The organism is Microcella pacifica (genome assembly GCF_009371975.2).
GTDB lineage: Bacteria > Actinomycetota > Actinomycetes > Actinomycetales > Microbacteriaceae > Microcella > Microcella pacifica.
This window is the reverse complement of the sequence record NZ_VIKT02000020.1, coordinates 1-44,606: the sequence shown is the minus strand read 5'-3', so window position 1 is coordinate 44,606 and position 44,606 is coordinate 1. Positions and strand designations below refer to the sequence as shown.

At 69.6% G+C, this 44,606-nt stretch carries 40 protein-coding genes; 20 read left to right on the top strand and 20 right to left on the bottom strand.

Annotated elements, in window-relative coordinates; genetic code table 11:
* Positions 1-67 precede the first annotated feature (67 nt).
* A complete protein-coding gene (locus FK219_RS11105; RefSeq protein ID WP_152583992.1) occupies positions 68-9,793 on the bottom strand; it encodes a DUF5979 domain-containing protein in 9,726 nt (3,241 codons plus the stop codon).
* Positions 9,794-9,936: 143 nt separating this feature from the next.
* The gene (locus tag FK219_RS11100) at positions 9,937-10,479 is read right to left on the bottom strand and encodes an NUDIX hydrolase family protein (RefSeq protein WP_152583991.1); all 543 of its coding nucleotides are present in this window, start codon (positions 10,477-10,479) and stop codon (positions 9,937-9,939) included.
* A 66-nt stretch (positions 10,480-10,545) separates the two neighbouring features.
* Here FK219_RS11100 and FK219_RS11095 point away from each other — a divergent pair, with 66 nt between their 5' ends.
* Genes FK219_RS11095 through FK219_RS11085 form a run of 3 tightly spaced genes read left to right on the top strand, consistent with a single transcriptional unit; the run spans position 10,546 to position 16,673 of the window.
* On the top strand, positions 10,546-11,181 hold the full coding sequence (locus FK219_RS11095; protein ID WP_152583990.1) for an alpha/beta hydrolase: 636 nt from the start codon (positions 10,546-10,548) through the stop codon (positions 11,179-11,181).
* 58 nt (positions 11,182-11,239) lie between these two features.
* Entirely contained in the window at positions 11,240-15,865 is a 4,626-nt protein-coding gene (locus tag FK219_RS11090; RefSeq protein WP_152583989.1) for an ATP-dependent helicase, read from the top strand.
* Positions 15,866-15,875: 10 nt separating this feature from the next.
* Positions 15,876-16,673: a DNA-formamidopyrimidine glycosylase family protein gene (locus FK219_RS11085; protein ID WP_152583988.1), complete on the top strand. Its 798-nt coding sequence runs from the start codon at positions 15,876-15,878 to the stop codon at positions 16,671-16,673.
* A 22-nt stretch (positions 16,674-16,695) separates the two neighbouring features.
* Here the strand turns inward: FK219_RS11085 and FK219_RS11080 are convergent, their stop codons facing one another.
* A complete protein-coding gene (locus FK219_RS11080) occupies positions 16,696-17,181 on the bottom strand; it encodes a hypothetical protein (protein WP_152583987.1) in 486 nt (161 codons plus the stop codon).
* A gap of 87 nt (positions 17,182-17,268) precedes the next feature.
* On the opposite strand from FK219_RS11080, the gene FK219_RS11075 reads away from it, so the two are divergent.
* Positions 17,269-17,772, top strand: a complete 504-nt coding sequence (locus FK219_RS11075) for a thermonuclease family protein (protein WP_152583986.1) — start codon at positions 17,269-17,271, stop codon at positions 17,770-17,772.
* 24 nt (positions 17,773-17,796) lie between these two features.
* Here the strand turns inward: FK219_RS11075 and FK219_RS11070 are convergent, their stop codons facing one another.
* Positions 17,797-18,519 (bottom strand): SOS response-associated peptidase, encoded by a 723-nt coding sequence (locus FK219_RS11070; RefSeq protein ID WP_152583985.1) that lies wholly within the window; start codon positions 18,517-18,519, stop codon positions 17,797-17,799.
* Positions 18,519-18,773: a glutaredoxin family protein gene (locus FK219_RS11065; protein WP_152583984.1), complete on the bottom strand. Its 255-nt coding sequence runs from the start codon at positions 18,771-18,773 to the stop codon at positions 18,519-18,521. The genes FK219_RS11070 and FK219_RS11065 overlap by 1 nt, the downstream gene beginning before the upstream one ends.
* A 53-nt stretch (positions 18,774-18,826) precedes the next feature.
* On the opposite strand from FK219_RS11065, the gene FK219_RS11060 reads away from it, so the two are divergent.
* Positions 18,827-19,615 (top strand): HAD family hydrolase, encoded by a 789-nt coding sequence (locus tag FK219_RS11060; RefSeq protein ID WP_152583983.1) that lies wholly within the window; start codon positions 18,827-18,829, stop codon positions 19,613-19,615.
* Positions 19,616-19,693: 78 nt separating this feature from the next.
* Here FK219_RS11060 and FK219_RS11055 read toward each other — a convergent pair whose 3' ends face one another.
* The 3 genes from FK219_RS11055 to FK219_RS11045 all read right to left on the bottom strand — a co-directional run bounded on the left by FK219_RS11055 (position 19,694) and on the right by FK219_RS11045 (position 20,685).
* Entirely contained in the window at positions 19,694-19,792 is a 99-nt protein-coding gene (locus FK219_RS11055) for a 30S ribosomal protein bS22 (RefSeq protein ID WP_003792170.1), read from the bottom strand.
* A 71-nt stretch (positions 19,793-19,863) separates the two neighbouring features.
* Positions 19,864-20,058 (bottom strand): helix-turn-helix domain-containing protein, encoded by a 195-nt coding sequence (locus FK219_RS11050; RefSeq protein ID WP_152583982.1) that lies wholly within the window; start codon positions 20,056-20,058, stop codon positions 19,864-19,866.
* A gap of 117 nt (positions 20,059-20,175) precedes the next feature.
* The gene (locus FK219_RS11045; RefSeq protein ID WP_152583981.1) at positions 20,176-20,685 is read right to left on the bottom strand and encodes an ArsR/SmtB family transcription factor; all 510 of its coding nucleotides are present in this window, start codon (positions 20,683-20,685) and stop codon (positions 20,176-20,178) included.
* A gap of 68 nt (positions 20,686-20,753) precedes the next feature.
* Between FK219_RS11045 and FK219_RS11040 the strand changes: the two genes are divergently transcribed.
* Both FK219_RS11040 and FK219_RS11035 read left to right on the top strand, forming a co-directional pair.
* Positions 20,754-22,202, top strand: a complete 1,449-nt coding sequence (locus tag FK219_RS11040; protein WP_235923923.1) for a TrkH family potassium uptake protein — start codon at positions 20,754-20,756, stop codon at positions 22,200-22,202.
* Entirely contained in the window at positions 22,195-22,866 is a 672-nt protein-coding gene (locus FK219_RS11035; RefSeq protein WP_152583980.1) for a potassium channel family protein, read from the top strand. The genes FK219_RS11040 and FK219_RS11035 overlap by 8 nt, the downstream gene beginning before the upstream one ends.
* A gap of 24 nt (positions 22,867-22,890) precedes the next feature.
* On the opposite strand, the gene FK219_RS11030 is transcribed toward FK219_RS11035, so the two are convergent.
* Both FK219_RS11030 and proC read right to left on the bottom strand, forming a co-directional pair.
* Positions 22,891-23,253 carry a hypothetical protein gene (locus tag FK219_RS11030; RefSeq protein ID WP_152583979.1) on the bottom strand — a complete coding sequence of 121 codons (363 nt, stop codon included), beginning with the start codon at positions 23,251-23,253 and terminating at the stop codon, positions 22,891-22,893.
* A 142-nt stretch (positions 23,254-23,395) separates the two neighbouring features.
* A complete protein-coding gene (proC, locus tag FK219_RS11025; protein ID WP_152583978.1) occupies positions 23,396-24,223 on the bottom strand; it encodes a pyrroline-5-carboxylate reductase in 828 nt (275 codons plus the stop codon).
* A gap of 75 nt (positions 24,224-24,298) precedes the next feature.
* On the opposite strand from proC, the gene FK219_RS11020 reads away from it, so the two are divergent.
* Both FK219_RS11020 and FK219_RS11015 read left to right on the top strand, forming a co-directional pair.
* On the top strand, positions 24,299-24,631 hold the full coding sequence (locus FK219_RS11020) for a cation diffusion facilitator family transporter (protein WP_152583977.1): 333 nt from the start codon (positions 24,299-24,301) through the stop codon (positions 24,629-24,631).
* A gap of 2 nt (positions 24,632-24,633) precedes the next feature.
* Positions 24,634-24,987: a hypothetical protein gene (locus tag FK219_RS11015; protein WP_152583976.1), complete on the top strand. Its 354-nt coding sequence runs from the start codon at positions 24,634-24,636 to the stop codon at positions 24,985-24,987.
* A gap of 29 nt (positions 24,988-25,016) precedes the next feature.
* Here FK219_RS11015 and FK219_RS11010 read toward each other — a convergent pair whose 3' ends face one another.
* Positions 25,017-25,487 carry a nucleoside deaminase gene (locus FK219_RS11010; RefSeq protein ID WP_235923922.1) on the bottom strand — a complete coding sequence of 157 codons (471 nt, stop codon included), beginning with the start codon at positions 25,485-25,487 and terminating at the stop codon, positions 25,017-25,019.
* A gap of 27 nt (positions 25,488-25,514) precedes the next feature.
* Between FK219_RS11010 and upp the strand changes: the two genes are divergently transcribed.
* Both upp and FK219_RS11000 read left to right on the top strand, forming a co-directional pair.
* Positions 25,515-26,150 carry a uracil phosphoribosyltransferase gene (gene upp / locus FK219_RS11005; RefSeq protein ID WP_152583975.1) on the top strand — a complete coding sequence of 212 codons (636 nt, stop codon included), beginning with the start codon at positions 25,515-25,517 and terminating at the stop codon, positions 26,148-26,150.
* Positions 26,151-26,623: 473 nt separating this feature from the next.
* A complete protein-coding gene (locus FK219_RS11000; protein WP_152583974.1) occupies positions 26,624-27,373 on the top strand; it encodes a winged helix-turn-helix domain-containing protein in 750 nt (249 codons plus the stop codon).
* 38 nt (positions 27,374-27,411) lie between these two features.
* On the opposite strand, the gene FK219_RS10995 is transcribed toward FK219_RS11000, so the two are convergent.
* The 4 genes from FK219_RS10995 to FK219_RS10980 are packed head-to-tail and all read right to left on the bottom strand — an operon-like array spanning position 27,412 to position 31,584.
* Positions 27,412-28,284: a metal ABC transporter permease gene (locus FK219_RS10995; RefSeq protein ID WP_152583973.1), complete on the bottom strand. Its 873-nt coding sequence runs from the start codon at positions 28,282-28,284 to the stop codon at positions 27,412-27,414.
* Entirely contained in the window at positions 28,281-29,048 is a 768-nt protein-coding gene (locus FK219_RS10990) for a metal ABC transporter ATP-binding protein (RefSeq protein WP_152583972.1), read from the bottom strand. Before FK219_RS10990 ends, FK219_RS10995 begins: the two co-directional genes overlap by 4 nt.
* Positions 29,045-29,971, bottom strand: a complete 927-nt coding sequence (locus FK219_RS10985) for a metal ABC transporter substrate-binding protein (protein ID WP_152583971.1) — start codon at positions 29,969-29,971, stop codon at positions 29,045-29,047. Before FK219_RS10985 ends, FK219_RS10990 begins: the two co-directional genes overlap by 4 nt.
* A gap of 17 nt (positions 29,972-29,988) precedes the next feature.
* On the bottom strand, positions 29,989-31,584 hold the full coding sequence (locus FK219_RS10980) for a peptide chain release factor 3 (RefSeq protein WP_152583970.1): 1,596 nt from the start codon (positions 31,582-31,584) through the stop codon (positions 29,989-29,991).
* A gap of 359 nt (positions 31,585-31,943) precedes the next feature.
* On the opposite strand from FK219_RS10980, the gene FK219_RS10975 reads away from it, so the two are divergent.
* The gene (locus FK219_RS10975; RefSeq protein ID WP_152583969.1) at positions 31,944-32,375 is read left to right on the top strand and encodes a MarR family winged helix-turn-helix transcriptional regulator; all 432 of its coding nucleotides are present in this window, start codon (positions 31,944-31,946) and stop codon (positions 32,373-32,375) included.
* A gap of 3 nt (positions 32,376-32,378) precedes the next feature.
* Here the strand turns inward: FK219_RS10975 and FK219_RS10970 are convergent, their stop codons facing one another.
* Positions 32,379-33,356, bottom strand: coding sequence for a hypothetical protein (locus FK219_RS10970; protein WP_152583968.1), 978 nt, complete (start codon positions 33,354-33,356; stop codon positions 32,379-32,381).
* Positions 33,357-33,407: 51 nt separating this feature from the next.
* Between FK219_RS10970 and FK219_RS10965 the strand changes: the two genes are divergently transcribed.
* The 3 genes from FK219_RS10965 to FK219_RS10955 are packed head-to-tail and all read left to right on the top strand — an operon-like array spanning position 33,408 to position 36,234.
* Entirely contained in the window at positions 33,408-34,769 is a 1,362-nt protein-coding gene (locus tag FK219_RS10965; RefSeq protein WP_152583967.1) for a cryptochrome/photolyase family protein, read from the top strand.
* A gap of 51 nt (positions 34,770-34,820) precedes the next feature.
* Positions 34,821-35,762 carry an EamA family transporter gene (locus tag FK219_RS10960; protein ID WP_152583966.1) on the top strand — a complete coding sequence of 314 codons (942 nt, stop codon included), beginning with the start codon at positions 34,821-34,823 and terminating at the stop codon, positions 35,760-35,762.
* Positions 35,763-35,784: 22 nt separating this feature from the next.
* Positions 35,785-36,234, top strand: a complete 450-nt coding sequence (locus tag FK219_RS10955; protein WP_152583965.1) for a hypothetical protein — start codon at positions 35,785-35,787, stop codon at positions 36,232-36,234.
* 63 nt (positions 36,235-36,297) lie between these two features.
* On the opposite strand, the gene FK219_RS10950 is transcribed toward FK219_RS10955, so the two are convergent.
* Positions 36,298-37,212 carry a carbohydrate kinase family protein gene (locus FK219_RS10950; RefSeq protein WP_165638126.1) on the bottom strand — a complete coding sequence of 305 codons (915 nt, stop codon included), beginning with the start codon at positions 37,210-37,212 and terminating at the stop codon, positions 36,298-36,300.
* A 2-nt stretch (positions 37,213-37,214) separates the two neighbouring features.
* The gene (locus tag FK219_RS10945; RefSeq protein WP_152583964.1) at positions 37,215-38,129 is read right to left on the bottom strand and encodes a pseudouridine-5'-phosphate glycosidase; all 915 of its coding nucleotides are present in this window, start codon (positions 38,127-38,129) and stop codon (positions 37,215-37,217) included.
* Positions 38,130-38,381: 252 nt separating this feature from the next.
* On the opposite strand from FK219_RS10945, the gene FK219_RS10940 reads away from it, so the two are divergent.
* The 3 genes from FK219_RS10940 (at position 38,382) to FK219_RS10930 (ending at position 40,765) form a co-directional block, all read left to right on the top strand.
* Positions 38,382-39,572 carry a site-specific integrase gene (locus tag FK219_RS10940; protein WP_165638125.1) on the top strand — a complete coding sequence of 397 codons (1,191 nt, stop codon included), beginning with the start codon at positions 38,382-38,384 and terminating at the stop codon, positions 39,570-39,572.
* Positions 39,573-39,705: 133 nt separating this feature from the next.
* Positions 39,706-39,900 (top strand): helix-turn-helix domain-containing protein, encoded by a 195-nt coding sequence (locus FK219_RS10935; RefSeq protein WP_152583962.1) that lies wholly within the window; start codon positions 39,706-39,708, stop codon positions 39,898-39,900.
* 334 nt (positions 39,901-40,234) lie between these two features.
* Positions 40,235-40,765 (top strand): hypothetical protein, encoded by a 531-nt coding sequence (locus FK219_RS10930; protein ID WP_152583961.1) that lies wholly within the window; start codon positions 40,235-40,237, stop codon positions 40,763-40,765.
* 159 nt (positions 40,766-40,924) lie between these two features.
* On the opposite strand, the gene FK219_RS10925 is transcribed toward FK219_RS10930, so the two are convergent.
* A complete protein-coding gene (locus tag FK219_RS10925; RefSeq protein ID WP_165638124.1) occupies positions 40,925-41,188 on the bottom strand; it encodes a helix-turn-helix domain-containing protein in 264 nt (87 codons plus the stop codon).
* A 232-nt stretch (positions 41,189-41,420) separates the two neighbouring features.
* Here FK219_RS10925 and FK219_RS10920 point away from each other — a divergent pair, with 232 nt between their 5' ends.
* Together FK219_RS10920 and FK219_RS10915 are read left to right on the top strand one after the other, a co-directional pair.
* A complete protein-coding gene (locus FK219_RS10920) occupies positions 41,421-42,509 on the top strand; it encodes a TY-Chap2 family putative peptide chaperone (RefSeq protein ID WP_152583959.1) in 1,089 nt (362 codons plus the stop codon).
* Positions 42,510-42,758: 249 nt separating this feature from the next.
* Positions 42,759-43,202, top strand: coding sequence for a hypothetical protein (locus FK219_RS10915; protein WP_152583958.1), 444 nt, complete (start codon positions 42,759-42,761; stop codon positions 43,200-43,202).
* A 1,008-nt stretch (positions 43,203-44,210) separates the two neighbouring features.
* On the opposite strand, the gene FK219_RS10910 is transcribed toward FK219_RS10915, so the two are convergent.
* Positions 44,211-44,606 (bottom strand): hypothetical protein (locus tag FK219_RS10910; RefSeq protein ID WP_210416817.1); only part of this gene is annotated, 396 nt, incomplete at its 5' end.

The window sequence follows — 44,606 nt, the reverse complement described above, 5'->3', positions numbered from 1 at the left end:
CACGCGCGATCCGGCACCTTCCTCCACGGCGGCGCCGCTCCCCCTCACGGGGAGCGGCGCCGTTCCGCTAGGAGGCGTGCGCGCGACGCCGGCTGATGACGACGAGGGTCGCTCCCGCGAGCAGCAGCGCGATGACGAGCGCGATCCAGGCGGCGAGCTCGACCCCCGTGAGGGCGAGCGTCGTCAGGAAGACGTTCGAGAGCGTCGAGTCGTTGAGTCCGTCGGCGAGAGTGAGATCACCGAGCTGCATGGCACCGTCGAGCCACACGACCTGCGCGGTCGCTCCGCCGCTGTCGACCTCCGAGATCGAGCAGACGGCGTTGGCCGGGAGGTTCTCGAACATCACGGTCGTGCCGTCGCGGATCTGCGACACCATGCTCGTGGGTCGCTCAGCCTCCGGCTCGCTCTCCTCTGACTCGCCGCCCTCGTCGGTCGTGCCTCCCTCGAGCTCATCGGGCTGCCCGAGATCGTCCATCCAGTCACCCGGCAGCAGGGGCACCAGCTCGCCATCGCGATCCCAGAAGCACGAGGTCTCGATGACGAACGTGGCGCCTGTCGCCTCGCTCGCGAAGGGACCCGTGACATCCTTCGTGACCGAGAAGGCCGCGAGCAGGAAGGTGTTCTCCAGGCCCACCGTGTGATCCTCGTCCGCGACCACGACGAACTCGCTCGCCGTCGCGTCGGTGCGCGTCGCGCCGCCCGTGCGCGTCTCCGTCACCGTGCAGTCGGCTCCGGCCGGGATCTGGTCCCAACTGTTGCGGTAGCCGTTGAGCTCGGTGAGCTCGCGCGCCGCACCTCCCGGAATCTCGAGGGCGGTGACGACACCGTCGATCGGCAGCGTGCAGGCGAGGCTCGCCTCGAAGGATCCCCGCACGAACGTGCCGGTGCCGTCTCCCGCGAAGGTCTTCTCCACGACGACGCCCCCGACGTCGAAGGTGTTCGTCACCGTGAAGCCGACGGGCTCGGCCGAGACGGTGACCTCGTCGACATCGATGCTCGTGCTCGTCGCCCCCGCGGTGCGGGTCTCGACGAGCGAGCATTCGGCGTCGAGCGGAAGGCCCTCGTAGGTCGCTCGGTAGAAGCCGTCGGAGGTGAGCTCGCGCAGCGCTCCGCCGGGGATCTCGAGCTGCTGCTCGACCCCGTTGACGTCGCGAAGGCACGTGAGCTCGACCTCGAACGGGCCGGCACCCCAGGTCGCGGCGCCATCGCCCACGCGCTCCTTCTCGACCGCGACCTCGCCGAGGGCGAAGGTGTTGGTCACCGTGACATCGAGGGGCTCGTCGCCGATCGTCACATCCGCGGTGACGCCGTCGACGATCGAGCCGTCGATCGAGGCGCCCGCGATGGTGACGGTCGTGGAGGATGCTCCGCCTGTGGCGGTCTCCGTCACGGTGCACACGGCACCCGTGGCAAGGTTCTCGATGGTCACGGGCTCGTCGCCGCGGGCGAACGTGAACGTGTCGGTGAAGACGGTGCGCAGGCCCGTGCTGTCGTCGAGCTCGCAGGTCACGTCGATCTCGACGGGAGCATCCGCCCAGTCGTCGGCGCCCGCGCCGACCACCGACTTGGCGAGCACGATCGAGCCGACCGTGTAGTCGTTCTCGATCTCTGCGGTGGTGCTCGTGCCGAGGGTGACGACGGCGGCATCGGCGACGATCGTCGAGGAGCCTCCCCCGTCGACGACGGTCACGACGCGCGTCTGCGCCGCGTCCATCGTGTCGGTCTCGGTGATCGTGCACCGGGCGCCGTCGGGCAGGCCGCTGAGCGACCACGTCTCGCCGTCGGCGAGGGTGCGCTGCATCGGGGTCTCCGCGTCGTAGCCCGTGCCGTAGACGGCGTCGTCCTCGAAGGTGCACTCGACCGCGACCGGGAAGGGGCCGTAGCCGATGGCGCTTCCTGCGTCGTCGACCGCATCGCTCGACACGGTCTTGGTGACGGCGAGGCTCGCGAGCTCGAACGTATTCTCGACCTCGAGGGCGGGCTGCACCTGGTCGTCGACGAGCTCCGTGTCGTCGACGACGACGGTGAACGTGTGGCCGATGGTCACATCGGTGGTCAGCTCACCGCCCTCCGCATCGAGGATGCGACTCGAGGTCGCGCCGGCCGGGTCGCTCTCGGTGAGGGTGCACTCGGCGCCGGACGGCAGGAGTGTGTAGCTCACGGTGCCGTCGGCGGCGAGAGTGCGCGTCGCTCCGTCGGCGATGGTCACGTCGACGCCGTCACGCACGCACGCGAGTGTCACCTCGAAGGGGCCATCACCGTATGCCGCTCCCGCCCCGAGCACGGTCTTGGAGACCTCCACCGACCCGGTCAGGTAGTAGTTCTCGAGGGTCACGGACGCGGGGGCGCCGGACGTCACGACGATGCCCGTGCCGTCGATGACCTCTCCCTCGTCATTGACGATGCGGTGCGCGTCGGCGCCCGTCGCGAGGGGGTCGCGCTCGAACACCGTGCACGTGGAGCCGTCGGCGAGGTTCTCGATCGTGACGAAGCCGTCGGCGGGCACCGTGACGTCGCCGTTGAACGACTCGCCGACGAGCGGGGTCGTGCAGACGACGTTCGCCGTCACGGTCTCGGGGGCGAACTGCCCGGCGCCCCCTCCGATGACGTCCTTGGCGATCGTGAAGCTCGTCACGCCGTAGCGGTTGGTGAACTGCGTCGTGTTGCGGGTCACCGGGCTCGTGCCGTTGGCGGCCAGTGAGGCGATCGTGGTCGACGTGCCGTCGATCGAAGTCGAGGATGCTCCCACCGTGCGGGCGATCGAGGTCGAGTCGGCCTCCTGGTCCTCGGTCTCGGTGACGGTGCACGAGGCGCCCGCGGGAAGTCCCGTGAGGGTGCGCGTCTCGTCGTGCCGCAGCTCGAACGTCATGGGCGTGGCGGCGAAGCCGTCGGCGAGCACCGGGTCGCCCTGGAAGGTGCAGGAGACCGAGAAGGCGAACGGGTCGACCGGGTACACCGGGTCGTCGTTCTCATCGACCGCGTCGGTCAGGACCGTCTTGCCCACGGTGAGGGAGGCGAGGTCGTAGCGGTTGGTGACCGTGCGGCTCACCGTGCTGGTGCCCGAAATCGTCACGTTGCTCGGGTTCGTCACCTGGGTGGCGCCCGCGCTCTGCTGCTCGGTGATAGAGCACGTCGACCCTGCCGGAATGTCGTCGATGGTCTGACTCAGCTGAGTCGACGCGCTGAAGGTGAGCGTGCCGTACCAGACCGCGGTGGCGCTCGCCCCCGCCGGCTGCGTGGCGGGCGCGATCGTCGACGCGGTGCGCGTGCAGTTGACGAGCACCGTGAAGGTGCCGTCACCGTAGTCGTAGGGATCGGTCGCGCCGGCTCCCGTGATCGCCTTGGTCACGGTGAGCGACCCCACCGGGATGCTGTTGGTGTAGGCGATCGCGTTCGTCGACTCGCCTTCGCCGTCGTTGGGCGCCAGCGTCACGACGGCCGAGGTGCCGGAGGTCGGCGCGGCGGCCGCTCCGCCGGTGGTGATGACCTTCGTGACGGTGGCACCGCGCGACTGGGTCTCGTTCACCGTGCAGACCGCGCCGGCTGGCAGGCCCGTGTAGCTGCGGGAGCCACCGTCGTTGAGCGTGAAGGTGGAGGGCGAAACTGCGATGGGCTGCGCACCCGAACCGGTGTCGAACGTGCACGCGATCGAGAAGCTGAAGCTGGTCTGCATGACCGGGTCTCCGGCCGCGTTGACCGCTCCATCCATGTCGACCGACTTGGCGATCGTAAGGCCCGCGAGGTCATAGGTGTTGGTGACCTCGCTCAGCTGGATCGCAGGCCGCTCGGCGAAGGCGGGGCGCGGGTTGAAGACGGTCGAGGGGCTGTAGTCGAGCGCCCGCACGGTGACCGTCGACGGCAGCGTCGTGATCGAGGTGGCACCCGTCGTGCCCGCCTCGCTGATGCCGCACTCGGCATACAGCGGGATGCCGAGGATGCGCTCGGCCGCCGCGTTGCTCGTGATCGTGAAGGGCGAGCGGTCGTCACCGGCACTGTCGAGCAGTGAGATGGGCTCGCCGTCGACCGTGCACGCGACATCGATCGGCACCGAGGCGGGGCCGAACGAGGCGCCCTCGCCCTCGACGATCTTCGCGAGGTCGAGAGCGCCCGTCGCGAGGGCGATGCCGACCTTGCGCGGCTCGGTCACGAAGCGGTACGGGAGGTCGTTGTCGCCGTCGCGGCCGCGAGCCGCACCGGCGATCGAGTTGTAGGCGATGGAGTCGCGGGCGAGATTGGCATCTGTCTCGCGCAGCACCGGCTCGCGCGCGGTCTCGGACCGGTACACGACGGAGATGTCCTCGCCCGGCAGGAGGCCCTGGTCCGCCTCATCCACACCGACGGTCAGGTCGACGACGAACTTGAGAGCGATGACGCTCTCAAGCAGCGCCGCCTCGGGCACCGCCGGCATGACCTGCCAGCCGTCGACCGGGTCGTCGCGGTCGGGGATGCCTCCCGTGCTCGGGCTATCGATGCACGGCCAGTACTGCTCGACCATGGGCGGGGTCGAGCTGGGCGACATGCCGAGCTCGCGCTGGATGTCGGCGCCGTTGCACGCCGGCGTCGCGAGGTCCAGGCGGTCGGTGTAGTAGACCGTGAGGGCCTCATCGGGCCAGCCGACGAGTCGCGGTCGCTCCGTGAGCGTCGGCGTCCACCGCGAGTTGCGGCTGTCGTTGATGATGACGCCGCGGTCGTCCTCCCGCGGGAGCACGTCGATCGCGACGACCTCGAAGACGCGCACGTTGCCCGCGTTGAAGAAGTTGCCGACCCACTCCTCCGTGCCGCCGGGGCGCGTGATGGGCACGCAGGGGTAGCGGTAGTAGTCCTCGCCGTCCACGGCAAGAGTGGGAGCACTGCAGTCGACGCCGTTGTTGACCGTGCGGATGACGCCCAGGTCGTCGTAGGGCTCACTCGTGACCGGGTCGACGACGGGGTCGCCGTTGATGTCGAGGGGCCCCGCGCCCACGCCCTTGACGCCCTTGACGATGTTCATGGGCGCGCTCGGCAGCGCCCAGACCTTGGTCGTGGCCGTGCAGCTCGACACCTCGAGCTGCGGGTCGGGCTCGAGAATGCCGTTCGTGGAGTACTCGCAGCGATCGAACTCCTGGTCGCTCGTGACGATCGCGCTGTTGACGACGAAGTCCGACGTCTCGGAGCCCGCCTGCAGGAACTGGCGGAAGAGCAGCGGCGCCGAGATGGTGAGGGTCCAGCCCTTCTCGAGGATGAACGCCGGGTCGGGCGTGATCGTGAGCGGCTGTCCACCGGATGCGCTGGCCCCGAGGTCGGCGGTGAACGACGGCGCTGTCACGGTTTGACTGGACGCGTTGACGACGGAGAGCTCGATGAGGTCTTCGGGCTCGTACGGCGTGCCCGTCTCGGGGTCGATGCCGAGCTCGAGCATCGGCCCGGTGCCGTCGACCGGGATGAGGTCGACGATCTGCAGCTCGGCGAGGTCTTTGTCCTGGCCCGTGCCGAGGTTGCGCACCGTGATCTCGTAGGGGATCGGAGCGCCCAGGGTGAGCGGGCCGAAGGGCGTCTTGATGACGCGAACCTCGGCCGGGCGGTGCTGGAACAGGATCTGCCGGGTGTCGTCATCGGTCGCCTGCCAGAGCGGAGCATCCGCGCCGTTGTCGGCCCACGAGGTCACCTCGACGTCGTTCGTGAAGACGCCGACCTCGGTCTCCCCCGGAGCAGGCTCTGAGTAGATGTAGAGGGTCGACGGCACCGGCTCGGTGCTGGGGGCGACCAGGAGGTCACGCCGCGTTGCCGTGAAGCGCACGGTCTGCAGCGGGTTGTACGGGCGCTCCCACGCCGCGCCGTCGGCGCGCGTGTAGTGCAGACGGATTCCGCGGATGTCGGCGGTCACCGCGCCGGACGGCAGCGACGGCAGCTCGAGCGTCGAGCCGAACGACCCCTCGACCCAGCAGGCGTCGAGCACGGCGGATCCGCTGCACTCGGCCGTGATGCCACCGGAGCCATCGACGACGTAGTCGACGCCGACGAGGACGTCGACCTTCACCCGATTGAGTGGCGCCGCGAACGAGTGCGAGGAGAAGCCGCTGAAGTTGTAGGCGTTCCAGAACGACGGAGTCAGGTCTTCGATGACCATGTCGGTCGAGCGCACGTTGCCCGAGGGTTGACCGGTCAGCGTCACCGTCGCGGTGCGCGAGTTGCCCTCGAACTGCGTCGCCGGCACGCTCGCGGTGGCCGTCGTGTCGGCCTGAATACCCTTGGTCGCCGTGACCGCGTAGGAGAGGTCCTCGACCGTGACCTGCGCGCTCGCCTGCGCGGTGAGGACGTTGTCGGTCTCTCCCTCGGCAGGGTCGGTGAGGCCGCCCGGGTCGGTGATCGTAGCCTGGGCGGTGTTCTCCACGGTCGCGCTCGTCGTGCTGTCGACTCGCGTGCCGGGGGTGCTGCGGAGATCCTGCCGCAGCTGGGTATCGACGACGAGACGGGTCGAGGCTTCGACATCGATGCGCCCCGTGTGCACGACCTCGATGCCCACGACGTCGGCCAGCTGGGCCGCGCTGAGCGCGAGGGCGGCCGAGCGGGTGTACGACTCGACGACCTCACCCTCCCGCTCGAGGATGACCTCCGTCGACGTCGCGCCCGCAGGCACGCTGAGCGAGACGATGTCGTACAGGTTGACCGACTCGAAGGGAGTGGTACCCGCGACGGGGTCGAGGATGGAGAGCTCGTCGACCTTCGACACGGACGTGTTCTGAGCGTCGATCGTCATGCGGGCGCGCGGGTAGAGCGCCTGGGGGGTGCCGTCGGGAGGAGTGCCGAGCGGGCCGTCGACCCAGCTCTTCGTGATCTCGACGGTGAGCGGCTGATCGAAGATGAGGATCGTGTCGCCATCCGTGAGCGACAGCAGCACGCTCTCGGCCTCGTCGCGCCCCTCGAAGCGCGCCGTGTTGTCGACGACACCGAAGTCCGCGGTGTTGTACAGGGCCTCGCGAGTGGCGCCGAGCACGGCGACATCGGAGTCGGAGCGGCGCACGTCGCGCACCTCGAAGACGAGGTCGACGCGGCGCTCGAGGTCCATCGAGGGAGCGACGCCGGTGCCGACGGGCGGCGCCGCGGGGTTGGTGCCGATGCGCGAGCCGCGCGAGGGGCTCTCCTCGACGATGAGGCGCACCCCGGTCGCCGCCGCGCTCTCGGCGTCGGTGAGCGTGTACCCGGGGAACGTTCCGTCGCAGCTCGCGGGGCACGGGTCGCCCGTCGCCCCGACCCAGCCCGATCCGGGCACGAAGAGCTCGACCGCGGCGACGCGGTCGAAGGTCAGCAGGGGGTCCATGCCGCTCGAGATCGCCGGGATGCGCACGAGGTCGAAGGCCTCGAACACGGTGTCGGCGACGGGCGTCGTCGCGGGGTCGGTGGCCGTGTCGGAGAGCACGACCGAGTCGAAGAAGGTGCCAGCTGTGCCCCACGAGATGCGCGCCGTCGCCTGATCGGCACTGCGGGCGTTCACGGCCTCGAAGCCCGTGCTGGCCACAGGCTGCCACTCCTTCGCGATGGCCGCGATGCCGCCCGAGCCGCCCCCGCCGTCGGCGGTCGGCAGCAGCACGAGGGGCGCCACGGCGTCATCCGTAGCCTCGGAAGGCGTTGCCACCGGGTTCGAGACCCGGGCCTGCACGGTGTTGTCGACGCTGATCGACTCGGTGCGCGTGGCCGACGCGGCCTCACCCGTGCCGTCGCGCAGCTCGCCGCGCAAGGCGAAACGGAGGTTGGGCTGCGCGCTGAAGCCGGGGTTGAGCAGCGTGCCGGACGTGTCGTAGTTGACGTGCTGGTAGCTGAAGCGGATGCCCTGGAGCACCTCGCGCACTCCGGCGTCGATGCTCGTCGTGAGGAAGGACGGGCCGAGCAGCCCGTCGGCGCCGGGCAGCACGCTCCACGTCGACCCGTCGAAGTACTCCACCGTGAGGGTGGTGTTGGCGGGAACGGCAGTCGCCACGATGTCGGTGAGGGTGAAGTAGTTGTAGAACTCGTCGGCGCCCGACTCGAGCGGGTCGGTGATGACGAGCGAGACCGACCCGACCGTCGACGACGACGGGTCGACCGCGGTCGCCGGCAGCGGCGTGATGCGACCGGGCAGGGAGATGAGCGTCGTCGCGCCCTCGAGGCTGTAGAGCTCGTCGGGGCTGATGATCTTCTCGACCTCGGTGTTCACGCGGGAGGTGCGACGAGTGAGGTCGTCCGAGGCCAGAGCGGAGGCCGACTGGTCGTCGAGGGCGACGACATCGACACGCACCTGGTTGGTCGTCGTCGCGTCGCTCACCACGGCATCCGTGATCACGCGGAACGGCAGCGAGGCGTACTGGCCGGGCGTCATGCCTCCCGGCTGCGTGCTGAGGAACCGGACCCGCACGCTCTGCACGAGCGCAGCATCCACGGGGGCCGGGAGCGTGTCGACCGTGGTCGTCGTGACGGGCGTACTGAAGTCGGCATCGCCCTCGTACCAGTAGCTCACCTCGGCGCTCGTAGCGCTCACGGGCCACTCGATATCGGCGTCGACCCAGCTGTCGAAGCTCAGGCCCTGATCGGCGAGCGAGGTCGAGCCGGGCGCGGGCTCGGTGAGCGTGAGCTCCTTGAGCGCGAAGTCTCCCCCGTTCTGGCCCCCGATCGTCACGCGCTCGAGCGCACCGCCGATCACGTAGGCGTTCTCGAACTGCTTCGTCGCGAGAGGGGCGATGCTCGAGGGGTCGAGGCGGATCGTGTCGGCGGCCGGCTCGGGGCTCGTCGTCGTCGCGTCGAAGCGCACCCACGAGCTCGCCGTGTTCGTGAGCGTGAGGGTCGAGGCGACAGCGGCCGCGGTCGCCGTGAGCTCTCCGTCGATCGTGATGCCACCCGTCGCGCCCCGGTCGACGCGCCCGGTGCTCGACGAGAAGACGATGCGCAGCCCGCGGATGTCAGCCGTGTCGACGCCCGCGGGGAGAGCGGCGGTAGCCGCCGGAGTGCCGGTCGTCCAGTCGGCGCCGTCGAACCAGTCCACGCGCACACGATCGGCACCCGCGGGGAGATCGAGCCCGCTCAGGCCCGTGATCTCGACGTAGTCGAGGATCGTCGCGGAGGTGTCAGCAGGCTCCTGGATGACGAGCTCGTCCACCGAGCCGTTGCTCGTGTTGGTCGCCCCCAGGTCGAAGGCGACGGTGCGGCCGAGCACGGCCGGGGTGGTGGCGGGGGTCACGGACTTGGTCGTGTCGGAGCCGAGCACGCGCGGCACCGCGAGCAGCACCTCGGCGCTCGACTCGACGAGGCTCGGGCGCGGAGGGTCGAGCGCGAGGTCCTCCCGGTTGCTGACCGTCACGGTCGCCGTGTTGGGCAGCAGGGTTCCGTCGAAGTCGGCGGACAAGTCGGAGGGGACGGTCGCGGTCGCGCTGATCTGCACGCCGGTGCCGGCCTGCATGCCCGTGAAGTCGCCGCCCAGATCGTCGATGACCTCGACCGTGAAGTCGTTGCCCGAGATCTGCACGTCGATGGGCGGCACCTGCGTCGCCATGGTGACCGACTGCAGCTCGAGCGGCGCCGGCACGGAGTCGGCGAGCGTGAGGTCGAGGCAGTCGGTCTCGAGGGAGGAGCAGTTGATGCTGAACAGGTAGGTCACCGTCTGGCCCGGGCCGACGGAGGTGGGCGCGGCAGGAATCGCTTCCTTCTCGAACTGGATGAGAACGGGCTCGTCGGGGTCGCCCTCGGCGGCGACCGCCGAGGGCATCGTCACGAACGGCGCGAGAAGTGCGAGGAGACCCGCAGCTGCGATCGCCGCAAGTACGCGAGTGGAGAATCGTCGAAACATGTGCTGCCCCCGGGTTGACCTGCCAGCGCGACGATCGGACGCCGCCCCCGCATTTCACCCTAGAGGTCGCTGAACCCGATTCATGTCCCTAGAACGGGGGTGTTCCTGGCCCCAGTCCGGGGCACGGTGCGGTGCTGGCGTCGCTACGGCAGCACGCCCACCGAGGCCAGAGCCGAGCGCAAGAGGGCACCGCGCCCGCCCTCCATCTCGTCGGAGACCCGATCGCTCGCCGCCTCGGCCGGGCTCAGCCAGGTCAGCTCGAGCGCATCCTGCCGAGGGTCGCATGTTCCCGTGACCGGGACGACGTAGGCGAGCGAGACGGCGTGCTGCCGATCGTCGGAGAACCGTGTCGGGCTCGGGAAGGGAAAGTACTCGGCAACGGAGAACGGCACGGGCGACGCGGGAAGCTGGGGGAAGGCCATCGGCCCGAGGTCCTTCTCGAGGTGGCGGAAGAGGGCATCGCGCAGCGTTTCGCCGTACAGCACGCGACCACTCACGAGCGTGCGCGTGATGCTGCCCGAATCGGTCGCGCGCAGCAGCACCCCCACCTCGGTGACCGTCCCCATGCCGTCCACACGCACCGGCACCGCCTCGATGTAGACGAGCGGCAGCCGCTTCCTGATCTGCTCGAGCTCCTCATCCGAGAGCCAGCCCGGGTTGGGGTCAGGGGTGCGCACGGTAGCCATGCTCCATTGTCTCCCCCGCAGCGGTCGCGCGCACATCGGACACGGTGCACCTGACACCATGGAGCCATGAGCGCCGTGCAACTGATCGATGAGGGCGCCGTGCTGTGGTCGGCGCCGCAGAGCGAGCGCGCCGACCGACCCCTGCTCGTGCTGCTGCACGGCTACGGCTCGCACGAGGGAGACCTGTTCGGCCTCGCTCCCCACCTTCCCCTCGACCCGGTCATCGCCGCCGTGCGCGCACCCCTGCGTGCCGGCCCGGGCTACTCCTGGTACCCGCTCGAGAACGTCTCGCACGAGGAGCGTGCCGCGGGGGCCGACGCTGCCGCCCGGGGCCTGCTGGAGTGGCTCGACGGAATCTCGGCGACCTCGGTCGGCCTGCTCGGTTTCAGCCAGGGCGGGGCGATGAGCATCCAGCTGCTGCGTCACGCACCGGAGCGCTTCGCGTTCGCGGTCTCGCTCGCCGGTTTCGTCGTGCCGGGGGATGCCCCCGCCGACGACCGGCTCGCGCAGCTCGCTCCCCCGGTGTTCTGGGGGCGCGGCACGCACGACGAGGTGATCCCGTCGTCGTTCGTCGAGGCCACGCAGCGGTGGCTGCCGCATCACTCGACCCTCACGACCCGCATCTACGAGGGGCTCGGCCACAGCGTGAGCGAGCCCGAGCTCGCCGACGTGCTCGCCTTCCTGCGCGCCCGCTACGCCTGACCGGGCCCCGGCGAATCCTGTCAGGCTCACGGTCGGTGCCGCGGGGCAGAATGGCGGGATGACCGACCTCGCGCCCGACGACGTGCTCGGTCGCTTCGCGCCGGCCACGCGGGAGTGGTTCGCGGGGGCGTTTCCCGCAGCGACCCCGGCGCAACTGGGCGCGTGGGAGGCGATCGGCACCGGCCGCCACGCGCTCGTCGTCGCGCCGACCGGCTCGGGCAAGACCCTCGCGGCCTTCCTCTCGTCGATCGACCGCCTCGTCGCGAGCCCGACGCAGCGCTCGGCGACGGCGACCGAGGGCGGCTCTCGCACGACCGTGCTGTACGTGAGCCCCCTCAAGGCGCTCGGCGTCGACGTCGAGCGCAACCTGCGTGCCCCCCTCATCGGGGTCGAGCGCACGGCGGCACGGCTCGGAGTCGACGTTCCGCCGATCACCGTCGGTGTGCGCTCGGGCGACACCCCCACGCAGGAGCGCCGAGCGCTGCAGAAGAACCCGCCCGACATCCTCATCACGACTCCGGAGAGCCTGTACCTGATGCTCACCTCGAGCGCCCGCGAGACGCTCGACGGGGTCACGACGGTCATCGTCGACGAGGTGCACGCGGTCGCGGGCACGAAGCGCGGCGCGCACCTCGCGCTGAGCCTCGAGCGGCTCGACGCGCGGCTGGCGCGCCCCGCGCAGCGCATCGGGCTCTCGGCGACCGTGCGGCCGGTCGAGGAGGTCGCGCGGTTCCTCGGCGGCGCCGCCCCCGTCACGATCGTGAAGCCGCCGGCCGCCAAGACCTTCGATCTGACGATCTCGGTGCCCGTCGACGACATGACGGCTCCCGGCTCGCTCGAGCCCGTCGAGGATGAGGGGTCGACCTCGGGCGTCGCGCCGCCGCCGTCGATCTGGCCGCACGTGGAGGAGGACATCGTCGAGCGCGTGCTCGCGCGGCGCTCGACAATCGTGTTCGTGAACTCTCGGCGCCTCGCCGAGCGGCTGACGGCCCGGCTCAATGAGATCTACGCAGAGAAACTCGCGGGTGAACCGTCGCCCCCGACCGCGCCACCAGCGGCGATCATGGCGCAGGCCGGCGCGACCGGGGGCGCCGAGCCCCTCCTCGCCCGCGCCCACCACGGCTCGGTGAGCAAGGACCAGCGGGCCGACATCGAGGACGACCTGAAGTCGGGCCGCCTGCGCTGCGTCGTCGCGACGAGCAGCCTCGAGCTCGGCATCGACATGGGCGCGGTCGACCTCGTGATCCAGGTGGAGGCGCCACCGAGCGTCGCGAGCGGGCTGCAGCGCATCGGCCGCGCGGGCCACCAGGTCGGCGAGGTCTCGACGGGCGTGCTCATGCCCAAACATCGGCTCGACGTGCTGCACGCGACCGTCACGAGCGAGCGCATGGTGAGCGGCCTCATCGAAGAGCTGCGCATTCCGCAGAACCCGCTCGACGTGCTCGCGCAGCAGACGGTCGCTCACGTGGCGCTCGAGCCGTGCGACGTGGAGGAGTGGTTCGACACCGTGCGGCGCAGCGCGCCGTTCGCGGGCCTGCCGCGCTCGGCCTTCGACGCCGTGCTCGATCTGCTGAGCGGCCGCTACCCGAGCGACCGCTTCGCCGAGCTGCGGCCGCGCATCGTGTGGGATCGCGTGCGCGGCGAGCTCAGCGGTCGACCCGGTGCCCAGCGCCTCGCCGTCACGAGCGGCGGCACCATTCCCGACCGCGGCCTCTACGGGGTCTTCCTGCCCGGCGAGGGTGCCGGGCGCCGCGTGGGCGAGCTCGACGAGGAGATGGTCTACGAGTCGCGGGTCGGCGACGTCATCTCGCTCGGGGCGACGAGCTGGCGCATCGACGAGATCACCCACGACCGCGTTGTCGTCACGCCCGCGTTCGGGCAGCCCGGCAAGGTGCCGTTCTGGCGCGGCGACGGGCTGGGGCGCCCCGCTGAGCTCGGTCGCGCGCTCGGCGCGGCGACGCGCGAGCTCGGCGCCGTGACCGCGCAGGGGCGCCGAGAGCGTCTCGTGGCTGCGGGGCTCGACGACCGCGCCATCCTCAATCTGGATGCTCTGCTCGCCGAGCAAGCCGCCTCCACCGGTCACCTGCCGACCGATGAGACTCTCGTCGTCGAGCGGTTTCGCGATGAGCTCGGCGATTGGCGGCTCGTACTGCACTCGCCGTACGGGCTCGCGGTGCACGCTCCCTGGGCCCTCGCGGTGTCAGCGCGCATTCGCGAACGCCACGGCTTTGACGGCGCCGCGATCGCCGCCGACGATGGCATCGTCGTGCGGCTGCCCGACACGGAGAGCGAGCCGCCGGGCGCCGAGCTCTTCCTGTTCGAGAAGGACGAGCTCGACGAGCTCGTGACGGTCGAGGTGGGGGGCTCGGCGATGTTCGCGAGCCGGTTCCGCGAGTGCGCCGCGCGGGCCCTGCTGCTGCCGCGCCGCAACCCGAGCCAGCGCAGCCCGCTCTGGCAGCAGCGGCAACGGGCGAGCCAGCTGCTCGAGGTCGCCCGCGAATTTCCCGCCTTCCCGATCATTCTCGAGACCGTGCGAGAGGTGCTCGGCGACGTCTACGACCTGCCGAGCCTCACGGAGCTCACCGATCGCATCCGCCAGCGTTCGGTGCGCCTCGTCGAGGTAGAGACGCCGACCCCCTCCCCCTTCGCGCGCTCCCTCCTCTTCGGCTACGTCGCCGCGTTCCTCTACGAGGGCGACAGCCCGCTCGCCGAGCGTCGCGCCGCCGCGCTCAGCATCGACTCGACCCTTCTCGCCGAGCTGCTCGGTCGTGCGGAGCTGCGGGAGGTGCTCGACCCCACCGTGCTCGAGCGGACCGAGGCCGAGCTGCAGCGCCTCGCCCCCGATCGCCGGGCTCGCGACGCGGAGGGCGTGGTCGACCTGCTCCGCCTCCTCGGGCCGCTGTCGCTCGACGAGCTCGTCGAGCGCACGAGCGTCGAGGGCGCGGCCCTGCCCGACGACCGCGCGGCGGTCGTCTCGGGCTGGCTGACCGAGCTGGGCCGCGCGAATCGCGTGCTCGCCGTGTCGATCGCGGGGGTGCCACGCCACGCGGTCGTCGAGGACGCGGCACGCCTGCGCGACGCCCTCGGCACTCCCGTGCCGATCGGGGTGCCCACGGCGTTCCTCGAGAGCGTGCCCGACCCGATCGGCGACCTCGTCGCCCGCCACGCCCGCACGCACGGCCCCTTCGTCGCGCAGGACGTCGCGCACCGCTTCGGGCTCGGCATCGCGGTCGTGACGGATGCCCTGCGCCGGCTCGGCGGCGAGCGGCGTGTGCTCGAGGGCGAGTTCCGCCCGGGGGCGAGCGGCACCGAGTGGGTCGACGTCGAGGTGCTGCGCCGCCTGCGCACGAGGAGCCTCGCGGCCCTGCGCTCGGAAATCGAGCCCGTGAGTGCGGGCACACTGGGGCGCTTCCTCCCCTCCTGGCAGAACGTGGGCGGCACCCTGCGCGGGCTCGACGGCGTGCTGCAGGCTGTCGAGCAGCTGCAGGGCGCTGCCCTGCCGGCGAGTGCGTGGGAGACCCTCGTGCTGCCGAGCCGCGTGCGCGACTACTCGCCCGCCTGGCTCGATGAGCTCACCGCGGCGGGCGAGCTCGTGTGGGCTGGAGAGGGCTCCCTCGCCGGCAACGACGGGTGGCTGAGCCTGCACCTGCCCGAGACGGCGCCGCTGAGCCTGCGCGACCCCGCTCCGAGCGAGCCGACGCCCTCGCAGCAGGCGATCCTCACCGCGCTCTCGGGAGGCGGCGCCTACTTCTTTCGCCAGCTCTCGGATGTCGTGAACAGCCAGGACAGCCTCGACCGCGTCGACGATACCGCCTTGGCCGACGACCTCTGGCAGCTCGTGTGGGCCGGCCTGCTGACGAACGACACGCTCGCGCCCGTGCGGGCGATGCTCGGTGCGACGCGCCAGCGGGCGAGCGCGCCCCGGCGCGCCCCGCGCTCGCGCAGCTATCGCGGCTACGCGCGCCCCGCCTCGGTCTCCCGCACCGGACCACCCATCGCGGCGGGGCGCTGGTCGCTCCTCCCCGATCGCGATGGGGACGCGACCCGGCGGGCCGCGCACCTCGCCGACACCCTCCTGGAGCGGCACGGCGTCATCACGCGCGGCGCGGCTCAGGCGGAGGAGGTCGTGGGAGGCTTCGCACTGCTCTATCGCGTGCTGAGCCGCATGGAGGAGGCCGGCCGGGTGCGGCGCGGGTACTTCGTCGAGCACCTCGGGGCCGCGCAGTTCGCGACCCCCGCGACCGTGGACCGGGTGCGCGCGCACTCTCGCGACCCGGATGCCGCACCCGCGCTGCGCGCGATCGTGCTGGCCGCGAGCGACCCTGCCAACCCCTACGGCGCGGCACTGCCCTGGCCGGCCGCCCAGACCGACCCGGCCGACACCGCACGGGGAGCCTCGCCGGGTCACCGCGCGGGTCGCAAGGCGGGGGCGATCGTCGTGCTCGTGGACGGGCACCTCGCCGTCTACCTGGAGCGCGGCGGCAAGAGCGCCCTGACATTCACGCACGACGCCGCCGTGCTCGAGGCCGCCGCCGCTGAGCTCGCCGCCGTCGTGCGTGCCCGACTGCGCAGCGTGCGGGTGGAGCGGGTCAACTCGCAGAGCGTGTTCGGCACACCGCTCGCCGATGCCCTGGTCGCCGCCGGATTCGTCGCCACGCCGCAGGGCCTGAGGCTCAGGGTCTGAGGCGGCGAGCATGCCGGAGGGAGACACCGTCCATCGCGCAGCGCGGCGACTGGCCGAGGCGCTCGAGGGTCGTGCGGTGCTCCGCAGCGATGTGCGGGTGCCCCAGCATGCGACCGTCGATCTGAGCGGCGAGGTCGTCGACTCGGTCGTCGCGCGGGGCAAGCACCTGCTCATGCGCATCGGGCCGAGCGTCGTGCACTCGCACCTCAAGATGGAGGGCTCGTGGCACGTCTACCGCCCGGGCACGCGATGGCGCCGCCCCGCCTTCGAGGCGCGCATGGTGCTCGACGTCGCTCCCGGCGGTGGGGATGCTCACGGCTGGCAGGCCGTGGGCTTCGCGCTCGGCGAGCTCGACATCGTGCCGCGCGACCGCGAAGAGGAACTCGTCGGGCACCTCGGGCCCGACCCGCTCGGCGACGACTGGAACCGGGAGGAGGCGCTGCGTCGCCTCACGGCCGACCCGACTCGGCCCCTCGGTCTCGCCCTGCTCGACCAGCGCGTCGTCGCCGGCCTCGGCAACGACTACCGCAACGAGACGCTCTTCCTGCGCGGCATCCTTCCCGAGCGCGCCGTGGGCGAGGTGGATGCTGCTGCCGCGCTCGATCTGGCGGTGCGCCTCATCCGCGCCAACCGCGACCGGGGTGAGCGCACGACGACGGGCGACACGCGTCGAGGGCGTCGCCTCTGGGTCGCGCACCGCGACCGGGAACCCTGCCGTCGGTGTGGAACCCCCGTGCAGCGGGGAACCCTCGGCGAGGACGCCCTGACCGAGCGCATCACGTGGTTCTGCCCGCGGTGCCAGAGCTGAGAGCGCGACGGATCTCCTGGCCCTACTCCTCGGCCGCGCGCGCCCCGCTGGGCCGCCAGGCGACGATGCGCAGGCTCGCCGCGGCCGTGAGGGCGACGACGCCAGCGATGCTGAGCGGCAGCGCGAGCATCTGCACGACGCGCGGCACCACGAAGGTGCTCGGGTCGTAGATACCCGGAGCGACGCTGAAGGCGAATTCGCTGTACACCGTGAGGGCTATCGCGAGAGCGAGCGCGAGTGCGCCCACCGCCCACAGGGCGCGCAGCCAGGGGTTGCCGGCGACGACGATCTCGAAGTGCGCGTGGTCGTCGAACGCGCGCACCGTCGTGCGGTGCCGCTGCGTCGCCGTCGGCACGGCGACGCCATCATCGAGAACCGGGCCACTCGGAGTGTTCGGCCGAGCGGCACGGGGCTCGGACGTCGAGGGCGGTGGCGGAGCCTCCTCGGCACCGCCGCGCTGAAACGCGGTCGGGTAGCGCGGGTCCAGGTCTGTCTCGCGAGGGCTCACGTCGACCCACCTCCTTCGGTGCGTGCAGTGCGGTCAGCCTAACCCGCGGCACGACGGGTGCCGGAGGGTGCCCGGTAGCCTCACAGCATGCTCTCGCCCGCCTCCCTCAGCGCGGCGCTGACGGTTGCCGGGCTTCTGCTGGGGCTCTCCTCGTGCGGCGGCGCGGCTCCGCCGATCGGGGAGGACGCTCCCGCGACCTCGACCGGCACCGTCCTCTCGATCACGGACGGCGACACGCTGCGCCTCGATCTCGACGGCGAGGAGCTCGCCGTGCGCCTCATCGGCATCGACACCCCCGAGGTGTACCCCGAGGTCGAGTGCTTCGGGCCGGAGGCGGAGGCGCTCCTCGCCGACCTCGCGCCCGTCGGCACCCTACTGCGCGTCGAGTACGACCTCGACCCGCGCGACCCCTACGACCGCGAGCTGCTGTACCTCTATACGGCGGACGGCACGTTCGTGAACCTCGAGCTCGTCGCACGCGGCGCAGCCGAGGCGGTGCTCTTCGAGCCCAACGATCGCTACTGGGACGAGCTGCGCGCGGCAGAGCGAGCGGCGCAGGATGCCCGGCGCGGGCTCTGGGCGCAGTGCTGAGCCGGCGCCGATGAGCGGGCAGCGCTAGACGGGTTCGATGAGGTGGGGCCCGTCGCCGCGCAACGGTGCGACGGCGTGCAGCTCGAGCCTCTCGAGTACCGTCTCGCTCTCGGCGACGACCATGTCGACGAGGGCGGCATCGCCCTCGACGGTCGGGTCGATCCAGGTGTCCCACGCCTCGCGCAGCAGCATGACGGGCGCACGATCGTGGATGCTCGCCGCGGGCCCGTGGGCTGCGCGCGTGAGCATCGTCGCGGTCAGCACCCACGGCTCAGGCTCGGCACCCTCGGCGACAGGCGGCCGCCACCAGGAGTACAGCCCGGCGAAGGCGAGCTCGCCCTCCACGGGATCGGTGATCCAGTGCGGGGTCTTGACGGGCTTGCCGCTCGGGCCGTCGACCGTGTGCCACTCGTAGTAGCCGTCGGCGGGCAGGATCGCGCGCGAGCGCACGACGGCGTTCTTGAAGGTGGCCTTCTCGGTGACGGTCTCGCTGCGCGCGTTGAACGTCGGATACTTCGAGGCGAGCTCGGTCGCCCACCGCGGCACGAGCGACCAGCGCGCTGCCGTGACGAGGCGCGAGGGCATCCCGTCCGGGTCGTCCTTCGGCACCCGGTCGACGACGATGGGCACCTGCTGCGTGGGCGCGATGTTCCAGCTCGGCGGCATCGCCACCGCGTCGACCTCGTCGGCCTCGAAGTAGGCGCCGAGCTCCTCACCGCTCTTCGTGTTCGCGTAGCGGCCGCACATCAGGGCGCCTCCGCGGCGAGCGCCGCGCGCAACCGGGTCGAGTCGACGCGGTGGATGGTGTGGACGACGTCGTCGACGAGCACCACGGGAATGTCGTTGCGGTGCCGCTCGAAGAGTTCGGGATCGTCGAGGATCGAGTGTTCGACGAGCTCGATCTGAGGAAACTCGAGCAGGGCATCCTCGATGATGTCGCGTGCCACATCGCACAGGTGACAGCCGGGTTTGGCGAGCAGGGTGACGGTCGTCGCGGGCACGCGCTCAGTGTACGCGCGCGCCTGGAGCGAGCGCCGTGCCTATGCTGGTCACGATGTCTGACACCGCCGCCGACGCCGGGCCTGCCGCCGCCCCGAGCCCGACCCCGATCGTGGCGTTCTTCGACGTCGACAACACGCTCATGCGGGGTGCGAGCGTCTACCACCTGGGGCGCGCCGCCTGGAAACGCGGCTACGTGACCTTCGGCGACATCGTGCGCTTCGGCTGGAAGCAGATGCGCTTCATCGCGGTCGGCGAGAACCACCGGCACCAGGTCGCCGTGCGCGACCGTGCGCTCGAGCTCATCGCGGGGCACACCGAGGCCGAGCTCGAAGAGCTCGCGATCGAGACCTATGAGAAGCGCATCGAGCGGCTGCTGCTGCCCGAGACCGTGGGGCTCGCCCAGGATCACCGCGACAAGGGCCACGAGGTGTGGCTCATCACCGCGACCCCGGAGGTGTGCGCGCGGGTCATCGCCGAGCGGCTCGGGCTCACCGGCGCGATCGGCTCGCGCATCGTGAGCGTCGACGGCGTCTTCACGGGCGAGCTGCTCGGCCACGTCATGCACGGGCCGCACAAGGCGACGGCGGCGGCCCAGCTCGCGGCCGAGCGCGGTGCCGAGCTCGCCGACTGCTGGGCGTACTCCGACTCGCGCAACGACATCCCGCTGCTCGAGCTCGTCGGCAACCGCGTGGTCGTGAACCCCGACGCGGCTCTCGCGCGCTACGCGAAGGCCCGCTCGTGGTCGATCCTCACGGCGGGTGCGGCGAGCATCCGCGCCGCTCGCCGACGCGTGCGTCGCGAGGCCCGGGCCGTCGCGCGATCGGCGCGCCGCCAGCGCTAGGCCCGACGCCATCAGGCCCGGCAACGCGAAAGGCGCCCGACCCTGGGGGCCGGACGCCTGACTGAGGCTCGGTGGCCTCTACTTCTTGTTGCGACGCTGGTGACGCGTCTTGCGCAGCAGCTTGCGGTGCTTCTTCTTGGCCATGCGCTTGCGGCGCTTCTTGATGACGGAACCCATAGAAAATCCTCTGATCGTCGACTGAACGGGAGCAACGGCCCGTTCAGGACCGTGTCATGTACCGCAGGAGTCTAGCCGACGTCGCTGATGGGCGTGTCGATGGCCGATGCGACGGCCGACTCGGGGATGCGGAACGAGCGTCCGAAGCGGATCGCCGGCAGGTCGCCCGCGTGCACCATGCGGTACACGGTCATCGAGGAGACGCGCATCATGTCGGCGACTTCGGCCACCGTCAGGAAGCGCACGTCGCTCAGGTCGCGGTCCATGTCGTCATCCTCGGGTCGTGCGCACACTCGTGGAGTGACGAATGTGTCCGAAGTTCAGAGTAGGGGCACGTGTGACTGAAGTAAAGAGACCCGATCGGGGGCGTTCGAGGGGGATGCTCAGCTCTCGCCGCGCTTCCACGGCAGCTTCTGCGTGACCGACTCCTGAACCTCGTGCAGCCGCTCCTGCACGCCGTGCAAGCGCTCCTGCGCCTCGTGCACGACCGTGCGCGCCTGGTGCGAGGCCCCCGCGGCGACCCGGCCGACCGTGCTGCCGGCACGCTCGACATCCGCCCCGGCCCACGCGGTGAAGACGGGGCTCGTGACGGGCTCGAGGCCGTCGGCGCCGGCGCTCAGGAACGGCACGAGGTAGTCCTCGACCTCCTCGAGCGGACTCGCGTCGACCCGGTAGTAGCGGTGCTGCCCCTCCTCGCGAACCGTCACGAGACCGTGCTCGCGCAGCACCTTGAGGTGCTTGGAGACGGTCGGCTGGGTCGCATCCATGCGCTCGACGAGCTCCCCCACGCTCAACTCTCCCGAGGAGGCGTCGGCGGCGAGCGCCGCGTCGAGCAGGTGCTGCAGGAGTTCGCGCCGCGTGGCGTCCGCGATCACGTCGAAGATATCGGCCATGTGACCAATCTACTCAGGCTTGCCCCGGAGTATCATGACAGGCGGCCCGCGGGCCGAGGGGAGCATCCATGGCCAGCAGGGCGCGCATGCGCGGCAACGCGCCGCGAGTCGAGCGCACGCCTCTCCAGCGACTGCGCGACGCGACCAACGACGTTCTCGCCTCCTCGCCGGCCCGGTTCGCGATCATCGTCTTCACGGTGCTCATCGGCCTCGTGACGACGCTGCTCATGCTGCCCATCGCGAGTGCGAGTGGCGACCCGACTCCGTTCTCGGACGCACTCTTCACCGCCGTCTCTGCCATCTGCGTGACGGGGCTCGTGACCGTCGACATGGCCACGCACTGGTCGGTGTTCGGCAACGTCGTGATCGTCCTCGCCCTGCAGATCGGGGGAATCGGCGTGCTCACGCTCGCCAGCATCCTCGGTCTGGTCGTCTCGCGGCGCCTCGGCCTGCGTGCCAAGCTTCTCGCCGCGAGCGACACGAACGCCGCCCGCACGCGCGGCGGGCCGGTCTCGGAGTCGCAGGCCGTGCGCCTCGGCGAGATCGGCAACCTTCTCGTCACGGTCGCGGTGAGCGCGCTCCTCATCGAGCTCGTGCTCTTCGCGATTATCCTGCCGAGACTGCTGCTCGCCGGCTTCGACGTGTGGACGTCGATCTGGCAGGGCTTCTACCTCGCTGCCTCGGCGTTCACCAACACGGGCTTCGTGCCGCTCGTGGACGGCATGGAGCAGTTCTCGGCCGACCCGTGGATGCTCATCACGATCGCCGTGGGAGTGTTCCTCGGCTCACTGGGCTTCCCCGTCATCTTCGCGCTCACGCGCTTCGCGCGGTTCCGCGCGCGCCTGACCGTGCACGCGAAGCTCACGATCGTCACGACCCTCCTGCTCATCCTCGTGGGCATGATCGTCATCCTGCTGCTCGAGTGGAACAACGCCATGACGCTCGGCGACCAGGACTACGCGAACCGGCCCCTCACCGCGTTCTTCATCTCGGTCATGACGCGCTCCGGCGGCTTCAGCCCCATCGACATCGGCGCGATGAACGGCTCGACCCTGCTCGCGCTCGACATGCTCATGTTCGTGGGCGGTGGCAGTGCATCCACGGCCGGGGGCATCAAGGTGACGACGCTCGCGGTGCTCTTCCTCGCCGCGTTCGCGGAGGCGCGCGGCGACCGCGACATCGAGGTGTTCGAGCGGCGCATCCCGACCGACGTGCTGCGCCTCGCGGTCAGCATCGTGCTGTGGGGGGCGACGATCGTCTCGGCCTCCTCGATCGCCATCCTGCACATCACGAAGGCGCCGCTAGACCTCGTGCTGTTCGACGTCATCTCGGCCTTCGCGACGGGCGGACTCTCGGCGGGGCTGACGACGAACGACCTGCCGGACTCGGCGAAGTACATCCTCGCTGCCACCATGTGGGCGGGGCGCGTTGGTACAGTGACCCTCGCCGCGTCGCTCGCGGCGGCGCAGCGCCGGCAGCTGTTCCGGCGAGCAGAAGAGAGGCCGATCGTTGGTTGAGAGAATCCGGCACGACGCCCCCGTCCTCGTGATCGGGCTCGGCCGCTTCGGGGCGGCCACGGCCGGCCAGCTGCAGCGACTCGGTCGTGAGGTGCTCGCGGTGGACGAGGACGCGAACCTCGTGCAGAAGTGGTCGGAGCGCGTCACCCACACGGTGCAGGCCGACGCCCGCTCACTGGATGCTCTGCGCCAGATCGGCGCGGAAGAGTTCTCCATCGCCGTCGTCGCCACGGGCTCGTCGATCGAGTCGAGCGTGCTCATCACGGCGAACCTCGTCGACCTCAAAGTGCCGCAGATCTGGGCGAAGGCGATCAGCCAGTCCCACGGCAAGATCCTCGCCCGGATCGGCGCCAACCACGTCATCTACCCCGAGGCGGAGGCCGGCGAGCGCGTCGCCCACCTCGTCTCGGGCCGCATGATCGACTTCATCGAGTTCGACGACGACTTCGTGCTCGTCAAGATGTACCCGCCCAAGCCGATCCGCGGGCTCTCGCTCACCGACTCGCAGGTGCGCACCAAGTACAAGATCACCGTCGTCGGCGTGAAGAGCCCCGGCAAGCCGTTCACCTACGCGACCGAGCAGACGGTCGTGTCGAACCACGACCTCATCATCGTCTCGGGCACCGAGAGCGACATCGACCGCTTCGCCTCGCTCGACCACTAGAGCCGAGCGAGACACGCGGCCGCCCTACTGGTCGGGAGACTGGTCGCTCGGCGACTCGTGCAGCTCGCGGTGCTCGCGGATGCGGTCGCGACGCTCGTCCCGCTCGTCGCGGCGCTCGTCGAAGCGCTCCTGCAGCCTCTCCACGGCCTCACTCGCCATCACCGGGCCGCCGGGCCCGCGGTCGGGCAGGTGCGTGCCGAGCAGCACGCCCCCGCCGAACGTGAGCCCCAGCAGCAGCACCGAGCCGACGGCGATGCCCGTCGCTGCGAGCACCGTGCGCGTGCCCCCGCGACTCGTCGCCACGGGGGCGGACGGCGACGCCGCGGTCGCCGGTGCGGGCTCCGACGCGCCTTGCTGGTCTGGACGATCGTTGCTCTCCGTCGTCATGACGGCCTCCTTCGTGTCGATCGGCCCGCGTGATCCGCGAGCCACTCGAGCACGGTCGCCGCCCTGCCTTTGCGCCGCCTATGCGCAGCGCAAGAGGGAGGTCGAGGCTCGCCCAGCGCTGGCACAGCGCACCGCCGATCGCCTACCCGCCAGCGGCGAGCTCCTTCGCCCGCGCGAGCGCGGCACGGGTCGCCCGGCCGAAGACCTCGGCCAGCTCCGCCTCCTGCAGCACGGCGACGGCTCGCTCGGTCGTGCCCTTCGGGCTCGTGACGCGACGACGCAGCTCCGCCGGGTCCTCCTCGCCCCCCTCGAGCAGCAGGCTCGCGCCGAGGAAGGTCTGCTGCACCATGAGCGCGGCCACCTCCTCCTCGAAGCCGAGCTCCTCGGCCGCCCTCGTGAACTCCTCGATGAGCAGGAAGACGTAGGCGGGGCCCGAGCCGGAGACCGTCGAGAGGGCGTCGATCTGCGCCTCCGGCAACTCGATGACCGTGCCCACGGTGCGGAACAGCGTCGCGGCGAGCGCGAGGTCTGCCGCCGAGGCGCGCGACCCTCCGCTCACCCCCGTCACACCCCGGCCCACGAGGGCGGGAGTGTTGGGCATTGCCCGCACCACAGCCTGCGCGACCCGCGCCTCCATCGCCTCGGTTGTCACGCCCGCGGCGACGCTCACGATGAGAGCCTCGGGGTGCAGGTGGGGAGCGAGCTCATCGAGGAGCGGCAGGATCTGCGCCGGCTTGACGCCGAGGAGCACGAGCCGAGCATCCTCGACCGCCCACCGGTTCGCGTCGTGCTCGTGCTCCGTGGCCCGGGCCTCGATGCCGCGCTCGCGCAGAGCGGCCGCCGAGGCGTCCGTGCGGGTCGTGGCGCGCAGCGACGGCACGCTCACTCCCGGCTGGCGCAGGCCGTGCAGAATCGCACCGCCCATCGAGCCGGTGCCGAGAATCGCGAGGGAGGGCAGCTGCTCAGTCATGCCACGAGTGTAGGTTGGAGGGCGCCAGACAGATACCGCGCGGCAGCGCGGCGGAGGCGGAAGGCGGCGAGCATCGTGACCGACGACAACCCCGACCAGTCCGGCACTCTCGCGAGTGCCGAGGCCGTGGCGATTCGCGACGTCATCGTGGGCACCCCGGGTGTGCAGTCCGTCGGTGACGTGCGAGCTCTGCGCCTCGAGGATGAGCGACTCATCATCACCGCGCGACTCGGGTTCGGGCGCTCCACCCCCGTCGCCGACGTCGTGGCCGTGCTCGGGGCGGTGCGCACGGGCATTCGTCGCGCTGTGCCCGACGCTCGCGATATCGTGCTCGAACCGGAGATCGCCGCGCCGCGCGTCGATGCCAATCCGCCCACCGACGTCTTCGTCATCAGAGGAGCAGAGTGACCATGGAGTTTCTGTATTCGTTCTTCGTCGTGGGCCACTTCATCGGCCTCGCCGCGATCGTCGGCCCCTTCCTGCTGCAGATGCGCCGCAACAGCGACTTCGCGATCGGAGCCGTCCTCGGCGGAGCGATCACGCAGCTCGTCACGGGCATCGCCCTCGCGGGCATCGCGGCCTCGCAGATCGAGGACTACACGAAGATCTTCGTCAAGCTCGGCATTGCGCTCGTCGTCTTCATCGCCGCGCTGCTCGGCTGGCTGCGAAGCCGCAAGAATGGCAACACGCGCGCCGTGAAGCCCTTCTTCCACGCCGCGGGCGGGCTCGCGCTCGTCAACGTCGTCATCGCCGTCTTCTGGTAGCGGTCGGCCCGGCCCTGCCCGGGTAATTGCTAGGCCCGGCGCTCACCGAAGAAGTCGCGCAGCATCTGCGCCGACTCCTCCGCGTCGACCTCGGCGACGACTTCGCGCACACGGTAGGGCAGGCGGCGCTCGCGCAGCAGGTCGACGACGCTGCCCGCGGCACCCGCCTTCACGTCCCAGGCGCCGAACACGACGCGGTCGATGCGCGCGGCGAGGATGGCGCCGGCGCACAGCACGCAGGGCTCGAGGGTCACGACGAGCGTGCACCCCGGCAGCTGCCAATCACCGGATGCTCGACCCGCCTCGCGCAGCGCGACGACTTCCGCGTGGGCGGTCGGGTCGCTGTCGCGCTCGCGGGCGTTCCTGCCACGCGCGATGACCCGGCCCTGAGCATCCAGTACCACGGCCCCAACCGGCACGTCCCCCGACTCGAGGGCCGCGCGCGCCTCGGCGAGCGCCGCGCGCATCGCCTCGCGGTCGCTCGCGCTCACGACGGTCATGGTGCCCCTTCCGTATAGATTGACCCTATGCGAGTGCACGTAGCCGACCACCCTCTCATCACCCACAAGCTCACGGTTCTGCGCGACGCCTCGACTCCGTCGCCCACCTTCCGCGCGCTCACGGCCGAGCTCGTCACGCTGCTCGCCTACGAGGCGACGCGCGGGGTCCGCACACACGAGGTGCAGATCACGACGCCCGTCACCACCACCACGGGCCTCGCCATCAGCGAGCCCCGCCCGCTCATCGTGCCGATCCTGCGCGCCGGCCTCGGCATGCTCGACGGCATGACGACGCTCGTGCCGACGGCCGAGGTCGGCTTTCTCGGCATGGTGCGCAACGAGGAGACCCTCGAGCCGAGCGTGTATGCCGAGCGGCTGCCCGACGACCTCGCGAACCGCCAGTGCTTCGTGCTCGACCCCATGCTCGCGACGGGCGGCTCGCTACTTTCGGCGATCGAGTACCTCTTCGACCGCGGCGCCGTCGACGTGACCGCGGTCTGCCTCCTCGGCGCGCCTGAGGGTCTCGCGATGATCGAGAAGGCCACGGACGGCCGCGACGTCACGATCGTGCTCGGCGCGCTCGACGAGCGCCTCAACGAGCACGGCTACATCGTGCCGGGCCTCGGCGACGCGGGCGACCGCCTCTACGGCACGGTCGCGTAGCGCACCCGCGCGCCCAGCGCGCAGGTGCGCCCATCTGGGCCAGATCTGACGCATATGGGCGCACACGCCTCGGCCGAGCGCCCTTTCGCGCCAGATCTGGCACGACGGGGAGGGCGGGGCAACTTGACGACCTCGCGAGCGCCCGGGATACTGCAGGGCATGACCGTCACTGCGAATCCTCCTGTTGCCGCTTCGGCCCTCGGGATCGCCGGCATGATGATGCCGGTGCGCGCTGACGAGTGCTGTCGAATGTGCGCGTGATCGACGACCTGGTCTCCTCTCCTGACCACGCCGAGCCCGCTCCGACCGTGCGACCCCTGACCTAGCTGATGGACGATCGCGACGACGCCGGGCTCCCCGCTCCCGCAGCCGACGATTCGGTACGGGATGCGCGCACCCCTCGCAGCACATCTTCGAACGACTCGCGTGCCGACGGCGCGGAGCCGTTCGACTCAGCCGAAAGCGTCACACCCATGTCTCTCGCCGCCCTCGACCGCACCTCTCCGACCCCCGACCCCGCTCGTGCGCCCGCCGTGCCGAGCTCGCCCGACCTCCCCCGTTCGCCGGCCGCGCCGACCCCAGCCGCACCCGGCGGCGCCCGCGTGCGCGCCGTGCCCGAGGGTACCGAGGCGCGCGGCTTCGTGCTCTACGTCGGCCTCGACGAGGCGAAGGCCGCTGCCGCCGGCATCGACCTCGGTCGCCTCGTGAACGAGCTCAAGCGAGTGACCGCCGAGCTCGCCCCGCAGTCGCAGACCCACGCCGCCGTGGCCCTCGCCCCGGCAGGGGCAGGTGGGCGCGACGTCGACGTCGTGCGCCTCGCGCTGCAGGACCCGGCGGCGCTTGCGCGATACCGCCGCGGTCCCGAGCCCGTCGAGAAGCCCGTCGAGGGCGTCGTGATCGACATCTCCCGCAAGCGCGTGCTGCTCGACGGCGAGACCGCCGCCCTCACCTACAAGGAGTTCGAGCTGCTGCAGTACCTCGTGCTGCGGGAGGGCAAGACGATCGAGCGCGCGCAGCTCATCGCCGCCCTATGGGCGGATGCGGTCGAGGGCGAGGATGTTCCGAACGAGCGCACGATCGACGTGCACGTGCGTCGGCTGCGCTCGAAGCTCGGCGGCTACGAGGACATCGTGCGCACCGTGCGCGGTGCCGGCTACCGCTTCGACCGGCACGCCGACGTCGTGATCCGCTACGCCTCGACGCCGAGCCCTGATTTCTTCTAAACGGCGCTTCTTCTAGCCTCTGCTCGCTCTCGGCGCGGCTATGTCGAGGTCGCAACAGTGGCACGCCGCCGGGACGACCGCAGCCGCCACAGCACCCCGCGGTGCGGCGCGAGCAGGTAGGCCATCGCGAACAGTGCAGCGTTGGCGAGCACGACGGCCCCTCCGGGGGCGACGTCGAGGTAGTAGCTCGCGTACACGCCGATGATCGAGCAGCTCGCGGCCAGGAGGGGCGCGAGCACGAGCATCCGGCCCATGCGGTCGGTGAGCAGGTGCGCTGTCGCTCCCGGGATGATGAGGAGGGCGACGACGAGGACGACGCCGACGATCTGCAGGCTCACGACGGCCGTGAGAGCGAGCAGGCCCAGCAGGAGCGCCGAGAGAGCACGGGGCGAGATGCCGATCGAGTGGGCATGGTCGGCGTCGAAGGCGTAGAGCGTCAGATCGCGCCGCTTGACGATGAGCAGGGTGAGCGCGATGGCACCGAGAATGCCGATCTGCCACAGGTCGCCGGCCGAGACGCCCAGGACGTTGCCGAAGACGATGTGGCCGAGGTCGATCTGGCTGGGCACGACGGAGATGAGCACGAGGCCGAGCGCGAAGAGGCTCGTAAAGACGATGCCGATCGCGGCGTCCTCCTTGACGCGGCTGTGGTCGCGCACGAGCCCGATGAGCAGCACGGCGAGCAGCCCGAAGACCAACGCTCCCAGGGCGAAGGGCGCACCGACGAGGTAGGCGAGCACGACGCCGGGCAGCACCGAGTGCGCCACGGCGTCGCCCATGAGCGACCAGCCGATGAGCACGAGCCAGCAGCTGAGCACCGCGCACACGACGGCCGCGATCGTCGTGGCGGCCATCGCGCGCACCATGAACTCGAAGCCGAAGGGCTCCACCAGCAGGTCGATGAGGGTCACGATCGCTCCTCGCGGGGGAACTGGAAGGCGCGCGCGAGCGACTCGGGGGCGAGCGCGACCTCGGGCTTGTCGACGGTGATGAGCCGCCGGGCGAGGAGGATGACGCGGTCGGCCCGGTCGGGCAGCGTCGTAAGGTCGTGCGTCGAGACGACCACGCTTCGGCCGTCGCGCGCTAACTGGGTGAGCAGCCCCGCGATGAGCGCCTCGCTGCGCTGGTCCACCCCGGCGAAGGGCTCGTCGAGCAGGAGCAGCTCGGCATCCTGCGCGAGCGCCCTGGCGAGCAGCGCGCGAGTGCGCTGGCCGCCCGACAGCGCACCGATGGGGCGCTCGGCGAGGTCGCTGAGCTGAACGCGAGCGAGGGCATCCTGCACCGCATCGCGATCGGATGCCCGTGCCCGCCGCATCGCGCCCAGGCGACCGTACCGGCCCATCGTCACGACCTCGCGCACCGAGAGCGGGAAGGCGCGGTCGACGCTGTCGCCCTGGGGCATGAAAGCCACGCGGCCCGCCTTGCGCGCGACGCTCGGCGGGCCGCCGAACACGCGGACCGTGCCGCTCGAGAGGGGAACGCGGCCCATGATCGCGGCGAAGAGGGTCGACTTGCCGGCGCCGTTCATGCCGACGAGGGCATCCACGCTGCCCGCGGCGATCTCGAGGCTCACGTCTTCGAGAGCGAGCACCTCGCCGTGGCGCACGGTGACGCCGTCGAGGCTCACGACGGCGTCGCTCTCGGGATGCGGCGCCGGGTGCGCGGCCGCGGTCACGAGGTGAGCCCGTCGACGATGAGGGCGAGGTCGTAGCGCAGCAGCTCGAGGTAGCTGGGCACGGGTCCATCGGGTTCGGAGAGCGAATCGACGTAGAGCTCGCCCGCGTAGAGGGCGCCCGTGCTCTCCGCCACCTGAAGCATGGGGTCGGCGGAGACCGTCGACTCGCAGAACACCGCGGGCACGGCGCGCTCCCGCACGACGCGGATCGTGTCGGCGATGCGCTGCGGCGTGGACTGCTGCTCGGCGTTGACCGGCCAGATGTACTGCTCGGCGAGACCGAGGTCGCGGGCGAGGTAGGAGAACGCTCCCTCGCACGTCACGAGCACCCGACTGCTCTCGGGCACCGCGTCGATGGCCTCCGTCAGCTCGGCGGCGAGCGCGCGCAGCTCGGCCGTGTAGGCGGCGGCGTTGCTCGCGAACTCGGGCGCACCCTCCGGGTCGAGGTCGGTGAGCGCCGCCCGGATCGTCTCGACGTAGCTCTCCGCCGCGACCGGGGACATCCAGGCGTGCGGGTTGGGCGCGGTCGTGCCGGCGATCGCGATGGGCTCGATGCCAGCGCTCGCAACGACGCGCGGCACGTCCAGATTCTCGAGGAACTGCTCGAACCAGGCTTCGAGGTTCAGGCCGTTGTCGATGATGAGGTCGGCGCCCTGCGCGCGCCGCAGGTCGCCCGGGGTGGGCTCGTAGCCGTGGATCTCGGCGCCCACGCGCGTGATCGACTCGACGCGCACGCGCTCCCCGCCGACCTCGCTCACGAGATCGGCGATGACGGTGAACGTCGTGACGACGAGCGGGCGGTCGTCGGCCTCCTCGGCCGGGACGCTACAGCCGGCGAGGGCGAGCGCCGCGAGCACCGCGAGGGCCGCGCTCCTCGTCGCGCGGCGAGGCGACGCGGGCACCGCGGCCCAATTTTTCGGCATACCGAAAAGTTACAACCTCACGAGGTCTGCGGCAACGAGGCGGGGGCCGCGTCGGCTCCCGCACCCGTGGGGGCCTGGAGCATGAGCTCGGGGTTCTCGCGCTGCAGGATGAGCAGGCGCCACTCGTTCGAGAACAGCGCGAGCAGGCTGCCGTCGCTGCGCTCGACAATCTCGCACTCGCGCTTGCGGGCGAGCACCTCGACGCTGGCCCGGTCGGTGACACGCGCGATCGAGTAGGGCAGGGCATCCCACGCGATGGGCACGCGGAATTCGCGCTCCATGCGGTCGGCGACCACCTCGAACTGCATGGGCCCGACGGCGCCGAGGATGGGCTCGCGGTCGCCACGGCGCTCCGAGCGCAGCACCTGCACCACCCCCTCCTCGTCGAGCTGCTCGATGCCGCGGCGGAACTGCTTGTAGCGGCTGGACTCGGTGCTGCGCGCGATGCGGAAGTGCTCGGGAGCGAAGGGCTCGATCGGCGGGAACGTGACAGGCCGCTCCTCGTAGAGCGTGTGGCCGGGGCGCAGGGAGGCCGCGTTGACGAGGCCGACGATGTCGCCCGGCCAGGCCTCCTCGAGCGTCGCGCGATCCTGCCCGAACACCTGCTGCGCGTAGCGCGTCGCGAAGGGGCGCCCCGACTGGGCGTGGGTCACGATCATGCCGCGCTCGAAGCGGCCCGAGCAGATGCGGGCGAAGGCGACACGGTCGCGGTGGGCGGGGTCCATGCCCGACTGCACCTTGAAGACGTAGGCCGAGAAGGGCTCGTCGAGGGAGCGCTCGGTGCCCTTCTCGTCGACCCGTACGACGGCCGCGGGCGCGGCGCTCACGATGAGGTCGAGCAGGTGCCGCACGCCGATGTTGAGCACGGCGGCGCCGAAGAGCACGGGGGTGACGGCGGCTGCAGAGGCCTCGGCCGCATCCGCCCCCACGATCGCCGCCTCGTCATGCGCGGTCGTCCAGTCGTCGCCGAACTCGGCCTCCGCCTCGGCGGGCGTGAGGGTGTCGATGCTCGCGATCGTCGCGCCGCCCGGGGTGCGGTGGTAGCGCTCCATGTGGCCGGAGGCCACGTTGAGGAGTCCGTGGAAGACGCCCGAGAGCCCGACGGGCCACGTGATGGGCTGCGGCACGAGACCGGTGCGGTCGCGCAGCTCATCCATGAGGTCGAGCGCGTCGCGGCCGGGGCGATCCCACTTGTTGATGACGGTGATGATCGGGATGCCCCGCCGACGGCACACATCGAAGAGCTTCATCGTCTGCGCCTCGAGGCCCTTCGCCGCATCGACGAGCATGACCGCCGAGTCGACCGCCGAGAGCACGCGATAGGTGTCCTCCGAGAAGTCGGAGTGGCCGGGGGTGTCGACGAGGTTGATGATTGCACCCTCGTGCTCGAACTGCACGGCGGCCGAGGTGATCGAGATGCCGCGGGCCTTCTCCATCTCCATCCAGTCGGTCACGGTCGCGGCACGACCGCCTTTGCCGTGCACGGCGCCCGCCGTCGTGATGCGGTTCGCGTGCAGGAGGAGCGCTTCGCTGAGGGTCGACTTGCCGGCGTCGGGGTGGGAGATGACGGCGATCGTGCGGCGACGGGAAGCCTGCTCGACGACCTCGGTCATGGCTCCCTCACTTCGCTCTCGTCCCCGGCTGTTCGACCCTTCAGTCTACGGCCGGCCGCCTGGGCGCCCTGCCCGGGAGGCTCGCGCCGGGCATCCTCAGAAAAATAACGAACAGGTAACTAGACACCGTTACCGTTCTGTTATACCTTCTCAGGTGCGGAAGTTGTTTGCTGTGGCAGCTGACGCGGAATGTGATTGCAGGACACTCTTGGTGCAAGGGAGAGGGCCGGTTGCTTGCCTCGGCAACCGGCCCTCGATTCTGTTAACGGGCGCATCCGCCCTCCCCGCCATCACTCTGCTCGCACCGTCACACGCCGTCATGGCCTGCGTACGCGCATGCGGGTGAATAGAGTTGACCCATGACCGAGAAATCGTTGGCTGTCGACGCCTGGGAGTCTCTCTTCCGCGCGCAGGTCTCGGTGCTGCGGCAGCTCACCGCCGAGTTTCCGACCCACGAGATCTCGTTCACCGAGTACGACGTGCTGTTCAACCTCAGCCGCGCGGAAGGGCGCTGCCTGCGCATCCGCGACCTCATCCCCCACCTCCTGCTCAGCCAGCCGAGTGTCAGCCGCCTGCTCGACCGGCTGGCCGCGCGCGGCCTCGTCGCGAAGACGCCCGACCCGCGCGATGCGCGCGGCACGATCGTGGCGCTCACCTCCGAGGGCTTCGAGCTCTTCAAGCGCGTGGCCGTCATCCACGCCGACTCGATCGCCCGTCGCGTCGGCGGCTCTCTCGACGCCGAGGAGCTGCGGCAGCTCACGGCGCTCTGCGATCGCCTGCGCGGCGAGTAGCGGCTAGAGCTCGCTGACAGGCCGAGGCGCGGTGCGCGGTGCGACGCCGAGGGCGCGAAAGAGGGTGCGTCGGCGACGCAGTGCGGCAGCGGGCAGCATGCGCGAGAGCAGGAGCAGCTGCGGCCCCGCCGTCCACAGCACCCAGCGCCGGGCGTGGCGCACGTCCCGCGCGAAACGCGGGCGCGGCCGCACCGCCGAGTCCCAGCGCCCGATGAGCAGCCGCGCAGCGCTCGGCACCTCATCGACACCGAACCGGGCACGCGCGTAGGCGAGCGACGCCACGCGTGTCGGCGGGCACGGGATGCCGAGCTGGTCGAAGAACGGCCGCATGACGCCCTCTCCCCCGACGGCGCGCGTGAGCTCGGGCAACCGCGCCTTCTCCTCCGGCGTGATGACGACCGAGAACTGCTGAAAGAAGAAGGCGCGGAACTCCTCGAGCCGGGGGCCGCCCGAGCGGGGGCCGAGGCGGCTGTGCACCGCGAGCATCATCATCGTGAGACGGTCGACCGCCCACACCTCCCTGCCGAACGCCCGCATTGCCACTCGGTCGCTCCACAGCCTCTCGAACACGCCCACGGGGTGGCGCAGGAAGCCCGGGATGATCGGGTACAGGTCGAGGTAGGCGTTCGAGGCCAGGTGCCACAGCGAGACGACCGCCACGGGAAAGATCGAGCGCGAGGGAGCGCGCGCGGGCACCCACCCCGCCGACCCGAGCGCGCCGAGCAGCACCTCGAACCCGACGGGGTCGACGATGAGCGAGAGCGCCTTCGAGGCACGCGGCGAGATGAGGCCGTGCTGCACGTACACGACACCTCCGCCCATGAGCACCGGCACGGCGAGACGGTCGGCCTCGGCGAGCACCTCGCGAAAGGCCTCGTGGCGGGGGTCGCCGGCAACCGCGTAGGGAGGCAGCGGTCCCGAGGGCACGGTCGGGGGCACGAGGGGGATGCCCGCCTCGCCCTGCTCGTCCTCCACTGCCATGCTGCCCTCGCTCGAAGCGTGATCGCAGGATGCCGCACGTACGCTGAACGCATGTCGCAACCCTCCAGCATCGTATGGCTTCGAGATGACCTGCGGGTGGCCGACAACCCCGCGCTCCTCGCCGCCGCCGAGCGCGGAGCGCCCGTCGTCGTGCTCTACCTGCTCGACGAGGCCTCCCCCGGCCTGCGCCCGCTCGGCGCCGCGAGCCGCTGGTGGCTGCACCACAGTCTCATCGCCCTCGACGCAAGCCTCGCCGAGCTCGGCGCGAGCCTGACGCTGCGCCGCGGCGCCGCGAGTGAGGTGCTGCCCGCCCTTGTGCGCGAGGTCGGAGCCGATGCGGTGTTCTGGAACCGCCGGTACTCGGCCGCGCGCGACGTCGACGCCGAGCTCAAGGTGAGCCTCCGGGAGGAGGGCGTCGCGGTGTGCAGCTTCGCGGCCTCCGTGCTCTACGAGCCCTGGACTCTCACGACCGGCGCGGGCGACCCCTACAAGGTCTTCACGCCGTTCTGGAAGGCTGCGCTCGCGAGCGAGGAGCCCCGCGCACCGGTCGCGGCGCCCCACGCCCTCGAGGGTCACGCCGCCGAGAGCGAGCTGCTCGAGGACTGGGAGCTGCTGCCGACCCGGCCAGACTGGGCCGAGGGCCTGCGCGCGACGTGGACCCCGGGCGAGCAGGGAGCGCACGAGCGGCTCGAGCACTTCGTCGAGGACGGCCTCGCGCTCTACCACCGGCGCGACGAGCCGGGCATCGAGGCCACGAGTCGCCTGAGTCCGCACCTGCGGTTCGGGGAGATCAGCCCCCACCAGATTCGCGATCGCGTGCAGGAGGGCATCAGCCCCGAGGCTGCGCGCAACCTGGCCACATTTCTGAGCGAGGTCGGCTGGCGGGAGTTCTCGGTCAACATCCTCTTCCACTGGCCCGACCTCGCGACGGTCAACTTTCGCCGCGAGTTCGATGAGTTCCCGTGGGGTCGGCCCGACCCCGGGCAGCTGGAGGCCTGGCAGGAGGGGCGCACGGGCATCCCGATCGTCGACGCAGGCATGCGCGAGCTGTGGGCCACGGGATGGATGCATAATCGCGTGCGCATGATCGTCGCCTCCTTCCTCACCAAGAATCTGCTCGTCGACTGGCGCGTGGGCGAGGAGTGGTTCTGGGACACGCTCGTCGACGCCGACCCCGCCAACAATGCGGCGAGCTGGCAGTGGGTCGCCGGCTCTGGTGCCGACGCGGCCCCGTATTTCCGCGTCTTCAACCCGCTGCTGCAGGCGGAGAAGTTCGACCCCGACCAGGAGTACATCCGCCGCTGGGTGCCCGAGCTCGACACCGAGGAGTACCCCGACCCCATCGTCGACCTCAAAGCGTCCCGGGACGAGGCGCTCGCGGCGTACGAGGCGGTGAAGGCCGCGAAGGCCTGAGCGCGACGCACGCTGACGGGCAGCGAGCACGGGTAGGGAATACTCAACGGGATGCCCCACTCCCGATCGCTGACCGTGCCGCCCGTGCTGCTCGCGGTCGTCGCGGTCCTCTCCGTGCAGTTCGGCAACGCGATCGCCGGATCGCTGTTCAGCGTCGTCGGGCCCCTCGGAGCCGCCGCTCTGCGCATGACGCTCGCCGCCGTCATCCTGTGCGCGGTCGTTCGGCCCCGTGTGCGCGGCTGGGATCGCCGCACGTGGGCGAGCGTCGTCGCCCTCGGTGTCGGTCTCGGGGGCATGAATGCGCTCATCTACCTCGCAATCGACCGCATTCCGCTCGGCGTCGCCGTCACGATCGAGCTGCTCGGGCCGCTCGCCGTCGCGATCGCCGGCACGCGACGCTGGCGCGACCTGTCCTGGGTCGTTCTCGCGGCGATCGGCGTGGCCCTGCTCGGGCTCGACGGCGAGGCGCAGCTCGACCTCGTCGGCGCCCTCCTCGCGGCCGCGGCCGCCGTTTTTTGGGCGCTCTACATCGTCGCCTCAGCGCGACTCGGGCCGCGCGCTCGCGGCGTCGACGGACTCGGTGTCGCCATGATCGTCGCCGCCCTGCTGGTGGCCCCCTGGGGAGCGAGCGACGCGGTCGGCGCCGTCGCGGTCGACCCGCTCCTGATGCTCGCCTTCGCCGGCGTCGCAATCATGACCTCCGCGATCCCGTACGCCCTCGAATTCCTGGCCCTCAAGAGGATGCCCACACGCGTGTTCGGCGTGCTCTCGAGCCTCGGCCCCGCCGTGGCAGCGCTCGCCGGGCTCATCGTGCTCGGGCAGGATCTCTCTCCAGCGCAGCTCCTCGCGATCGTCGTCGTCATGGCCGCGTGCGCGGGAGCTGTGGCCTCCAGTCGAACCCGCAGCATGAGAATCTCCTCATCCGCGCCTCCTTCCCCTCTCATCGACAGTGCCCATGATGAAGACATCACCGGGAGGGATTCCGCCTCCTGATTCGCAGAAGAAGGAGCACCTCATGAGCTTGACCCCCAAGAACTGGATCGCCATCAGCGCCGTCTCGGCTCTCGGACTCGCGGGCCTCACGGGAGGCGCTGTCGCGACAGCGAGCACCATGCCGCTCGTCTCGGGCGCCACGAACCTGCAGATTCCCGGGCTCTCCGTGAACGACGACGGTTCGGTCTCGACCGACGACAGCGGCGACCTCTCGTTCGACGTCAACAGCGACAGCATCGTGTCGCCCTCGCCGACGTCGCCCGCGAGCACGCCCTCGCCGACCAGCACGCAGTCGCCCGTGAGCGCGCAGTCGCCCGCATCGCCCCTGAGCCCGGCCTCCGTCTCGGCGCCGAGCCCCGTGAGCGTCGACAGCCCGCCGTCGCCGGCGAGCCCCGCGTCGCCCGCGAGCCCGGCTTCCCCCGCCAGCGCCGACTCACCCGCGAGCCCCGGCTCGGTCGGTTCCTCCGACTAGGGGCGCGCAGCCCGAGCCGCATCGGGGGGCTCGGTCAGCACGTTCACCTGCACCACCCGCACCTCACGCGAGAGGCGGTCGTCCTCCTCGGAGGGCGACCGCCGCGCGTGCTGTGCCCACTCCCGTCACGGTCGCCGCCTCCAGATCGTCGCCCGCCAGCAGACCGTGCAGCAGTCCCGCCGAGAACGCGTCGCCGGCCCCCGTCGGGTCCACCGTCTCCACCGGCTCCACGGGAACCCGCTGCAGCTCACCCCCGCGCCGCGCGATGATGACGCCCTCACCGCCGCTCGTCAGTACGACGGTCGGGGCATGCTCGAGCAGAGCCTCGGCGCACTCCTCCGGGGTAAGCGTCGACCCGTCCGCCGTCGACGCGTCGCCGACGAGCAGCTGCGCCTCCGCCCGGTTCGGCAGCAGGATGTCGACGCCGCGCGTGTCGGCGAGGAACCGCCGAGCCCCGTAGTCGACGAGGAACCCGGCCGAACCCGGGTCGAGCGACACCACGACCCCGCGCTCGTGAGCCCGCCGCACGAGCTGGGCGAACGACTCGGCCTCGAGCGCGTCGAAGAGCGTGTAGCCGGTGAGGTGCAGGTACGCGGCATCGTCGAGCAGAGCATCCGTGACCGCCTCAGGCGACAGCGTCGCGTTCGCACCTCGATCCGTGAGCATCGTGCGGTGCTCCCCCTCGACGACGATGACGATCGTTCCCGTCACCCGGTCGGGGTCCTCGGTCAGGTGCGGTGCGACTCCGGATGCCCGCAGCACGCTCGCGTGCCGCTCGAGATCCCCGGCCCCGACCCGCCCCACGAGGTCGACCGGCGCTCCGAGCCACCCCAGCCAGGCTGCGGTGTTGGATGCGGAGCCGCCGGGCCTGCGCACGATAGCGCTCGTCGTGTCGGTGTCGGCGCGCACGGGTCCGCCCGGCACGACGATGATGTCGTCGATGACGTCGCCCACGACGACGACGCGCGAGCCCGCCACGGTCAGGCGCCGGCCTGTGCCGCCCAGGCGCGCGCGATCTCGCCCGCAACCCGCACGTTGTTGCGCGCGAGGTCGAGGTTGACCTCGAGGCTGCGGCCGCCGGAGAGCTCCACGATCGTGCCGAGCAGGAACGGCGTGACCGCCTTGCCGGTCACCCCCGCGCGCTCGGCGGCCGCGAAGGCCTCGTTGAGCACGCGCTCGTGCTCCTCGCGCTCCCAGGCCTGGTCGGCGGGCACGGGGTTGGCGACGACGATGCCCTGACGGTGGCCGAGCGCATCGTGGGCCACCATCACGGCAGCGACGTCGGCGGGGCTCTCGACCGACCAGTCGAGAGTGAAGGCGCTCTCCCGCAGCCAGAAGCTCGGGAACACGGTCGTGCCGAGGCCGATGACCGGCACGCTGTACGTCTCGAGACGCTCGAGGGTCGCGGCGATGTCGAGCACGCTCTTCACCCCCGCCGAGACGACCGTGATGGGAGTGACCGCGAGCGTCGAGAGGTCGGCAGACTCGTCGAAGGTCTCGCTCGCGCCGCGGTGCACGCCGCCCAGGCCGCCAGTCGCGAAGACGCGGATGCCCGCCATCGCGGCGAGGTGCGCCGTCGCAGCCACCGTCGTCGCACCGCTCGCGTTGCGCGCGGCAAGGATGGGCAGGTCGCGCACGCTCGCCTTCGCTAGATCTTCCTCCGCGATGCGCCGCACGCCGTCGGCATCGAGCCCGATCTGCGGAACGCCGTCGAGCACGGCGATCGTCGCGGGCGTCACGCCCTGATCGCGCAGCAGCTGCTCGAACTCCAGTGCCGCCTCGTGGTTGCGGGGCCGCGGCAGGCCGTGGCTGATGATGGTCGACTCGAGGGCCACGACGGGGCGGCCCGCGGCGAGCGCGGCCTCCACATCGGGAGACAGGTGCAGGAGGGTCACCGGGCAAGGCTAGCCGGTGGCGAGTGGCGGTGTGGCGCGCCCGGAGAGACTCGAACTCCCAACCTTCTGATCCGTAGTCAGAAAGTCGCTACATTTCGCTAGATTGCACGCTCAGCGCTTATGCCCCAGATTCCGCTTGTTTCTGGAAATAGCGAGCCTCGGCTGTCTGATTTGATGCCCTAGAATGGACATCAGATGACAGTCTGGATTGCACGCAGATTGCACGTGCAATCCGATGGAGGAGCAGGGACGATGACCGAGACCCGGAAGTACAAGGCCAACCGCGAAGACTGGGGATCGATCCGCGCCCTCCCTTCCGGTCGATTCCAAGCGAGCTACATCGGCCCCGACGGTGAGCGCCACAAGGCTGCGCTCACCTACTCGACGCGAACAGATGCACGTGCATGGCTCTCCTCGATCCGCACCGACATCCAGCGCGGCAAGTGGAAGAACCCGAAGACGGTCAGTGCCGAGACCTTCGCGGTGTACGCCGAGACCTGGATCTCTCAGCGTTCGAATGCCCAGGGTCAACCCTTGCGCCCGAAGACTGCCACCGAGTACCGGAGGCACGTAGCGAAGGGCCTTTCAGAGTTCGCGGGTGACAAGCTCAGCGCCATCACGCCCGCACGGGTGCGCACCTGGCACGCCAACCGCATTGCGCCGGGAACGAAGACCACAGCAGGAGCAGAGGCGCGGGTCCTGCGCGCGATCTTGAACACGGCAGTGGAGGACGGAATCATCGAGGTGAATCCGGTTCCCTCCAAGCTGACCAAGAGCAAGACCAATAGGACCTTCCGGCCCCCCACACTGGAGGAGCTGGCCGTCCTCTACGATCAGATTGATGACCGGTACAAGCTCGCCGTGCTCATCGCCGCCTATGGCGGCCTGCGCCTCTCTGAGTGGCGCGCTCTCCGCCGCCGCGACATCGCTCTCATTGATGGCCGCTATGTCATCGACGTGCACCGCCAGGCGCAGTATGTGACGGGTCGGGGCTGGATCATCAGCCCCCCGAAGAGTGACCGTGGCATTCGGATGGCAACCCTGCCGACCTGGATCACGGGACCTCTCACGGCGCATCTCAATAGCCGAGTCGGGGCCTTCCCGGACTCTCTCCTATTCGCTCCCAAGGGCCGTTCCGAGTTCATCCACGACAGTGACTTCAACAAGACTTGGAACGCGGCAAGAGACATTGCTGGCGTGCGCCGCCTGGTGCGAGAGCACGACTTGCGCAGCTTCGGTGGCTCCCACCTCATGGGCACCGCAGGTGCCAGCCTCTTCGAAACTCGTGACTTCCTGGGCCACTCCGAGAGCACGGTGACCGAGCGCCACTACATCAAGAAGATCTCCGACCGCGCCGCCGAGCTGGCCGACAAGATGCCCGTACTGCCTCCGGTCATGCCGCCTAACGTCACCAAGCTGCCCGAAACCGGCACCGGGGGCTGACCGCTCGTTTCTGAAAACAGACGACTGCTCATGAATGGACTAGAGTAGACGTAGCGCCCGCGCCATCGCGGGAAGTGCTCGGTATGGTGATCGACCCAACAGATCCAATCGTCCTAACTCGATTGGAACTGCCATGTCCACTGCATCGCCCCAGTACGTGACTATTGCCACCGCCGCCGAGCGTCTCTCGGTCTCTGAGAAGAGCGTGCGCCGCTGGATCTCACAGGGCGAGTTGCCCGCCGTGCGCGTCGCGGGGCGTCTCATCAGAATTCCTGCCGACGCCCTCGCTGACCTCGGTCGCCCGCTCCAGGTCCGCGCGGGTCGGTAAGCCCCTCACACAGCAGCGCGCCCTCCCGTCGGTCAGGATCGGAAGGACGCGCTAGAGGATTGCTATGTCTACAAGCGTACCGGGCGGCGAGCGCCGCCTCACCCTCGGAGAGATGCAGAGCAGCGTTAGGGCTGTAGCTCAGCCCTCTGAATCGACCAGCTCAAATAAGGTACGAGCCAGCGGCTCAGAAAAGGCCAGTTCCCCCCTGGGGACTCCTAGCGATGAAGTGCTCCACCGTGTTGCGAAGATGGCAACACGAGCACGAGGCACAGGACGAAACGACCGCAAGGCGATGCGCTTTCCTCCACTCCGAATCGTTTACGCGAAGCAGCGCGTGAACGCGCAGACAGGCGAAGTTGTTCAGAAGGCTCGAAGCTACTACCTGGATGTCTGGGACTACTTGCAAGCGTGGGGATTCAAAATCTTCAATGACCTCCAGGGCGAGGGATATGACCCTCCGACGCACGAACAGCTCGCGGCTCTGTTCGAGACTCGCATCCGCGAGCGCGGTCGCACATGGAATGCTCACGATGGCAAGGGCCTCGGACTGAAGGACGAGACCGTCGAGACCATGGCCGACCATGCGGCGAGCGCCGCCCTCCGGGACTGGTCGGAGGAATGGATCATCGAACGGCGCGAGGCCGGGCGGAAAGGTGGACTGAACTCCCGGCGTGGCCCCTCCGTCGTCACACCGGAGGCGCTGGAGGCGCTTGCCTCCCTCCCGGACGGCCTCAGGCCAACGCAGCAGGCCGACGCGCTCGGAATGAGCCTCAGCAGCCTCAAACGGCTCCGCAAGCAACTACCCGCACCCGACTCCTCCCAAGTTGCGACGGAGCCGGAGGGGGCAGCTGACGCGTCTTCGTAGGTGGTGCTTTGCGACGGTCGGACGCAAGAAGACGTGATGCTCGTTTTTCGAAACAGCATTCCTGCGGTTCTGGCTCGTTTCAGGAAAAGAACATGGTTGGGGGGTCGTCAAATTTGGGTAGTCCCCGGACTACATTTCGGCGCTCGCCGAAAAGGAGCGCTACTTGACGCGCCGTTCTCGGCCTGGACCATAGAGGGCCGACACGAGCACGCCGATCTCGACATCCAATCCCTCGGCGACGGCAAACCAGGTCGCCAGGGTGCCCCTCGATTCACCGGATTCGAGCTGCACGAGGCTGCGGCGTCCGATGCCGGATCGCTCGGCAAGCTGCTCTAGCGTCAGCCGTCGTTCACGGCGCATCCGCGCCAAGAAGAATCGCAATTCTGCGAAGTCCGGCGTTCGGGGTTCGTCTCGCTCTGGCACACCTCCAGTTGACCGAACCCGCGTCAATGTCACAGCGGCGCGATACGCTCTATAGAGCGTAACTACGCGCTAAGAAGTGCAGAACCGCCCTGGAGGGCGTTCATACCCGTCGTCGAGGACTTCAGAGAGGAACTCGATCCGCGCACTTGCGGACCCTTACGCCGCTAGCCGATACCGGGAGCGCAACTCCCCTTGCACGGTTCACGCGATGTTGCGGACGAAAGGAGTCACCATGCCTGAGCGCTACTACGCCGTCCACCACGACTGGGTTGAGGGCTACGCCTCGCAGGTGCCAGTCGGCATCTACGACGAACACGGCGAAAGCTTCTATCTGCCTGACTTTGCCCAAATGAAATCGCGCGGACATCGCGCCAGCGGGCGACCCGAGGGCCGCTCTTGGGTCAGCCACCTCCAATGGCTCACTGACACCAGTTCGGCGTACAACTCTAACTGGGGCATCGTAGAGGCCGAGTTCTCCCTTCACGAGACCATGGAGGGCATCTGGCGCGGTTTCATCGCCAGCTCGCCCGCTACCGAACCGCTTCGATTCCTCGCAGTGGACTCTGGCGACCCAGAGTCCGAACCCGAACCCGAACCGCAAGTCGCCGCGTTCGAACCTTCTGCGCGCTTCGTGGCAGCAGAATCTTGGTGGATCGCGAGCGAGTTGGTGCGCCGCCACCCCGGACTCGTCGTTCATGAGATGCACCCAGGCGGTGGCATGTACGACGTCTTGTGCCTATTCGATCCGCGCGACGGCGACATGTGGCAGCAAGTCTGCATCATGCTCAATCGCGCAGGACGTATCCAGGTCCATCACCCTCCCGGCTCCGAAACGCGCGACGCGATTGTGACCACCTGGGCTGAATCGCTCGCCGCGAATGACCCGCACGAGCAGATCAAGGCACTCGAAGTCTCTGCACGGCTTGAACACCCCAAGGAGACCCCCACCAGCAGGCCAATCACCCTGACGTACCGGCTCATCGCCACCCTGCTCAACATCACCCTGAAAGCCAAGGAGCGTTGGGACGTACGCAATGAGTTCATTGACTCATCCAGTGACGACGAACAGGAAGTCCTCGGACATATCGACAAGTTCACACCCCTCCGAGAGCACCTTCGTGGTGCCGCTACGCTCGGTCTCCCACACGAACCCGAGTCTCACTGCTGGATCGTGCTTCGAGACGACGAGCCGGTAGCAGCAATCACTGTTGACGGACGCGCCTACACGCGCGACCGCGCTGTCAACCTCCTGCCCGCCTACGAGCGCGCGAAGCGCTCGATCCTCCGCCTGGCCACCGAGACCTTTGGGGATCTGCTCTGATGTCCAATCGAACTCCGCACGGTGACGATTGGCTCAGCGTTCTTGGGGGACTTCTGTTCGCCATCATCGCCTTCGCCTGGGCGCTGCTTCAGCTCGTCTTTCGAGTACTCCAATGGGTCTATCGGCGGATCAAGAATCGGTCATCGGAATAAAGGAATCGCTGACCGAGAGTCAGAGAGAAGATTCTCGGCGCGGCCAGAAAGATCTTCCGCGCTTCTCGCTCTTGGGGCTGATTGCTACGGTGACCTCATGTCACCTTTCCGGTTCGCAACGAGCCTCTTCACCATCGCGGTCGCCGCCACTGCCCTCAGTGGGTGTTCGGCACCCGAGCCTCAGACCACAATCGATTGCAAGTCGGCGTTCAACAATGCTGGAATCGAACAGGCCGCGCTGTACCGGTCACACCCGTTCTATGCCGATGACTTCGTGGAACTTGACCTCGACACGCAAGCGGAGATTCAGGCCGACGAAGAGGCGAAGTGGGCCGAGATAGTTGAACCCATCTATACGGCCTGTGATGGCCCGGAAGACTTCTTCTACTCGGGCGTCTCGATTCCTGCCGTATTCGGCGTGACCAGCTTCGAAGGCCTGGACTTGCGCGAAGAAGCAGGGTTCATCCTTCCGAGCTACTGCGGCGGAAGAGAGGACACCCCCGCGTGCGAGGGATGGGAAGAGTTCCTTGCTGGCATGTGATCCAGCGACTCTCATACTCAATCTCGAAGTAGGCGGTTCGGGACCGAACCCGGATGCCGAAAACGATTGGTTCTGGCTTCGGAAGATCTACGGGTTACTCGCCCAACCGAACTTCTTCCTGGACTGGATCGTCCCGATCTCGACGGTGCTTCTCGCGGTGGCAGCGATCTACCTGGCATATAGGTCGTACCGAGCGTCACGCGATGCGAACGAACAGGCAGCTCAATTCAGAACGGAGGATCGGGCTGAGCGTGATCTCCGATGGCGCAGAACTTTCGCATTGGACTTGCGGGATTGGTACTGGTACGCGAACAACTCAGCCCTACTCGACGAGCAAGGTCGGGAGCAAGAAATGCAGGCCTTCACTGAGTTGGTCCGAGCGTGTGACCTTGCCGGTCAAGACACGGCGAAGCGGCTTGCCCGATGGCTCGCATCGGAAGCAAGATCGAAACGAGACGCGCTAGGAGAGATGACACCGCAGAAGCGCGCACAGGCTATGCACCCTTCCCAGATCGGAATAGGTCGGGCACACCTCGACTTGATCGACAACTGGATCAAAGACCCTTCGCTAGTTGAGCCGATGCTAGATGCGTTTGACGCTGATCGTCGTGCTGAACAAGCGCGACTACTAGAGAATCTCCAGGCGCGTCGAGAGAAGAAATAGCCACGCAACTCTCGAAGACGATGCTGAGGGAAGCGGCACGAGATGATCGCCGTCCCCTCGTGGCGCGTCGTAGTCTTGACAGAGTCGGGAAGCATCGAGGCACCGGACAGTCCAACGAACGCGGCCTGGCTCAGAGAACACTTCCCCGGCCTCGCAGAGTCTTCCTTGCCCGCTGAACAAACAAGATGCTGGAGCCGGAGATAGTAGAGGCTCGCAGGAAGATTCCGGGGTACTGCGACTTCCCGCTCCTCGGTCCGGACGCCGACCGGCCCGCTGGAGTGGAACCCGTGAGACGGTCGGCACGAGGCCCGGCACTGTGCATTGGGGAGATCCGGGGTCGGGCCTCAACCCTTCACAGAGTCAGACATACTCATGCAGGTGTGCAGCCCACGCGAGTACTTCAGTAGGGCCTGGAGCACGGTTACCGAGTAGCCAACGATCTGACTCGTCATCACGCCATCGGTCGTACGTGGGACCGCAGCTCGGGACGCAATCCAACCGGCTGAGTTGAGCAGTCCAACCTGCTTGCCCATGATGTGACCCGCGACCGTATTACGAATCTCGCGCAGCGTCTTGTTGAATGCGTAGTCATCGCGGAACGGCCTTACGTCGGCCCAGTACTGAGTGGAGTCCCGCATAGTGGTGTAACCCACGGTGGTCGCGCACGTCGTTGCTGACGTGAACGCGGTCACCGTGTGATCCTTCGAGAAGTCTCTTACCCCAACTCGAAAGGCATCAAC

Excerpts from the sequence above, each read along its gene's own strand:
- FK219_RS11085 (WP_152583988.1), top strand. The coding sequence starts at position 15,876 with ATGCCGGAGGGAGACACCGTCCATCGCGCAGCGCGGCGACTGGCCGAG.
- FK219_RS10920 (WP_152583959.1), top strand. The coding sequence starts at position 41,421 with ATGCCTGAGCGCTACTACGCCGTCCACCACGACTGGGTTGAGGGCTAC.
- FK219_RS10965 (WP_152583967.1), top strand. The coding sequence starts at position 33,408 with ATGTCGCAACCCTCCAGCATCGTATGGCTTCGAGATGACCTGCGGGTG.
- FK219_RS10985 (WP_152583971.1), bottom strand. The coding sequence starts at position 29,971 with ATGCCGAAAAATTGGGCCGCGGTGCCCGCGTCGCCTCGCCGCGCGACG.
- FK219_RS11055 (WP_003792170.1), bottom strand. The coding sequence starts at position 19,792 with ATGGGTTCCGTCATCAAGAAGCGCCGCAAGCGCATGGCCAAGAAGAAG.
- FK219_RS11010 (WP_235923922.1), bottom strand. The coding sequence starts at position 25,487 with ATGACCGTCGTGAGCGCGAGCGACCGCGAGGCGATGCGCGCGGCGCTC.
- upp (WP_152583975.1), top strand. The coding sequence starts at position 25,515 with ATGCGAGTGCACGTAGCCGACCACCCTCTCATCACCCACAAGCTCACG.
- FK219_RS11050 (WP_152583982.1), bottom strand. The coding sequence starts at position 20,058 with ATGGACCGCGACCTGAGCGACGTGCGCTTCCTGACGGTGGCCGAAGTC.
- FK219_RS10940 (WP_165638125.1), top strand. The coding sequence starts at position 38,382 with ATGACCGAGACCCGGAAGTACAAGGCCAACCGCGAAGACTGGGGATCG.
- FK219_RS11030 (WP_152583979.1), bottom strand. The coding sequence starts at position 23,253 with ATGACGACGGAGAGCAACGATCGTCCAGACCAGCAAGGCGCGTCGGAG.
- proC (WP_152583978.1), bottom strand. The coding sequence starts at position 24,223 with ATGACTGAGCAGCTGCCCTCCCTCGCGATTCTCGGCACCGGCTCGATG.
- FK219_RS11040 (WP_235923923.1), top strand. The coding sequence starts at position 20,754 with ATGGCCAGCAGGGCGCGCATGCGCGGCAACGCGCCGCGAGTCGAGCGC.
- FK219_RS10960 (WP_152583966.1), top strand. The coding sequence starts at position 34,821 with ATGCCCCACTCCCGATCGCTGACCGTGCCGCCCGTGCTGCTCGCGGTC.
- FK219_RS11095 (WP_152583990.1), top strand. The coding sequence starts at position 10,546 with ATGAGCGCCGTGCAACTGATCGATGAGGGCGCCGTGCTGTGGTCGGCG.
- FK219_RS11070 (WP_152583985.1), bottom strand. The coding sequence starts at position 18,519 with ATGTGCGGCCGCTACGCGAACACGAAGAGCGGTGAGGAGCTCGGCGCC.
- FK219_RS11105 (WP_152583992.1), bottom strand. The coding sequence starts at position 9,793 with ATGTTTCGACGATTCTCCACTCGCGTACTTGCGGCGATCGCAGCTGCG.
- FK219_RS10970 (WP_152583968.1), bottom strand. The coding sequence starts at position 33,356 with ATGGCAGTGGAGGACGAGCAGGGCGAGGCGGGCATCCCCCTCGTGCCC.
- FK219_RS11075 (WP_152583986.1), top strand. The coding sequence starts at position 17,269 with ATGCTCTCGCCCGCCTCCCTCAGCGCGGCGCTGACGGTTGCCGGGCTT.
- FK219_RS11015 (WP_152583976.1), top strand. The coding sequence starts at position 24,634 with ATGGAGTTTCTGTATTCGTTCTTCGTCGTGGGCCACTTCATCGGCCTC.
- FK219_RS11000 (WP_152583974.1), top strand. The coding sequence starts at position 26,624 with ATGTCTCTCGCCGCCCTCGACCGCACCTCTCCGACCCCCGACCCCGCT.
- FK219_RS10955 (WP_152583965.1), top strand. The coding sequence starts at position 35,785 with ATGAGCTTGACCCCCAAGAACTGGATCGCCATCAGCGCCGTCTCGGCT.
- FK219_RS10975 (WP_152583969.1), top strand. The coding sequence starts at position 31,944 with ATGACCGAGAAATCGTTGGCTGTCGACGCCTGGGAGTCTCTCTTCCGC.
- FK219_RS11045 (WP_152583981.1), bottom strand. The coding sequence starts at position 20,685 with ATGGCCGATATCTTCGACGTGATCGCGGACGCCACGCGGCGCGAACTC.
- FK219_RS10915 (WP_152583958.1), top strand. The coding sequence starts at position 42,759 with ATGTCACCTTTCCGGTTCGCAACGAGCCTCTTCACCATCGCGGTCGCC.
- FK219_RS11090 (WP_152583989.1), top strand. The coding sequence starts at position 11,240 with ATGACCGACCTCGCGCCCGACGACGTGCTCGGTCGCTTCGCGCCGGCC.
- FK219_RS10935 (WP_152583962.1), top strand. The coding sequence starts at position 39,706 with ATGTCCACTGCATCGCCCCAGTACGTGACTATTGCCACCGCCGCCGAG.
- FK219_RS11060 (WP_152583983.1), top strand. The coding sequence starts at position 18,827 with ATGTCTGACACCGCCGCCGACGCCGGGCCTGCCGCCGCCCCGAGCCCG.
- FK219_RS10980 (WP_152583970.1), bottom strand. The coding sequence starts at position 31,584 with ATGACCGAGGTCGTCGAGCAGGCTTCCCGTCGCCGCACGATCGCCGTC.
- FK219_RS11100 (WP_152583991.1), bottom strand. The coding sequence starts at position 10,479 with ATGGCTACCGTGCGCACCCCTGACCCCAACCCGGGCTGGCTCTCGGAT.